Here is a 56,652-nt window from a genome sequence, read left to right on the forward strand (position 1 = left end):
AGAAGCGGGTCATCCGGATCGGATGACCCGCTTCGTCGTTCCCGCCCGGCCGGTGGACATCGATGCGGCCCGTGTGAGCGCTGCGGTACCCTGGCGCCATGCGTGCCGTACGCCTCCTGCTTATCGAGCCGCGCTGACCAGTCCCGACGGGCGGAAGAGACCCCGTCGGAGTCGGCGCGGCGTCCCCTCCTGTGCGAGGGGATTTTTCATTTCGTGGCAGTTCGTGGCAGTGGGCAGAGACGATCGATGGAGCTTCTAGGACCATGACCGAGATCAACACGGCCGCCGAGACGGCGGCCCCGCATCGCTACACGGCGGCCATGGCCGCCGACATCGAGGCACGCTGGCAGGACGTCTGGGACGCCGAGGGCACCTACGAGGCGCCGAACCCCTCCGGTGACCTGGCGGGCGACCCCGAGGTCGCCGCCCGCCCCAAGAAGTTCATCATGGACATGTTCCCGTACCCCTCCGGTGCGGGCCTCCACGTCGGCCACCCGCTCGGCTACATCGCCACGGACGTCTTCGCCCGCCACGCGCGCATGACCGGCCACAACGTGCTCCACACCCTCGGCTTCGACGCCTTCGGCCTGCCCGCCGAGCAGTACGCCGTGCAGACCGGCACGCACCCGCGCGTGTCCACCGAGGCCAACATGGAGAACATGAAGGTCCAGCTGCGCCGGCTGGGCCTGGGCCACGACAAGCGCCGGTCGTTCGCCACGATCGACCCCGAGTACTACAAGTGGACCCAGTGGATCTTCCTGCAGATCTACAACTCCTGGTACGACACCGAGGCCGCCAAGGCCCGCCCGATCGCCGAGCTGATCGAGCAGTTCGAGAACGGCACCCGTGAGGTCCCCGGCTCCACGCGCGCGTGGGCCGAGCTGTCCGCCGCCGAGCGCGCCGAGGTCCTGGGCGAGTACCGCCTGGCGTACGCCTCCGACGCGCCGGTCAACTGGTGCCCCGGCCTGGGCACCGTCCTCGCCAACGAGGAGGTCACCGCCGACGGACGCTCCGAGCGCGGCAACTTCCCCGTCTTCAAGGCGAAGCTGCGCCAGTGGAACATGCGCATCACCGCCTACGCGGACCGCCTGCTGGACGACCTCGACGGCCTGGACTGGCCCGAGGCCATCAAGCTGCAGCAGCGCAACTGGATCGGCCGCTCCGAGGGCGCCCGCGTCGACTTCCAGGTCGGCGACACCGGTGCCATCACCGTCTTCACCACCCGCCAGGACACCCTCTTCGGCGCCACCTACATGGTCCTGGCCCCCGAGCACGACCTGGTCGAGAAGATCGTCCCGGCCGCCTGGCCCGAGGGCACCCACGACGTGTGGACCGGCGGCCACGCCACCCCCGCGGAGGCCGTCGACGCCTACCGCAAGCAGGCCGCCTCCAAGTCCGACGTCGAGCGCCAGGCCGACGCCAAGGAGAAGACCGGCGTCTTCACCGGCGCGTACGCGACCAACCCGGTCAGCGGCGAGCAGGTCCCCGTCTTCATCGCCGACTACGTCCTCATGGGCTACGGCACCGGCGCCATCATGGCCGTCCCCGCCCACGACGCCCGCGACTTCGCCTTCGCGCGCGCCTTCGAACTGCCGATGCGCTGCGTCGTCGAGCCGAACGACGACCGCGGCACCGACCCGTCCACCTGGGACGACGCCTTCGCCTCGTACGAGGCCAAGCTGGTCAACTCCGCCGGCGACGAGATCTCCCTGGACGGTCTGGGCGTCGTCGACGCCAAGGCGAAGATCACCGCCTGGCTCGCCGACCGCGGCATCGGCGAGGGCACCGTCAACTTCCGCCTCCGCGACTGGCTGTTCAGCCGCCAGCGGTACTGGGGCGAGCCCTTCCCGATCGTCTACGACGAGGACGGCGTCGCCCACGCGCTGCCCGAGTCGATGCTGCCGCTGGAGCTGCCCGAGGTCGAGGACTACTCGCCGCGGACCTTCGACCCGGACGACGCCGACACCCAGCCCGAGACCCCGCTCTCCCGCAACGAGGAGTGGGTCAACGTCACCCTCGACCTGGGCGACGGGCCGAAGAAGTACCGCCGCGAGACCAACACCATGCCCAACTGGGCCGGTTCCTGCTGGTACGAGCTGCGCTACCTCGACCCGCACAACGACCTGAAGCTGGTCGACCCGGCCATCGAGCAGTACTGGATGGGCCCGCGCGAGTCCATGCCCACCGGCGGCGTCGACCTGTACGTCGGCGGCGCCGAGCACGCCGTGCTCCACCTGCTGTACGCCCGCTTCTGGTCGAAGGTCCTCTTCGACCTGGGCCACATCTCCTCGGCCGAGCCCTTCCACAAGCTCTACAACCAGGGCATGATCCAGGCCTTCGTCTACCGCGACGCCCGCGGCATCGCCGTGCCGGCCGCCGAGGTCGAGGAGCGCGACGGCGCCTACTGGTACGAGGGCGAGAAGGTCAGCCGCGTCCTCGGCAAGATGGGCAAGTCCCTGAAGAACGCCGTCACGCCGGACGAGATCTGCGTCGAGTACGGCGCCGACACCCTGCGCCTGTACGAGATGGCGATGGGCCCGCTGGACGTCTCCCGCCCGTGGGACACCCGTGCCGTGGTCGGCCAGTACCGGCTGCTCCAGCGGCTGTGGCGCAACATCGTCGACGAGGCGACCGGCGAGGTCACCGTCGTGGACACCGCGCCCGACGAGGACACGCTGCGCGCCCTGCACAAGGCCATCGACGGCGTCGCGCAGGACATGGCAGCGATGCGCTTCAACACGGCCATCGCCAAGATCACCGAGCTGAACAACCACCTGACCAAGGCCGGCGGCGCGGTCTCCCGCCCCGTGGCCGAGCAGCTGGTGCTGCTGGTCGCCCCGCTCGCCCCGCACATCGCGGAGGAGCTGTGGCACCGCCTCGGTCACACCGACTCGGTCGTCCACCAGGACTTCCCGGTCGCCGACCCGGCGTACGTCGTCGACGAGACCGTGACCTGCGTCGTGCAGATCAAGGGCAAGGTCAAGGCCCGTCTGGAGGTCTCGCCGTCGATCACCGACGCCGAGCTGGAGGCGCTGGCGCTGGCCGACCCGCACGTCGTCGCGGCCCTCGGCGGGGCCGAGATCCGCAAGGTGATCGTGCGCGCGCCGAAGCTGGTGAACATCGTGGCCTGAACGGCCCCGGCGCTCCGAGAGCCCTGTGAGGCCCGCGTGCTCCGAGTCACCCGAGTGACCCGAGTGGTCCGGCGGGGCTAGGGGTTTCCCCTACGGGCAGGTTGGGGGTTCCGATGGAACCCTCCGCCTGCCCGTTCCGTTTACCGTGGAAGAACCACAGCCGTGGGACGCCGACGGAGCCTGAGGAGCGACACACCATGGAAGCCGCGATTGTCACGATCCTGGCGCTGCTCTTCCTCTCGTTCGTGGCGCTCGGGGTCTACGCCACGGTGAAGGTGGCCAAGGCTGCCAAGCGCGGCGTCGACCGGACGCTCGACCAGGCCAGGCGCACCGTCGAGGACACCACGCTGAAGGCCAAGAGCTTCGGGCAGGTCGGCGTCGCCGCCGAGCTGGCGAAGCTGCGGCTCGCGCTGCGCGGCTCGATGCGCGCCACCCAGGACGCGCTCCAGGCGGGGGCCGTCGAGGACGCGTCGCTGCGGGAATCGCTCGACCTCTTCGCCCGGCTCAGCGCGCACGGCCGCGAACTGGACGAGGACCTCAAGCGGCTGGAGCGGGAGCCCGACAAGGCGTACGTGGCCGGGCAGCTGGCCGCGCTCACCGAGCGGACCGAGCGGATCACCGGCTCGGCCGACGCGCTGCGGCGGGCCGCCCATGACCGGGCCCGCCGGTTCGCCGAGGACGACCTGGAGACGCTGAGCGCCCAGATCGACGTGGAGACGGGCGCGCTGCGCCACTGGACCACCGTCGACGGGGGGACGAACGGGACGGAGACGTCGCAGGCGTGGTACGAGTCGGCCCCCGGGACTCCGGAGCAGACGCCGGCCCAGCCGCGGCCGCAGGCCGGGGAGGCTCCGCAGGCGATCACGGCACCCGACCCCCGGACGACCGCGTACCCGTGGGAGAAGACGGCGCGGCCGGAGTCCGCGGGCTGACCGTCGGCACGGGCAGCTCCCGCCGGGAGGCGGCGGTGGACGGGGACCGGGGCCGGACGCTCCACGGCGCGGCGACAGCGGCTGTGACCCGGGCCGGGCTGCCGAGTGGCGGTCGCGGCGGGTAACCTCCCGCTCATGTCCCGGCATGTCGCGATCGTCACCGATTCCACGGCCTACCTGCCACCCCAGACGATGGAGCGGCACGCCATCACCGCGGTCCCGCTGACCGTCGTCATCGGCGACCGCGCCCTTCTGGAAGGCACCGAGATCTCGGCCAGATCGCTCGCCGAGGCGCTGCAGAAGCGGCGGTCCGTCACCACCTCCCGACCCAGCCCCGAGGTCTTCGCCGCCGCCTACCGCGAGGCCGCGGAGGCGGGCGCGCGGGGGATCGTCTCGCTGCACCTCTCCGCCGAGGTCTCCGGCACCTACGACGCCGCCGTGCTCGCGGCCAAGGAGGCGCCCGTTCCCGTACGGGTCGTGGACACCCGCATGATCGGCATGGCCCTCGGCTTCTGCGCGCTGGCGGCGGCGGAGGTCGTGGAGGGCGGGGGCTCGCTGGAGGAGGCGGTCGCGGCGGCCGAGAAGCGGGCCGGGGACACCTCCGCCTACTTCTACGTCGACACCCTCGACTACCTGCGCAGGGGCGGCCGGATCGGGACCGCGCAGGCGCTGCTCGGCTCCGCCCTCGCGGTGAAGCCGCTCCTCGAACTCGACGGAGGCCGCATCGAGCTGCGGGAGAAGGTGCGGACCGCGTCCAAGGCGATCGCGAGGCTGGAGGAGCTGGCCGCCGAGCAGGCGGGCTCCGGACCCGTCGACATCGCGGTCCACCACCTCTCCGCGCCGGAGCGGGCCGACGCGCTGGCCGAACGCCTGCGGGCCCGCGTCCCCGGGATCGGGGAGCTGCACGTCAGCGAGGTGGGCGCCGTGATCGGCGCGCACACCGGGCCGGGGCTGCTCGCGGTGGTCGTCTCACCGCGCTGAGACAGGCTCTCTCACCCTTGTGGGTGAGGGAGTTGTCCACAGGGCCGTCGCTGTCCACGGAAGCCGGAGGGCGACGGCACGGGGGTGGGGCGGAGCCTACCGTCGCAGACATGGATCTTCGTACGGCTTCTTCGTTCTCCGTTCCTTCTTCGACCTCGTCCCGTTCCGCCAGGGGCGGGCCCGGGCCGGTGGGGCCTCGGCGGGGTGCGCCGCCCGGGCGGGCGCGGCGGCGGGCCCGGGTGCGCCGCGTCCTGGCACCGCCCGGTCCGACCGGGGGTGAGACGGGCGTCGTGCGGGAGCGGGGGGACGCGCTCTTTCCGCCGCCGTCACCGCCTGTGCCGCCCCTGCCGTTGGCCGAGGAGCCGGCGGTGGCCGAGGAGCCCGTGGTCGAGGCCGTGGGGGAGCGGCGGTGGCGGGCGGCGGTGCGGGAGCGGCTGCCGTTGTGGGTGCAGACGCGGTGCGGACTGGAGCCGAGGTCGCTGGCGGCGCTCGCCGTGGTCCTCGTGGTGGCGGCCTGTGCGGCGGGCGGGTTCTTCTGGGCGGGGCGGCCGGAACAGGTGCGGGCGCCGGAGCTCGTGGGGGTCGCGCCGGTGGCGGCTTCGCCCGCCTCGGCGTCGGCGTCGGCAAGGCCTGGTGGAGGCGCCGGTCCTGGTGGAGGTGTCGGCCCCGGCGGGGGCGCGGCCGCGGCGGAGGTCGTCGTCGACGTGGCGGGGAAGGTGCGCCGGCCGGGGGTGCTGACGCTGCCGGCCGGGTCGCGGGTCGCGGACGCGCTGCGGGCCGCGGGGGGTGTGCGGGCGGGGGCGGACCTGACGGGGCTCAACCGTGCCAGGGTCCTCTTCGACGGTGAGCAGGTGCTCGTCGGGGTGGCCGGAGGGCCGGCCGGCGGGAGTACGACATCGGGCGCGGGACCGGGAGCGGGGACGGCCGGGAGCGGTGTGCCGTTGAGCCTCAACGCGGCGACGGCCGAGCAGTTCGACGGACTGCCGGGCGTGGGACCGGTACTCGCGCGGCGGATCGTCGACCACCGTACGGAGCGGGGCGGTTTCCGCTCGGTCGAGGAGTTGCGCGAGGTCGACGGGATCGGCGAGCGGCGCTTCGCGGACCTTCAGCCGTTGGTGCGGCCGTGACGCGGGACCAGGAGGGGTGGAAGGAGGAGCCGGCCGATCTGCGGCTCGTTCCGCCGGCGTTGGCCGCGTGGGCGGCGTCCGCGGCGGCACTGGGGGTGGCGGGCTGGTGGGCGGCGGCCGGGGTGGGGCTCTGCCTGGCCGGTGCGGTGGCGTTGTTGACGCCGGCGGTGGCGAGGTGGCTGACGAGGGGGCGGGATCCCGCTCAGGGCGGAGTGCCGGGCGGGGAGCCGGAAGGAGGGGCGTCGGGAGGAGGGGCTCGGGGTGGTGCGTCGCCGGGGTGGCGGCTGCGGGCCACCGCGTGGGCGGGGGTGTTGCTGTGCGCCGCGGCCGGGGCCGCTTCGGCGGGGTTGCACGCGGCGGATCTGCGACGGGGGCCGGTTCCCGTCCTGGCCGAGGCGTACGGGCGGGGCTGGGCGGAGGTGACGGTGACCTCGGATCCCCGGCTCACCCGGCCGCGGGTGAGCGGGCGGGCGATGGTGCCGGTGTCGGTGGTGATGGACGCCGAGGTGGTCCGGGTGGAGCGGACGGACGGGGCGGTCGTGCGGACCCGCGCGCCGGTGCTGCTGATCGTGCCGCCGGGGGAGGGGCGGGACGCCTGGCTACGGCTGCTGCCGTCCACGCGGCTGCGGGTCGCCGCCCGCTTCACGCCTCCCAGGGAACCCGGCGACCCGTACGCGGCCGTGCTGAAGTCCGGGGCCGGGCCGCCGCGGATCGTGGGACCGCCGAGCGCGCTCCAGCGGACGGCCGGCGAGTTGCGGGCCGGGCTGCGGGCGGCGACCGACGGGCTGGCGCCGGACGCGCGGGCGCTGCTCCCGGGCCTTGTCGTGGGGGACACCTCGCGGATCGGCACCGAGTTGCGGGACGCCTTCGAGGCCACGGATCTCATGCATGTGCTGGCCGTATCGGGGAGCAACCTCTCGATCGTGCTGCTCCTGCTCGTCGGGCGCCCGGGGCGGGCGCGGCGGGTGGAGCGGGGCGGGGTGGCTCCGAGGATCGGGCTCTCGCTGCGCGGCACCGCGCTGGCGGGGGCGGGGCTGACGGTGGCGTTCGTCGTCGTGTGCCGGCCCGATCCGAGCGTGCTGCGGGCGGCGGCCTGCGGGCTGGTCGCGCTGCTCGCGATCGCCACCGGGCGGAGGAGGTCGCTGATCCCGGCGCTGGCCGCGGTGGTGCTGGTCCTGGTGCTGTACGACCCCTGGCTGGCACGGAGTTACGGGTTCCTGCTGTCGGTGCTCGCGACCGGGGCGCTGCTGGTGGTGGCGCCGGGATGGAGCGAGGCGCTGCGGCGGCGCGGGGTGCCGGGGAGGATCGCGGAGGCGCTGGCCGCGGCGCTGGCGGCGCAGGCGGTGAGCGCGCCGGTCGTGGTGGTCTTCGCGGCCCGGACGAGTCTGGTGGCGATTCCGGCGAACCTCCTCGCGGAGCCGGCGGTGGCGCTCGCGACGGTGTTCGGCTTCGGGACGCTCGCGGTGGCGCCGGTGTGGGCGGCGGGAGCGGAGGGCCTGGCGTGGGTGGCGGGGTGGCCGGCCGGGTGGATCGCCCGGGTGGCCAGGACGGGGGCGGCGCTGCCGGGTGCGGAGCTGGCGTGGCCCGGCGGCTGGTGGGGAGGCGCGGCGCTGGCGCTCGTGACGGTCGCCGTGGTGGTCGGGGTGAGGCGGCTGCGGCACCGGACGTGGCCGGTGGTCGGGGTGGTCGTGCTGCTGGTGCTCGTGGTGGCCCGCCCGGTGCCGCTGGTGCGCTGGGTCAGCGGCTGGCCGCCGCCGGGCTGGGTGTTCGCGATGTGTCAGGTCGGCCAGGGGGACGCCACGGTGCTCGCGGCCGGCGAGGGCGCGGGGGTGGTGGTGGACGCGGGGCCGGATCCGGCGGCGGTGGACCGCTGCCTGCGCGAACTGGAGGTGAGACAGGTGCCGTTGCTGGTGCTGACGCACTTCCACGCCGACCATGTGGCCGGGCTTCCCGGGGTGTTGAAGGGACGGGGAGTCGGGGCGATCCAGACGACGGGGCTCGAAGAGCCGCCGGGGCAGGCGGAGTTCGTACGGAGGGAGGCGAGGGCCGCCGGGGTGCCGGTGGCGCGGGCGGAGCCGGGGGAGCGGCGGCGGGTCGGAGCGCTGGAGTGGCGGGTGCTGTGGCCACCGGCCGGGCCGGCGCCGCCGGACGGCGGGCCGAACGACGCCAGCGTCACGCTGCTGGTCCGGGGGCCGGGCGGGGTGAGCGTGCTGCTGCTCGGTGATCTGGAGCCGCCGGCGCAGCGGGCCCTGTGGCGGGCGCATCCGGAGCTGGGCGCGGTGGACGTGCTGAAGGTCGCCCACCACGGGTCCGCGCACCAGGACCCGGGGCTGACCGCTGCGGTGCGGCCGCGGCTGGCGCTGGTGTCCGCCGGCCGGGACAACCCGTACGGGCATCCGTCGCCCCGGACGCTGGCGGCGTTGCGGGCGGGCGGGGCGCGGGTGCTGCGGACGGACCTGGACGGGGCGATCGCGGTGGCGGGCGCGGGGAGGGGGCTGGTGGCGGTGGCGCGCGGCTGGTGACCCTCGAGGAAGGGCGTGCCGGCGGGAAGCACTTGTAAAGAAACGCTTGTAAAGGAGTCTTTCTATAGGTAATTTTAGATCATGACGGAGAACAGTGCGTCGCACCCCGAGGAAGAGAAGCGCCACAGCGTCAGGCTGACCGACCCCCGGGCGCTGCGGGCCTACGCCCACCCCCTGCGGATGACCCTGGTCGGGCAGCTGCGCCGGCACGGGCCGTTCACCGCCACCCGGGCCGCCGAGCTGACCGGCGAATCGGTGGCCAGCTGCTCGTACCACCTGCGGATACTCGCCAAGTACGGGCTCGTGGAAGAGGCGCCGGGCGGGCGCGGCAGGGAGAAGCCCTGGCGGGCCACCGCCCGGTACACCGAGTGGCCCGGCTACAGCGAGGACCCCTCGGTCGCGCAGGCGACCGACGAGCTCAACGTGGCTGTCGCCGAACGCTACTTCGGACGGTTCGCCCAGGTCCTGGAGAACCGGACGGGCGTCACGAAGGAGTGGCGGGAGGCCGAGCTGTTCGGGGACGCGCTGGTGTACCTCACCCCTGACGAGCTCCACGCCCTCGGGGAGCGGATCGACGAGCTGCTCGGTGCCTACCTCGGCCGTGAGGACGACCCGGCCGCCCGGCCCGAGGGTGCGCGGCCCGTCAGCTTTCTGAAGATCGCCTACCTGGACCCCGATCCCGGCCCCGACGACGACAAGGACTGACGAGAATGGGCCTCACCGCACGGGTTCCGGCGCTGCTGCGCGAGCGCACCTTCCGCCGCTACTGGACGGGGCAGACCGTCTCGCTCGTCGGAGACCAGATCTCCCTGATGGCGCTGCCGCTCGCCGCCGTCCTCGTGCTCGGGGCCGACGCCGCCCAGATGGGCTGGCTCAAGACCCTCGAACTCCTCCCGGCCCTGCTGCTCAACCTGCCCTTCGGGGCCTGGGCAGACCGGCGGGCCAACCGCCGCCGGATCATGATCGCCACGGATCTGGGGCGGGCCGCGCTGCTGCTCACCCTGCCCGTCGCCTACACCCTCGACCTGCTGACGCTGGGTCAGCTCTACCTCGTCGCCTTCGGGGTGGGCGCGCTGTCGGTGCTCTTCGAGGTCTGCAACTCCACGCTCTTCGCGTCCCTCGTCCCGACCGAGCGGTACGTGCAGGCCAACTCGCTGGTGAACGGAAGCCGTTCGATGGCCTGGCTGGCCGGACCCGGCATCGGCGGCGTCCTCGTCCAGGTGCTCACCGCTCCTCTGGCGCTGCTCGCGGACGCCCTCACCTATCTCGTGTCGGCGGGGTACCTGGCGAAGATACGGCCGGCCGAGCCCGCCCCGGCGCCCGTGACCAAGGGGCACTTCACGGAGGGGATGCGGTGGGTGCTGCGGGAGCCGTCGATGCGGGCGCTCTTCGCCGCCTCCGGCACCGTCCAGTTCTTCAACTACATGTTCCACACCCTCTTCGTGCTCTACGTGACCCAGGACCTCGGTCTCGGCGCGGGCCTGCTCGGCCTGGTGCTCGGCACCGGAGCCGTCGGCGGTCTGCTCGGGGCGATGTGGAGCGGGGCGGTCGTCCGCCGGCTCGGCATCGGCGGCTCCCTCGTCGCAGGCTTCCTCGGCTTCACCCTGCCGCTGGTCCTCATACCCGCGGCGGACGGACCGCTGCCGCTCGTCGTGGGAGTGCTGTTCGCCGCCGAGTTCCTGTCCTGCGTCGGCGTGATGATCGTCGACGTGGCCGCAGGCTCCTTCCAGATGGCGCTCATCCCCGAGACCATGCGCGCCAGGGTCATGGGAGCCTTCCGCACCCTGAACCACGGCTTCCGTCCCCTCGGGGCGCTCGCCGGAGGCGTGCTGGGCACCGCGGTCGGCCTCCGTCCCACCCTCTGGATCGCCACGGTGGGAGGCGTCTTCGCGGTCCTGTGGCTGCTGCCCTCGCCCCTGGCCCGCATGCGCGAACTGCCCTCCCGGGAGCGGGAATCGGCCGTCGCCGCCCCGTGACACCGGTGAACCGGCAGACTTCCCCCATGACTGATCACGAGAAGCCCGGGAGGCTGCCGGACACGGCCGTGGAGCGCTACCTGGAGCGCATCGGGGCCGCACGGCCGGAGCGGGCGGACGCCGGGGCGCTGCGGGAGCTGCACCTGAGACATCTGCTGGCCGTGCCCTTCGAGAACCTCTCGATCCACCTCGGGGAGGACATCGTCCTCGACGAGAGGGCGCTGGTGGACAAGGTGACGGTGGCCCGGCGGGGCGGGTTCTGTTACGAGCTGAACACCGCGTTCGCCGCGCTGCTCCGGGCGCTCGGCTACCGGGCCGAGCTGCTCCAGGCCCGGGTCCTCGGCCCGGACGGCCGGGTGGGGATCCCGTACGACCACATGGCGCTGCTCGTGGAGGACGCGGACGGGGGGCGCTGGCTGGCCGACGTGGGCTTCGGCGACCACAGCCACCTTCCCCTCGCCTTCGACGAGCGCGGGGAACAGGCCGACGCCTCCGGCGTCTTCGTGATCCGGGACGTCCCGGGGACGGACGGGGACCTCGACGTGGTGCGGGACGGAAGGCCTCAGTACCGGCTGGAGCCGCGACCGCGGGCGCTCGCGGACTTCGAGGCCGGCGCCTGGTACCACCGGACCTCGCCCGAGTCGCACTTCACCCGCGGGGTGATCTGCTCGCTGCTCACCGAGGACGGCCGGGTCAGCATCGGCGGCCGGAAGCTGTACCGGACGGTGGCCGGGGAGCGTACGGAACGGGAGCTCGGGACGGAGGAGGAACTGCGGGAGGCGTACCGGGAGCTGTTCGGGATCGTGCTCGACGAGCTGCCGACCGTGCCCGCGGCGGGGGAGAAAAGCAGGCCGAACCCATAATTCGGACTCGTCGGTAACAAGGTCGCGTTTGCCTCGAACGCCTCATGGGTGATCGAATGCGAACTCGTTGCATGGTGAACGAGTCGCACGGGGGTGCGTGAAGAATGTTCGGTGGCCTCTTCGGCAAGCGGGGGAGCGGTGGCGGCGTCCGGGACGGCGCGCTCGCCGGGTACGCCGTACCGGCCTCGGCGGGAGTGCTGAGCTGCCGGGTCCTCGACCCGGTGCACGAGCCGCTGCGGCAGGCCGAGTTCGCGCTCACGGACACGGCCGGCCGGAAGGTGCTGGGCGGGGAGACCGACCCGTACGGCACCCTCCTCGCCACCGTGCCGGCCGGTGAGTACCGGCTCGCCGTCACCTCCGACGGCTACACGCCGCACCACGTCACCGCCGTGATCGACCCGGGCGTCCACGCGGACCTCGGGGACGTCCTGCTCCAGGTCGCCCCGCAGCCGCCGCTGCCCGAGCCCGGCGACTGGGAGATCGACCCCACGCACTCCCAGATCGGGTTCACCGCCCGGCACATCGGCCTCGCGCGGATCCACGGGCGGTTCAACAGCTTCGCCGGCGCGATACGGATCGCCGAGCGCATGGAGCGGTCGGCGATGCACGTCGTCATCGACGCGGCCTCGATCGACACCGGGGTGCAGATGCGCGACGACCACCTGCGCTCCGGTGACTTCCTGGACATCGGCGTCCACCCGACCATCGAGTTCTTCAGCGAGCGCTTCACCCACCGCGGCGGCACCCGCTGGAACGTCACGGGCGCGCTCAGCCTCCACGGCGTGAACCGCACCGTCACGCTGGACACCCAGTACCTCGGCCTCGGCAGTGGCCTGGAGGGCGAGACCCGGAGTGCCTGCCGGGCCACCACCGAACTCCACCGCGAGGACTTCACCCTCACCTGGCAGACGCTGCTCGCCCGTGGTATCGCGGCGGTCGGCTCCAGCATCGCGATCGACCTGGACGTGCAGATCGTGCCGAAGGCGGCGGGGCGAGCGGGCTAGGGCGAGCGCCCAAATCGGCTAGGGGGCTTCCAGCCAGCCCTCGTGCTCGGCGGCGAGGTCGTCCAGCGCCGTCGGGTCGAGGCGGCCGTCCGGGTCCTCGACGACCACCAGCCACTGCGCGTCCTCGGCGTCGTCCTCGCCGGCCAGCGCGTCGCGGACCAGCTGCGGCTCCTCGGCCACCCCGAAGCGGGCGGACAGCTCCTCGGCGAGCTCCTCGGCGGCGTCGCGGTCGGGGAGCACCAGTACGTGTCGTTCACTCACCCGGCCATTCTCGCGCGGGGCGCCGCCGGAGCCGTGGCGGGGTTCGCTGTCGGTGGGCCGTGGGATGCTGGATCGCGATGGCCACCAGAAAGACTTCCAGCGACGACCTCCTCGGCCCCGTCACGCTCGCCGTGGGCCAGGAGGACCTGCTCCTCGACCGTGCCGTGCGGGAGGTGGTGGCGGCCGCGCGGGCCGCCGACGCCGACACCGACGTACGGGACCTCACTCCCGACCAGCTCCAGCCGGGGTCCCTCGCCGAACTCACCAGCCCCTCGCTCTTCGCCGAGCGGAAGGTGCTGGTCGTGCGGAACGCGCAGGACCTCTCGGCGGAGAGCGTCAAGGACGTGAAGGGGTACCTCGACGCGCCCGTCGAGGACATCACGCTCGTCCTGCTGCACGCGGGCGGGGCCAAGGGCAAGGGGCTCCTCGACGCGGCGCGCAAGGCCGGGGCGCGGGAGGTGGCCTGCCCCAAGACCACGAAGCCGGCGGAGCGGCTCACCTTCGTCCGGCAGGAGTTCCGCGCGCTCGGGCGGTCCGCCACGCCCGAGGCGTGCCAGGCGCTCGTCGACTCCATCGGCAGCGACCTGCGGGAGCTGGCCTCCGCGGCCGCGCAGCTGACGGCGGACGTCGACGGGACGATCGACGAGGCCGTCGTCGGGCGGTACTACACCGGGCGGGCCGAGGCCTCGTCCTTCAACGTCGCCGACCGGGCCGTGGAGGGCAGGGCGGCGGAGGCGCTGGAGGCGTTGCGCTGGTCGCTGTCGACCGGGGTCGCGCCCGTGCTCATCACGAGCGCGCTCGCGCAGGGGGTGCGGGCCATCGGCAAGCTCTCCTCCGCGCGGGGCGGACGGCCCGCCGACCTCGCGCGCGAGCTGGGCATGCCGCCGTGGAAGATCGACCGGGTGCGGCAGCAGATGCGGGGCTGGACCCCGGACGGCGTCGCGATGGCCCTGCGGGCGGTCGCGGAGGCGGACGCGGGGGTGAAGGGCGGCGGGGACGACCCGGAGTACGCCCTGGAGAAGGCGGTCGTCGCGGTCGCCCGAGCCGCGAGGGCGCGCCGCGCCTGACGGGCGTACGGGCGCGGCGCCGCGACGGGCGGCGCACCCGACGCGGGCCCTGGCGCGGCCTGCGGCGCGGCGCCGGGCGCGTGTGGCGTCGTCGCGGGAGGCGCGTGCCGTCGTGCGGGGTCGCACCCCGTGACGCGGGCCCTGTGGGTCGGCGCGGGGAGGGCCCTGCCGGGCCGACTCCGGTGCGGGGCGGGTCCCGCCGGGCCGGTTCCTGTGCAGGTCGATGGGCCGGGCGCACCGGTCGCACCGGTCGCGCGCCCCCGTCGTGGCATAGCGCCTTGAAACCCCACGCCCCGCCCCTCCCCGGACCCCGCCGGGGCGGAACCACCGACCCCGGCGCCCGAGCCCGGCGACCCGCGCGCCCCTACCCGGGGCTACGGCCTCCTGCCCGGGCCACGGCCCCAAGCCCCCGGACCCCTCTCACCTCGGGCCCGCGCCCGCCTGCGGGGCCGCGCCCCCGCCGGGCGCCCGCCCGGGGTTCGAGCCTGCCCGTCGGGCAGCGCCTCGGCTCCGGCGGGGCGCCCCGCCGGGGTTGTGCCTGCTCGGGGCCGCGCCCCACACCCGGCGGGCGCCCCCGCCTCGGACTGTGCCCGTTCCCCGGTTCGCGTCCCGAGCTCACCAGCCGCCGCGCCCCGGCCGTGCCCGCCCGACCGCCGCACCCGAGCCTGCCCCCCACTGGGCGCCCCGCCCCCGCCCCTGCCCCGCGCGCGTGCGGCCCCCAGCACCCCCCAGGCACCCCCCAAAAAAGCCAGAAGGCCCCGCCCCCTCCTGGGGAAGGAGGGAGCGGGGCCTTCTGGGTGGTGCTGGGGTGTCCCGTACACGCGTGGCGAACGCGTCTCGCGTACGGGGCGGGTGGCCGGGCGGGAGCGGTAGAGAGGGTCCGCTGGGTCCCGGCGGCCGGTGGAGCCTGGATCAGGAGATCCGGTCTCAGCCCTGGAGGGAGGCGACCTTGACAGCCAGCGCCGACTTCTTGTTGGCGGCGGCGTTCTTGTGGATGACACCCTTCGAGACAGCCTTGTCGAGCTGACGCGAGGCGGCACGGGCGGCCACGGTGGCCTTCTCGAGGTCGCCGGCGGCGACAGCCTCACGGGCCTTGCGGATCGCGGTCTTGAGCGACGACTTGACGGCCTTGTTGCGCAGGCGCGCCTTCTCGTTGGTCTTGTTCCGCTTGATCTGGGACTTGATGTTCGCCACTGAAAGAGCCTTTACAGGTTCGATGTTTCTTCAGGATGTGCCGCGCAGCTGAGAGGGCACACGAGACACAGCTGTCCACGGTATCAGGCGCTCTCCGGGCCGCCCAAACGAGGTCGCGTCACGCCCGAACCGGACGCCCGGCCGTGGGCATGGGACGATGGGGGCTACGTATCCGTTCCGAACACCGCCCCGAGACGAGAACCCTGCGTGCCCGCGACTCCTACCAACGTGCCCGAGCCGAGCCGTACCGACCCGGCTCTGATCCGCAACTTCTGCATCATCGCGCACATCGACCACGGCAAGTCCACGCTCGCCGACCGGATGCTCCAGCTGACCGGTGTGGTCGACCAGCGGCAGATGCGCGCCCAGTACCTCGACCGGATGGACATCGAGCGTGAGCGCGGCATCACGATCAAGTCCCAGGCGGTCCGGCTGCCCTGGGCCCCGACCGAGGGGCCGGAGCAGGGGCGGACGCACATCCTCAACATGATCGACACCCCCGGGCACGTCGACTTCACCTACGAGGTGTCGCGCTCGCTGGCCGCCTGCGAGGGCACGATCCTGCTGGTCGACGCGGCGCAGGGCATCGAGGCGCAGACCCTCGCGAACCTCTATCTCGCGATGGAGAACGACCTCACCATCGTCCCCGTGCTCAACAAGATCGACCTGCCGGCCGCCCAGCCGGAGAAGTTCGCCGACGAACTGGCCAACCTCATCGGCTGCCAGCCGGAGGACGTCCTCAAGGTCTCCGCGAAGACCGGCATGGGCGTCGAGGCGCTGCTCGACCGGGTCGTCCGGGACATCCCGGCGCCGGTCGGCGTCGCCGACGCGCCGGCCCGCGCGATGATCTTCGACTCCGTGTACGACTCGTACCGGGGCGTCGTGACGTACGTCCGTGTCGTCGACGGCCAGCTCAACAAGCGCGAGCGCATCAAGATGATGTCGACCGGCGCGACCCACGAGCTGCTGGAGATCGGCGTCTCCTCCCCGGAGATGACGCCGTCCGACGGTCTGGGCGTCGGCGAGGTGGGCTACCTCATCACCGGTGTGAAGGACGTCCGCCAGTCCAAGGTCGGTGACACGATCACCAGCCAGTCCAAGGGCGCCACCGAGGCCCTCGGCGGCTACAAGGACCCGAAGCCGATGGTCTTCTCGGGCCTCTACCCGCTGGACGGCTCGGAGTACCCGGACCTCCGCGAGGCCCTCGACAAGCTCCAGCTCAACGACGCCGCGCTGGTCTACGAGCCGGAGACCTCCGCCGCGCTCGGCTTCGGCTTCCGCGTCGGCTTCCTCGGCCTGCTGCACCTCGACGTGATCCGCGAGCGGCTGGAGCGCGAGTTCGGGCTCGACCTCATCGCCACCGCCCCCAACGTGGTCTACCGCGTGGTCATGGAGGACGGCAGCGAGCACACGGTCACCAACCCGAGCGAGTTCCCCGAGGGCAAGATCAGCGACGTGTACGAGCCCGTCGTGCGCGCCACGATCCTCGCCCCCAGCGAGTTCATCGGCGCGATCATGGAGCTCTGCCAGACCCGCCGCGGCACGCTGATCGGCATGGACTACCTCTCCGAGGACCGGGTGGAGATCCGCTACACCCTGCCCCTCGCCGAGATCGTCTTCGACTTCTTCGACCAGCTGAAGTCCAAGACCCGCGGATACGCCTCGCTCGACTACGAGCCCACCGGCGAGCAGGCGTCCAGCCTGGTCAAGGTCGACATCCTGCTGCACGGCGACAAGGTCGACGCCTTCTCCGCCGTCACCCACAAGGACGCCGCCTACGCGTACGGCGTGCGGCTCGTCGCCAAGCTGCGCGAGCTCATCCCGCGGCAGGCGTTCGAGGTGCCGATCCAGGCCGCCATCGGCTCCCGGGTCATCGCCCGCGAGACCATCCGCGCCATCCGCAAGGACGTCCTCGCCAAGTGCTACGGCGGCGACATCTCCCGTAAGCGGAAGCTGCTGGAGAAGCAGAAGGAAGGCAAGAAGCGCATGAAGATGGTCGGCTCGGTGGAGGTGCCCCAGGAGGCCTTCATCGCCGTCCTGTCGAGCGACGAATCCGGCGGTAAGTCGAAGAAGTAGCAGGAATCGGCCACCTCGTCGTGGACGGAACGGGTCCGCGTGCCTCCGGCGCGCGGACCCGTTCGTTATCCACCGTTATCCACAGGCCCTTACGCGCCGGACGTCGGCGCTCTAATCTGAAGCCCCCCACAGGTTACTCGTGAGTTAGTTACGTGGCCGTAGCCGCACATCCGTAGTTGTATGACCACCGCACCGCCAACAGGCATCGCCGCCGCCCGGAGGACGACGTGAGCGACAACCAGATCCAGATCGACGACCGGCTGCCCTCCGTCGCGGCCCTCTTCCTCGAACGGGTCGAGCGCACACCCGACGCGGAGGCCTACCGCTACCCGGTGCCCGCCGCCTCCGGCACCGGACCGGACGACTGGAAGTCGCTCAGCTGGGGCGAGGCCGCGCAGCGCGTCTTCGCCATCGCCGCCGGCCTGGTCGACCTCGGCGTACGGCCCGAGGAACGGGTCGCCCTCGCCTCCGCCACCCGCGTCGAGTGGATCCTCGCCGACCTCGGCGTGATGTGCGCCGGCGCGGCCACCACCACGGTCTACCCGCAGACCAACGCCGACGAGTCCGCCTTCATCCTCTCGGACTCCGAGTCGAAGGTGCTCATCGCCGAGGACGCCGCCCAGCTCGCCAAGGCCGTCGAGCGCCGCGCCGAGCTGCCCGGCCTCCACCACGTGGTGGTCATCGACCCCGAGGGCGCCGACACCTCCGACGAGTGGGTCCTCACCCTCGCCGAGCTGGAGGCGCGCGGAGCCGCGTACCTGGAGAAGCACCCCGAGGCGGTGAAGGAGCGGGTCTCCGCGATCACCCGCGAGCAGCTCGCCACCCTCATCTACACCTCCGGCACCACCGGCCGTCCCAAGGGCGTCCGCCTCCCGCACGACAACTGGTCGTACATGGCCAAGGCGATCGCCGCCACCGGCCTCGTCACCCGGAGCGACGTCCAGTACCTGTGGCTGCCGCTCGCCCACGTCTTCGGCAAGGTCCTCACCTCCGGCCAGATCGAGGTCGGCCACGTCACCGCCGTCGACGGCCGCGTCGACAAGATCATCGAGAACCTGCCGGTGGTCCAGCCGACCTACATGGCGGCCGTCCCCCGCATCTTCGAGAAGGTCTACAACGGCGTCGCCGCCAAGGCCCGGGCCGGCGGCGGAGCCAAGTACAAGATCTTCCAGTGGGCCGCCGGCGTCGGCCGCGAGTACGCCAAGGTCACCCAGGACAACTTCCGCCGCACCGGCACCGCCTCCGCGCCCTTCGGCCTCACCGCCAAGCACAAGGTGGCCGACGCCCTCGTCTTCGCCAAGATCCGCGAGGCCTTCGGCGGCCGGCTGCGCGCCTGCATCTCCGGCTCCGCCGCCCTCGCCCCCGAGATCGGCTACTTCTTCGCCGGCGCCGGCGTCCACATCCTGGAGGGATACGGCCTGACGGAGTCCTCCGCCGCCTCCTTCGTCAACCCCGGCGAGGCCTACCGCACCGGCACCGTCGGCAAGCCGCTCCCCGGCACCGAGGTCCGCATCGCCGACGACGGCGAGATCCTGCTCCGCGGCCCCGGCATCATGGAGGGCTACCACGGCCTCCCCGAGAAGACCGCCGAGGTCCTGGAGGCCGACGGCTGGTTCCACACCGGCGACATCGGCGAGCTCTCCGCCGACGGCTACCTGCGGATCACCGACCGCAAGAAGGACCTCATCAAGACCTCCGGCGGCAAGTACATCGCCCCGGCCGAGGTCGAGGGCCAGTTCAAGGCCGTGTGTCCCTTCGTCTCCAACATCCTCGTCCACGGCGCCGACCGGAACTACTGCACCGCCCTCATCGCCCTCGACGAGCCCGCCCTCCTCGGCTGGGCCGCCGAGCACGGCCTGGGCGGCAAGTCGTACGCCGAGGTCGTCGCCGCCCCGGAGACGGTCAAGCTGATCCAGGGCTACGTCGACCGCCTCAACGAGGGCCTCCAGCGCTGGCAGACGATCAAGAAGTTCCGCCTCCTGCCCCGCGACCTCGACATCGAGCACGGCGAGCTCACCCCGTCCCTGAAGCTCAAGCGCCCGGTCGTCGAGCGCGAGTACAAGGACCTGATCGACGACATGTACGCGGGCTCGCGCGAGGCCTGACCGGCGCGGGCCGCCACCGGGGCGGTACGGGCGGGCGGTACGGGACAATGGGTCCCATGCCTTCCGTACTGCCCGATGGTGAGCCCATGCCCGAGGACGGGGCGCTGCCCCCGCACGCCCTGGAGGGGGCGGGGGAGCGGCCGCTCGGGTTCTACCTGCACGTGCCGTACTGCGCCACGCGGTGCGGCTACTGCGACTTCAACACGTACACCGCGAGCGAGCTGCGCGGTGCCGGCGGGGTGCTCGCCTCGCGGGACAACTACGCGGGGCAGGTCGTCGAGGAGATCCGGCTCGCCCGCAAGGTCCTCGGGGACGACCCGCGGCCGGTGCGGACGGTCTTCGTCGGCGGCGGAACGCCCACGCTGCTCGCCGCCGGGGACCTCGTACGGATGCTGGGGGCGATCCGGGACGAGTTCGAGCTCGCGGACGACGCCGAGGTGACGACCGAGGCGAATCCGGAGTCCGTGGACCCGGAGTACCTCGCCGAGCTGCGCGCCGGGGGGTTCAACCGGATCTCCTTCGGCATGCAGAGCGCCCGGCCGCACGTACTGAAAATCCTCGACCGGACCCATACGCCCGGGCGGCCCGAGGAGTGCGTCGCGGAGGCGCGGGCGGCCGGGTTCGAGCACGTCAACCTCGACCTGATCTACGGCACGCCGGGTGAGTCCGACGACGACTGGCGGGCCTCGCTCGACGCGGCCCTCGGCGCCGGCCCCGACCACGTCAGCGCGTACGCCCTCATCGTCGAGGAGGGGACGCAGCTGGCGCGGCGCATCCGGCGCGGCGAGGTGCCGATGACCGACGACGACGTGCACGCGGACCGGTACCTGATCGCCGACGAGGCCTTCGAGGCGGCCGGATACTCCTGGTACGAGGTGTCCAACTGGGCGACCTCCGAAGCGGGGCGCTGCCTGCACAACGAGCTGTACTGGCGCGGCGCGGACTGGTGGGGGGCCGGACCCGGCGCCCACTCGCACGTGGGCGGGGTGCGGTGGTGGAACGTCAAGCATCCCGGCGCGTACGCGGCGGCGCTCGGGGCCGGGAAGTCGCCCGGCGCGGGGCGCGAGGTGCTGTCCGGGGAGGACCGGCGGGTCGAGCGGATCCTGCTGGAGCTGCGGCTCCGGGAAGGGGTCGAGCTGGGGCTGCTGAGGCCCGCGGGGCTCGACGCGTCGCGGAAGGCGCTGTCCGACGGGCTGCTCGACGCGGAGGCGTACGGTGCGGGGCGGGCCGTGCTGACCCTGCGGGGACGGCTGCTTGCCGACGCGGTGGTGCGGGACCTGGTGGACTAGGGCGCCGGTCCTGTGGTGCGGGACCCGGTGGATCGGCGGGTCGCTCCTGTGGTGCGGGTGCGGGCGCAGGAGCCTGGGCGCGGCCGGGCGCGCCGTTCCGCCGTGCCCGCCCGTTCCTCCTCCGAGGACTTCGTCCGGGGGCCGGCGGAACGCGTGCCCGCGACGGAACTAGGCCGTCACGAAGTCGATCAGTTCCTCCACGCGGCCCAGGAGGGCCGGTTCCAGGTCCTTGTAGGACGTGACCCGCTTCAGGATGGCCTGCCAGACCGCGCCCGTGTTGTCCGACGGCCAGCCGAGGGCCCGGCAGGTGCCGGTCTTCCAGTCCTGGCCCCTCGGGACCTCCGGCCAGGCGGGGATGCCGAGGACGGACGGTTTCACGGCCTGCCAGATGTCGACGTAGGGGTGGCCCACCACCAGGACGTGCTCCGAGGCCACCTCGGTGGCGATGCGGGACTCCTTGGAGCCGGGGACCAGGTGGTCCACCAGGACGCCCAGGCGGGCGTCCGGGCCGGGGGCGAAGCCGGCGACGATCTCCGGGAGGTGGTCGACGCCCTCCAGGTACTCCACCACCACGCCCTCGACCCGCAGGTCGTCGCCCCAGACCCGCTCGACCAGCTCGGCGTCGTGGCGGCCCTCCACGTAGATGCGGCTCGCCCGCGCCACACGCGCGCGTGCCCCCGGGACCGCGACCGAACCGGAGGCCGTACGGGAGGGGCGGGACGGGGCGGGGGAGGCGGGGCGCACCAGGGTCACCACGCGGCCCTCCAGGAGGAAGCCGCGGGGCTCCAGCGGGAAGACCCGGTGCTTGCCGAAGCGGTCCTCCAGGGTCACCGTGCCCGCCTCGCAGCGGATCACCGCCCCGCAGAAACCCGTCGCCACCTCCTCGACCACCAGGTCCGGGTCGGCCGGGACCTCGGGGGCGGGGGCCTGCTTCTTCCACGGCGGGGTGAGATCGGCGTCGTAGCTGCGCATTCCGGGGACGCTACGACACCCCGAAGCGGCGTGCCAGCTCATCGCGTTGGCGTCGGACGAAGGCCGCGTCCACCACGGCGCCGTGACCGGGGACGTACAGGGCGTCCTCGCCGCCGAGGGCGAGGAGGCGGTCGAGGGCGTCGGGCCAGCGGGCACCGGTCGCGTCGGGGCCCGCCTGGGGTTCGCCGGACTCCTCGACGAGGTCGCCGCAGAAGACGGTCTCGCGCTCGCCGGGGACGAAGACGGCGAGGTCGTGGCCGGAATGGGCCGGGCCCAGGTTCGCCAGGAGGACCTGGCGGCCGCCGAGGTCGAGGGTCCATTCGCCGGTGACCGTGTGGCGCGGCGCCACCAGGGCCTCGGCCGCCTCCGCCGCGGCCCGCTCGTCGGCCCCCTGGCGCACCGCGTCCTCGTACAGCTCCTCGCGGGTGCGGGCGGAGCCGAGGAGCCCGTCCGTGCCGACCGCGCCGAAGACCTCCGCGCCGGCGAAGGCGGCGGTGCCCAGGACGTGGTCGAAGTGGGGGTGGCCGAGTGCGATGTGCGTCACGCGCCGGCCGCCGGTGATCGCCTCCGCCTGGGCCCGGATCGCGGCGCCCTCGGCGAGCGTGGAGCCCGTGTCGTAGAGCAGGACGGCCTTGTCCCCCACGACGAGTCCGGTGGTCGCGTCCCACCCGGGGAGCCGTCGGCGGCCCACTCCGGCCGCGAGCCGTTCCCACCCCTGAGCCGCCCAGACCGCTTCGTCGATGTCCATGGCTCCGACGCTAGCGGGTCCGCCTCCTTGCCAGGAGCGACGGCCCCGGCCGTACACTGGCCGGGGGATTCCTGGCACTCGGGCAGGGTGAGTGCCAAAAGCGGAGCAACCGGAACGGCCGGAACGGGAGGTGTGCGCGTGCTCAGCGAACGCAGACTCGAGGTACTGCGCGCCATCGTCCAGGACTATGTCGGGACGGAGGAGCCGGTCGGCTCCAAGGCGCTCACCGAGCGCCACAAGCTGGGCGTGTCACCCGCCACCGTGCGCAACGACATGGCCGTGCTGGAGGAGGAGGGGTACATCGCCCAGCCTCACACCAGCGCCGGACGGATCCCCACGGACAAGGGTTACCGCCTCTTCGTGGACCGGCTGGCGGGCGTCAAGCCGCTGTCGACCCCCGAGCGGCGCGCCATCCACAACTTCCTCGACGGCGCCGTGGACCTCGACGACGTCGTGGGCCGCACGGTGCGGCTGCTCGCGCAGCTGACCCGGCAGGTCGCCGTCGTGCAGTACCCGTCGCTGACCCGCTCCTCGATCCGTCACGTCGAGCTGCTGTCGCTGGCCCCTGCCCGGCTGATGCTCGTCCTGATCACGGACACCGGGCGGGTCGAGCAGCGGGTGATCGACTGCCCGGCGCCCTTCGGCGAGACCTCCCTCGCCGACCTGCGGGCCCGGCTCAACAGCCGGGTCGGCGGCCGTCGCTTCGCCGACGTGCCGCAGCTGGTGCAGGACCTCCCCGAGTCCTTCGAGGAGGCCGAGGAGCGCGCCACGGTCTCGACCGTGCTCGCGACGCTCCTGGAGACGCTCGTGGAGGAGCACGAGGAGCGGCTGATGATCGGCGGCACCGCCAATCTCACCCGCTTCGGACACGACTTCCCGCTGACGATCCGGCCCGTCCTGGAGGCACTCGAGGAGCAGGTCGTGCTCCTCAAGCTGCTCGGCGAGGTCAAGGAATCGGGCATGACCGTACGCATCGGCCATGAGAACGCCTACGAGGGGTTGAACTCCACGTCGGTCGTCTCGGTCGGCTACGGTTCGGGCGGCGAGGCAGTCGCCAAACTCGGCGTGGTCGGACCGACCCGCATGGACTACCCCGGAACGATGGGAGCGGTACGCGCAGTGGCACGTTACGTCGGACAGATCCTGGCGGAGTCGTAAGTGGCCACGGACTACTACGCCACACTCGGTGTGCGCCGCGACGCTTCCCAGGACGAGATCAAGAAGGCCTTCCGCCGCCTCGCCCGCGAGCTTCACCCGGACGTCAACCCGGACCCGAAGACGCAGGAGCGGTTCAAGGAGATCAACGCCGCCTACGAGGTCCTCTCGGACCCGCAGAAGAAGCAGGTCTACGACCTGGGCGGCGACCCGCTCTCCTCCTCCGGCGGCATGGGCGGCGGAGGCGGCTTCGGAGCGGGCGGCTTCGGCAACTTCTCCGACATCATGGACGCCTTCTTCGGCACGGCCGGGCAGCGCGGGCCGCGCTCGCGGACCCGCCGCGGCCAGGACGCCATGATCCGTCTGGAGATCGACCTCAACGAGGCGGCCTTCGGCACCACCAAGGACCTCCAGGTCGACACGGCCGTCGTCTGCGGCACCTGCTCGGGCGAGGGCGCCGCCCCCGGCACCGCCGCGCAGACCTGCGACATGTGTCACGGCCGCGGCGAGGTCTCCCAGGTCACCCGGTCGTTCCTCGGCCAGGTCATGACCTCCCGGCCCTGCCCCCAGTGCCAGGGCTTCGGCACCGTCGTCCCGACCCCGTGCCCCGAGTGCGCGGGCGACGGCCGGGTGCGGTCCCGCCGCACCCTGACGGTGAAGATCCCCGCCGGTGTCGACAACGGCACCCGGATCCAGCTCGCGGGCGAGGGCGAGGTCGGCCCCGGCGGCGGCCCCGCCGGCGACCTGTACGTCGAGATCCAGGAGACCCCGCACGAGGTCTTCCAGCGGCGCGGCGACGACCTGCACTGCACGGTCACCCTCCCGATGACGGCGGCGGCGCTCGGCACCAAGGTGCAGCTGCAGACGCTCGACGGCCTGGAGGAGATCGACATCCGCCCGGGCACCCAGTCCGGGCAGTCGGTCCCGCTGCACGGCCGGGGCGTCACCCACCTGCGGGGCAACGGCCGCGGCGACCTCATCGTCCACGTCGAGGTGCAGACCCCGACCAAGCTCGACCCCGAGCAGGAGCGACTCCTGCGCGAACTGGCCAAGCTGCGCGGCGAGGAGCGGCCCACGGGTCAGTTCCAGCCCGGGCAGCAGGGTCTGTTCTCGCGGCTCAAGGACGCCTTCAACGGGCGCTGAGCGGGCGGGCCCGAGCCCTGAACGGGCGCCGGGCCCGGCCGGCATGATCGGTGAGTGAGAGGGGCGGCACTCTGAGTGCCGCCCCTTTCCCGTGCGCCGGAACGGGCATGACACGATGCCCATATGTCCACCACCGCACTGAACGATCTCTTCCGGTACCCGATCGTGCAGGCCCCCATGGCGGGTGGCGCTTCCTGTCCGGAGCTCGTCGGCGCCGTCGCCGAGGCCGGTGCGCTCGGCTTCCTCGCCGCCGGGTACAAGACGGCCGGCAGCCTCTACCAGGAGATCAAGCAGGTCCGCGGGCTCACCGGACAGCCCTTCGGCGTCAACGTCTTCATGCCCCAGACCGACCCCGGCGCCGACCCGGCGGCCATCGAGGTCTACCGCCACCAGCTCGCCGGGGAGGCCGGCTGGTACCGCACCGCCCTCGGCGAGACCGACGACGGCCGCGACGACGGCTACGAGTCCAAACTGGCGATCCTCCTGGAGGACCCGGTCCCCGTCGTCTCCTTCACCTTCGGCTGCCCGAAGCCCGAGACCTTCGAGGCCTTCGCCCGCGCCGGTACGTACACGATCGTCACCGTCACCTCCGCCGAGGAGGCCCGGACGGCCCAGGCGGCCGGTGCCGACGCGCTCTGCGTCCAGGGCGTCGAGGCGGGCGGCCACCAGGGCACGTACCGCGACGACCCCGCCGACGAACAGCCCGGCACCGGGCTCCTCGCCCTGCTCGCCCAGGTCGGGGAGGTCGCCACGCTGCCGCTGGTCGCCGCCGGCGGCCTGATGCGCGGCGCGCAGATCGCCGCCGTCCTCGCCGCCGGGGCCGGCGCCGCCCAGCTCGGCACCGCCTTCCTCGTGTGCCCCGAGTCCGGTGCCCATCCGCTGCACAAGCGGGCCCTGACCGACCCGCTCTTCCACCGCACCGCCCTCACCCGCGCCTTCTCCGGGCGGCCGGCCCGCGGGCTCGTCAACCGCTTCATGCGCGAGCACGGCCCGTACGCCCCCGCCGCCTACCCCGAGGTCCACCACCTCACCGCCCCGCTGCGGAAGGCCGCCGCCACCGCCGGGGACGCCCAGGGCATGGCCCTGTGGGCCGGGCAGGGCCACCGCCTCGCCCGCGAGCTGCCCGCCGGGGAACTGGTCCGGGTGCTCGCCGCCGAACTCGACACCGCCCTCACCGACCTCGCCGACCCGGCCCCCAGGAGTGCCTCATGACCGCCCCCGTCTTCGTCGTCGACGCCGTGCCCGGCGCCGGCACCTTCGTCCTGGAGGGACCCGAGGGACGGCACGCCGTCTCCGTGAAGCGCCTCCAGGCCGGCGAGGCGCTCGTCCTCACCGACGGCCGGGGCCACTGGGCCGACTGCGCGGTGCGGGACACCGAGGGCAAGGACCGGCTGACCGTCGAGGTGACGGCCGCGCACGAGGAGCCCGCGGAGGAGCCCCGGATCACCGTCGTCCAGGCCCTCCCCAAGGGCGACCGGGGCGAACTCGCCGTCGAGACCATGACCGAGACCGGCGTCGACGCGATCGTGCCGTGGGCCGCCTCCCGCTGCATCACCCAGTGGCGCGGCGACCGCGGGCTCAAGGCGCTCGCCAAGTGGCGCGCCACCGCCCGAGAGGCCGGCAAGCAGTCCCGCCGCACCCGCTTCCCCGAGGTCGCCGAGCTCATGACCACCAAGCAGGTCGCCCAGCTGCTCGCGGGCGCCGACTTCGCGGCCGTGCTGCACGAGGACCGCGACCACCCCAGCGGCGCCCTCGCCACCGCCGAGCTCCCCGCGAAGGGCTCGATCGTGCTCGTCGTCGGCCCCGAGGGCGGGGTCTCCCCGGAGGAGCTGGCCGCCTTCGAGGCGGCCGGAGCGCGGCCGTACCGGCTCGGCCGGAGCGTCCTGCGGACCTCCACGGCGGGCACGGCGGCGACCGCCCTCGTCCTCGGCCGCACCGGCCGCTGGGGGTAGAACCCGGCACGAGGGCCGTCGCGGGGGCCGTTGTCCACAGGGGGGGGGCGGCCCGGGGTGGTTGTCCACAGATCGGGGACCCGCTGTCCAAGCGGTCCGGGTCTTTTCTAGGCTGAGCCGCATGGCCGACGAGTCCCCCCTGATCCGCAGTCTGCGCGCCGCGGTCGCCGCCGCGCCCGGCGACGTGCCCCTGCGCCTCCACTTCGCCGAACTCCTCCTCGCGGAGGGGCGGAGCGACGAGGCCGTCACGGAGGCCGCCGTCGCCCTCCAGCACGCGCCGGGGGACGCCGCCGCCCGCGCGCTGATGGTCCGCGCGATGGGGCTGCCGCCGGCCGCCCCCGAGACCCCCGTCGTACAGGAGCGGGCGGAGGCTCCCGCCGTACCGGAGTCCCCGCCCGCTCCCGTACGGCCCGAGCCGAAGTCCTCCTTCGACTGGGCCGCCGCCGAGGAGCAGGTGTCGGACGTGGTCGGGCCGCGGTTCCTTGAGGAGCCGCAGGCCGAGGGCGGCGACGGGCTCACGGGGGACGCCGCCGCCTGGGACGTGGACGCGCCCGGAGCCGTCCGCCTCGCCGACGTCGGCGGCATGACCGACGTCAAGGAACGGCTCGAAGCCGCCTTCCTCGCCCCCATGCGCAACCCCGAACTCCGCCGCCTCTACGGCAAGTCGCTGCGCGGCGGACTCCTCCTGTACGGCCCTCCCGGCTGCGGCAAGACCTTCATCGCCCGGGCCGTCGCCGGCGAACTCGGCGCCAACTTCCTCACCGTCTCGCTCTCCGACGTCCTCGACATGTGGATCGGCGCCTCCGAGAAGAACATCCACGACATCTTCGAGACCGCCCGCCGACAGGCCCCCTGCGTCGTCTTCCTCGACGAGCTCGACGCCCTCGGCGGCAAACGCTCCCGCACCCACAACAACGGGCTGCGCAACGTCGTCAACCAGCTCCTCACCGAGCTCGACGGCATCGCCTCCGGCGCCGGCAACGAGGGCGTCTTCGTCCTCGCCGCCACCAACGTGCCCTGGGACGTCGACATCGCCCTGCGTCGCCCCGGCCGCCTCGACCGCACCCTCCTCGTGCTGCCGCCCGACGCCCCCGCCCGCGAGGCGATCCTCCGCTACCACCTGCGCGAGCGGCCCATCGAGGCCGTCGACCTCGGCAAGCTCGTCAAGGCCACCGAGGACTTCTCCGGCGCCGACCTCGCCCACCTCTGCGAGACCGCCGCCGAGACCGCCCTCCTCGACTCCGCCCGCACCGGCTCCGTCCGCCTCATCACCACCAAGGACCTGCTCGGCGCCGCCAAGCAGCTCCGGCCCTCCACCGAGCCCTGGTTCTCCGCCGCGCGGAACGTCGCCATGTTCGCCAACGAGGGCGGTCTCTACGACGACCTCCTCGCCTACCTGAAGCGGAAGCGCAAGCTGTGACCACCCCCGCCACGCCCGCCGGCCCCGCCTCGCCCTCCGCGCTCGCCCGCGCCGAGGCGCTGTACGAGGCCGGCCGGTACGAGCAGGCCGGGGAGCTCGCCGCCCGGCACCTCGCCGAGGACCCCGAGGACGCCGACGCGCTCACCCTGCTCGCCCGGTGCCAGCACCGGGCGGGGAACCACCCGGCCGCGCTCGTCGCCGTCGAACGGGCGCTGCGCGCCGAACCGGAGCTGATCGGCGCCCACCTGATGCGCACCCAGATCCTGCTCGCCCTCAAGCGTTACGGGGAGGCCGAGGCCTCCGCCCACCGCACCGTCCAGCTCGCCCCGCAGTTCTGGGGCAGCCACTACGCGCTCGGCACCGCGCTCGCCGAGACCGCCGAGGCCGGCCGCGTCCGCGACCGGGCCAGGACCGCCGCCGCCTACGAGGCCGCGCGGACCGCCGTCGCCCTCGCCCCCGAGGAGGACGCCGCCCACTTCCTCGTCGGCCTCACCGCCCAGCGGCGCGGCGACCACGCCACCGCCCGGCAGGCGTACGAGACGACCCTGCGGCTCAACCCGCAGAGCAGCGAGGCCCACAACAACCTCTCCCTCCTCAGGCTGCGCCGCCGCTGGCTGCGGCGCGGGGCCTGGACCCAGGCCGCCGAGGGCTTCGTCGCCTCCGCAGCGCTCGACCTCGGCGACACCAAGGCCCGCTACAACCTGGAGGCGATGGCCTGGGGCACGGCCGCCGGAGCCCGCTGGGTCGCCCTGCTCGGCTTCCTCGCCTCCGCCGTCGGCTCCGCCCCGGTCCGCACCGGCGCGACCGGAGCCGACGCCGTCGTGCCCTTCGTCATCGGCGCGGCCGTGCTCGTCGGCGCCTGGGCCGGCTGGGCCGTGTGGATGGGCCGCCGGGTCCCGCCGAGACTGCGCCGCCCACTGCTGCTCGTCGCCCGCAACTGCCGGCCGGTCCTCGCGATGGCCGCCGCCGTCGGGCTGCTCGGGCTGTACTCGGCCGTCACCCTGGCGCTGTGGAGTTTCGACTCCGGCGTCGTCGCGGGGCTCGGCACCCCGCTCTTCTGGGCCGTGATCATCACGTACTGGGTGAGCCGCTCGGCCCTCAACCGGCGGATGCCCAAGGACTGACCCGGACCGCCGGATAGCATGCGGGGACAATGACCGTCGGAGGCGAGGAGGCCCGGAGCATGGCCGGAGAGCCGCAGAGCGACTGCCTGTTCTGCAAGATCGTGGCCGGGGAGGTGCCGGCGACGCTCGTCCGCGAGACCGAGACCACGCTGGCCTTCCGCGACATCAACCCGCAGGCGCCCACCCACGTGCTCGTCATCCCGCGCCTCCACTACCCGGACGCCGCCTCGCTCGCCGCCGCAGCGCCGAGCGTCGCCGCCGACGTGCTCCGCGAGGCCGGCGAGGTCGCCGAGCAGGAGAAGGCCGCCGACAGCGGCTACCGCATCGTCTTCAACACCGGCACCGGCGCCGGCCAGACCGTCTTCCACGCGCACGCGCACGTGCTGGGCGGCCGCGGCCTCAACTGGCCCCCCGGATAGGACCGCGCCGTGTCCGTCCGCGAACTCGTCGTCCTCGGCACCGCCAGCCAGGTACCGACCCGCCACCGCAACCACAACGGCTACCTGCTGCGCTGGGACGGCCACGGCCTCCTCTTCGACCCCGGCGAGGGCACCCAGCGGCAGATGCTGCGCGCCGGGGTCGCCGCGCACGACCTGAACCGGATCTGCGTCACGCACTTCCACGGCGACCACTCGCTGGGCCTGGCCGGGGTGATCCAGCGGATCAACCTCGACCAGGTCCCGCACCAGGTCACCGCCCACTACCCGGCGAGCGGGCAGCACTTCTTCGAACGGCTCCGGTACGCCACCGCCTACCGCGAGTCCGTCGAACTGACCGAGGCGCCGGTCGCCGAGGACGGCCGGGTCGCCGTCACCGAGGCCTTCACCCTGGAGGCCCGCCGGCTCTCCCACCCCGTCGAGTCCTTCGGCTACCGGCTCGTCGAGCCCGACGGGCGCCGGCTGCTGCCCGAACGGCTCGCCGCGCACGGCATCAAGGGCCCGGACGTCGGGCGCATCCAGCGCGAGGGCGCCCTCGACGGCGTCACCCTGGAGGAGGTCAGCGAGGTCCGGCGCGGGCAGCGCTTCGCCTTCGTCATGGACACGCGGCTCTGCGACGGCGTGCACGCCCTCGCGGAGGGCGCCGACATGCTGGTCATCGAGTCGACCTTCCTCGACGCGGACGTCCGGCTCGCCCGGGACCACGGCCACCTCACCGCCGGTCAGGCCGCCGCCGTCGCCCGGGACGCGGGCGTCCGGCACCTCGTCCTCACCCACTTCTCGCAGCGCTACTCCGACCCGTCGGAGTTCGAACGGCAGGCCAGGGCCGCCGGATTCGAGGGCGAGCTCAGCATTGCCCAGGACCTCATGCGGGTCCCCGTACCGAAGAGATAGAGCACCACCCATGCCCCTCCCCAAGGCCGAACTGCACCTCCACGTCGAGGGCACCCTCGAACCCGAGCTGGCCTTCGCCCTCGCCGAGCGGAACGGCGTCACCCTGCCGTACGCGACCACCGAGGAACTGCGCGAGGCGTACCGCTTCAGCGACCTCCAGTCCTTCCTGGACCTGTACTACGCCCTGATGGCGGTCCTGCGGACCCCGGAGGACTTCACCGCGCTCGCCGACGCCTATCTGGAGCGGGCCGCCGCGCAGGGGGTCCGGCACGCCGAGATCTTCTTCGACCCGCAGGCGCACGCGGCGCGGGGCGTGCCGATGGGCACGGTCGTCGAGGGGCTCGCCGCCGCGCTCGACCGTGCCGAGGAGCGGTACGGGATCTCCACCCGGCTCATCATGTGCTTCCTGCGCGACGAGTCCGCCGCGTCGGCGCTCGCCACGCTGGAGGCCGCGAAGCCGTACCTCGACCGGATCACGGGCGTCGGCCTCGACTCGGCGGAGGTCGGGCATCCGCCGGCGAAGTTCCGCGAGGTGTACGAGGAGGCCGCGCGGCTCGGCCTGCGGCGGGTCGCCCACGCGGGCGAGGAGGGGCCGGCGGAGTACGTCCGCGAGGCGCTCGACGTCCTCGGTGTCGAGCGGATCGACCACGGGCTGCGGTGCATGGAGGACCCCGGCCTGGTCGAGCGGCTCGCCCGCGAGCGGGTGCCGCTGACGCTCTGTCCGCTGTCGAACGTGCGGCTGCGGGTGATCGACGAGCTCGGGCGGCATCCGCTGCGGGCGATGCTGGACGCGGGACTGCTGGTGACGGTGAACTCGGACGACCCGGCGTACTTCGGCGGGTACGTCGGGGACAACTACTCGGCGGTCCGGGAGGCCCTGTCGCTGAGCCAGGAGCAGCTGCGGGTGCTGGCGCGGCACTCCTTCGAAGCGGCCTTCCTCGACGACGACGAGCCCCGCCGCGCCCGCTACCTCGCCGAGGTCGAGGCCTACACCTTCTGACGCCCGCCCCGCCGGGGCGGTGCCCACCCGTGGCTCCCGCCCTGCGGGACGCCCGCCCACGGGGACGGCGGGCTAGGGGGTGGGCGGGTGGGCCAGGTGGTAGGTGGCGGGGGTGGGGTGGCGAGGGGCGGTCGGGAGCGGGGCGATCTGTTGTTCCGGGGCGCCGACCTGGGGGAGCAGGGCCGTCGGGGTGGCGGTCGTGGCGGCCAGGACGGCCGCCGGCGCGCCGCCGCGGCGGCGGATGGAGCCGGGGACCAGGGGCCGCCCGGAGGCGTGGCGGGCGACCGCCGTCAGGGGCGCCGCCACCAGGAGGAGCAGGGCCGCCAGGGTCGCGCCCATGCCCGGGTAGCCGGCCGTCTCCGAGAGGACGCTGCCGGTGACCGGGCCGCAGGCCGTGCCCAGGGAGGAGGCCGAGCCGACCAGGACGGCCCAGCGGCCCCGCGGGTCCAGGGAGGCGGCGAGGCCCAGGAGGCAGGACAGGACGACCGGGTAGAGGGCGTTCCAGAGGATCTCGCCCGTGGCGAAGGACGCGAGGCCCCTGGCGGTCGCGCTCAGCAGGACGCAGACCGCGATCATGGCCGTGCCCGCGCCGATGGGGACCGCCCGGCCGAGCCGGGGGCCCAGCGCGCCCGCCGCGGTGACGCCCGCCAGGCCCGCACCGAGCGCGAGGGCGAAGACCGCGCCCACCGCGACCTCGGAGAGGCCCGCCTGGACCGTGCCGATGCGGCCGCTGACGCCCCAGAGGGCGTTCTGGGCGAGGGACCAGCACAGCAGGCCCGCGGCCAGCGCCGCGCCCGCCCGGCGGTGCGGCAGCGGGCCGGCGGCCCGCGCCGCCGTGACGTCCCGGCGCGCGCGTGTGCCGTCGGGCAGGCGGCTCGTGACCGGCCAGACGAGGAGCGCCGCGCAGGCGAGCGCGAGCAGGGGCGGGGCGTGGCCGCCGCCGAGCCTCGGCAGCGTCAGGTACAGCGCGCCGGCCGCCGCCGAGACCGACAGCAGGCCCAGCGTGGAGGCCCGCTGCGGGTCGGGCCGGCCGGCGATCCCGGAGGCGGCGACCGCCGTCGCCGTGCCGGAGCCGAAGCCGCCGAGGACGACCCCGGCGACCACCAGCGGCAGGGTGCCGGTCGCGGCGGCGGAGCCGTACCCGAGGGCCATGGCGAGCAGTCCGAGGCGGGCCGCCCGGCGGGGGCCGGTCCGGTGCACGCGCGCGGCGAGCGTGAAGCCGGCGGAGGCGGAGGCGAGCAGCAGTGCCGAGCCGATCAGGCCGGCCTGGGAGGGGTCGAGGCCGAGTCCGGCGGCGAGCCGGCCGACGACGGTGGGGAGCAGGTACGGGGCGAGGTAACCGGCCGTGAAGAGGGCGACGAGGGCGGCGAGCGCCCCACGGGCGCGCGGGCGCGACGGCATGGGCGTTCCAGGAGCTGAACAGGGGGGATGAGGCGGCGCCCGGGCGGTCCACGGGGTCGCGGCACCATGTGTATCAAGCAACCGAATGGGCGGAGAAGGCGCTCTCCCCCGATTCGTCCTGTGATACAGGACACAATAAGTTTGAAAGAGGTGAGAGTGGGTAACGCAGCGCGGGTCACCGCGTTCCGCGCGCTCGGCCCGCACCCTTTCGGGCAGACTGGCCGGATCGGCACCTGTCGCCGATCCCGCCGCACCACGACCGGGGAGGCGTCCGTGAACACAGCCGGAGGAGACCAGCGCGAGGACCGGCCCGGGGAGCCCGCCGACGTCGATCCGCTGGAGACGGTCCGCGAGCCCGCCGACCCGCCGTGCGACGTCTTCCTCACCGGCACCGTCTTCCTCGACATCATCTTCACCGGCCTCGACAGCGCCCCGGTCCGCGGCACCGAGTCCTGGGCCCGCGGCATGGGCTCCAGCCCCGGCGGCGTCGCCAACATGGCCACCGCCCTCGCCCGCCTCGGCCTGCGCACCTCCCTCGCCGCCGCCTTCGGCGACGACCACTACGGCGAGTACTGCTGGGACGCCCTCGAACAGGGCGAGGGCATCGACCTGACGCTCTCCCGCACCGTCGAGGGCTGGCACTCCCCGGTCACCGTCTCCATGGCCTACGAGGGCGAGCGGACGATGGTCTCGCACGGCCACGAGGCCCCCCGGCCCGACGGCGCCCCGGTCCGCCCGCCGCGCGCCCGCGCCGCCGTCGCCTCCCTCGCGCCCGGCCGCACCGAGGAGTGGGTGGCCCGCGCCGCCCGCGACGGCGCCCGGGTCTTCGCCGACGTCGGCTGGGACGACACCGGCCGCTGGGACCTGGCCGCCCTGGCCGGCCTGGAGCACTGCGAGGCCTTCCTGCCCAACGCGACCGAGGCGATGCGCTACACCCGCACCGACTGCCCCCGGGCCGCCGCCCGCGCCCTCGCCGACAAGGTCCGCTACGCCGTGGTCACCCTCGGTGCCGAGGGCGCCTACGCCGTCGACGGCGGCACCGGGGAGACCGCCGAGGTCCCCGCCATCCGCGTCGAGGCGCTCGACCCCACCGGAGCCGGCGACGTCTTCGTCGCCGGGTTCGTCACCGGCACCCTCGCCGACTGGCCGCTCGCCGACCGGCTCGCCTTCGCCGGCCTCACCGCCGCCCTCTCCGTCCAGGAGTTCGGCGGCTCGCTCTCCGCCCCCACCTGGCCCGAGATCGCCGCCTGGTGGCAGCTCGTCCAGCGCGACGACCGCCAGGACCCCGAGGCCCTGCGGGCCCGCTACGCCTTCCTCGAAGGCCTGCTGCCGGTCCCCGAGCGCCCCTGGCCGCCCCGCCGCGCGGTGCCCACCATCGGCTTCCGGGCACCTGTCTCGTAAACCGCTTCGGACACACCGGTACCAGGTCGTAGGCTGGGGAGCGAGAGGTTGTCGAGCAGCGAGAACCGCGCAGCAGGAGGTAGGCGCAGGCCAGAGGGCCGGCCCATGACGCAGACACCCACAGCTCCCAACGGAACGCCGGGCGAGGCCCGGGCCCACTTCGCGGTGCCCGCCAAGCACCCCATGGTGACCGTCCTCGGCTCCGGAGACTCCCTGCTCCGCGTGATCGAGCAGGCGTTCCCCCGGGCGGACATCCACGTCCGGGGCAATCAGGTCAGCGCGGTCGGCGACGCCTCGGAAGTCGCCCTCATCCAGCGCCTTTTCGACGAGATGATGCTGGTGCTCCGCACCGGACAGCCGATGACGGAGGACGCAGTGGAACGCTCCATCGCCATGCTCAAGGCGAGCGAGAACGGCGAAGGCGCCGACGAGACCCCGGCCGAGGTGCTCACCCAGAACATCCTCTCCAGCCGGGGCCGCACCATCCGCCCCAAGACGCTCAACCAGAAGCGGTACGTCGACGCCATCGACAAGCACACCATCGTCTTCGGCATCGGCCCCGCGGGCACCGGCAAGACCTACCTGGCCATGGCCAAGGCCGTCCAGGCCCTCCAGTCCAAGCAGGTCACCCGGATCATCCTGACCCGCCCGGCCGTCGAGGCGGGCGAACGCCTCGGCTTCCTGCCCGGCACCCTGTACGAGAAGATCGACCCGTACCTGCGGCCGCTCTACGACGCGCTGCACGACATGCTCGACCCCGACTCCATCCCCAAGCTCATGGCGAGCGGGACGATCGAGGTCGCGCCGCTGGCGTACATGCGCGGACGGACGCTCAACGACGCGTTCATCATCCTCGACGAGGCGCAGAACACGAACCCCGAGCAGATGAAGATGTTCCTCACCCGCCTCGGCTTCGACTCGAAGATCGTCATCACCGGTGACGTGACCCAGATCGACCTGCCGAACGGCACGAAGAGCGGTCTGCGCCAGGTCCAGGACATCCTCGACGGCGTCGACGACGTCCACTTCTCGCGGCTCACGTCCCACGATGTCGTCCGGCACAAGCTCGTCGGCCGTATCGTCGACGCGTACGAGAAGTACGACAGCGCCAACGAGCAGCGCACCGGCCGCAACGGGAAGTAGAAGCACCGCACATGTCGATCGACGTCAACAACGAGTCCGGCACCGAGGTCGACGAGCAGGCGATCCTCGACGTCGCCCGCTACGCCCTCGGGCGCATGCGCATCCACCCGCTCTCCGAGCTCTCGGTGATCGTGGTGGACGCGGAGGCGATGGAGCAGCTCCACATCCAGTGGATGGACCTCCCCGGACCCACGGACGTCATGTCCTTCCCGATGGACGAGCTGCGCCCGCCGGCCAAGGACGACGAGGAGCCCCCGCAGGGTCTCCTCGGCGACATCGTGCTCTGCCCCGAGGTCGCCAAGAAGCAGGGCGAGGACGCCCCGACGAACCACTCCATGGACGAGGAGCTCCAGCTCCTCACCGTCCATGGCGTCCTCCACCTGCTCGGCTACGACCACGAGGAGCCGGAGGAGAAGGCCGAGATGTTCGGCCTCCAGGCGGCGATCGTCGACGGCTGGCGCGCCGAGCGGGGCCTCACCGGCCCGTCGCCGGCCCCCACCGTCAACTGACCGCGCGCGCCCGATGAGCATCCAGCTGATCCTCGGCGCGGTCGCCCTGGTCGTCGTCGCCTGGCTCGCCGCCTGCGCCGAGGCCGGGCTCGCCCGGGTCTCCGGCTTCCGCGCCGCCGAGGCCGTCCGCTCCGGGCGGCGCGGCGCCGAGAAGCTCTCCCAGGTCGCCTCCGACCCCACCCGCTACCTCAACGTGGCGCTGCTCGTCCGCGTCGCCTGCGAGATGGCGGCCGGCGTCCTCGTCACCTACGCCTGCCTGGAGTACTTCCCCGAGACCTGGGAGGCGCTCCTCGTCGCCATCGCCGTGATGGTCCTGGTCAGCTATGTGGCGGTCGGCGTCTCGCCGCGCACCATCGGCCGCCAGCACCCGATGAACACCGCGACCGCCGCCGCGTACGTCCTCGTCCCGCTGGCCCGGATCATGGGCCCGGTCCCGCAGCTGCTGATCCTCATCGGCAACGCGCTCACCCCGGGCAAGGGCTTCCGCAAGGGCCCCTTCGCCTCCGAGGCCGAGCTGCGGGCGATGGTGGACCTCGCCGAGCAGGAGTCGCTGATCGAGGACGAGGAGCGCCGCATGGTGCACTCGGTCTTCGAGCTCGGCGACACCCTCGTCCGCGAGGTCATGGTGCCCCGCACCGACCTCATCTGCATCGAGCGGTACAAGACCGTCCGGCAGGCCCTCACCCTGGCGCTGCGCTCCGGCTTCTCCCGGATCCCGGTGACGGGGGAGAACGAGGACGACGTCGTCGGCATCGTGTACCTGAAGGACCTGGTCAGGAAGACGCACATCAACCGCGACGCCGAGGCCGACCTGGTCTCCACCGCGATGCGCGCCGCGGCCTTCGTCCCCGACACCAAGAACGCCGGCGACCTATTGCGCGAGATGCAGCAGGAGCGCAACCACGTCGCCGTCGTCATCGACGAGTACGGCGGCACCGCCGGCATCGTCACCATCGAGGACATCCTGGAGGAGATCGTCGGCGAGATCACCGACGAGTACGACCGGGAGCTGCCGCCCGTCCAGGAGCTCGGCGACGAGCGCCACCGGGTCACCGCCCGCCTCGACATCGGCGACCTGGGCGAGCTGTACGGTTTCGGCCCGGACGAGTTCGACGACGAGGACGTGGAGACGGTGGGCGGCCTGCTCGCCAAGGCCCTCGGCCGCGTCCCGATCTCCGGGGCCTCCGCCGTCGTCGTCCTGCCGGACCGACGGGAGCTGCGGCTCACCGCCGAGGCTCCGGCCGGCCGCCGGAACAAGATCGTCACCGTGCTCGTCGAGCCGGTCGCCCCGGTCGGCGCGGAGGAGGAGGGCGGGGAATGACCCCCGAGCAGCTGCGCGCCTTCTGCCTGGAGTTCGACGACGCCAGGGAGGAGTTCCCGTTCGGCCCCGGCACCTCGGTGTTCAAGGTGGCCGGGAAGCTGTTCGCGCTGTTCTGGCTGGACGGTGAGCCGCTGCGGGTCAATCTGAAGTGCGATCCGGAGGACGCCGTACGGCTCCGCGAGGAGCATCCGGCGATCACCCCCGGCTACCACATGAACAAGCGCCACTGGAACACGGTCGAGGTGGCCGGGCTCCCGGACCGGATGGTCCGGGAGCTCGTCGAGGACTCGTACGACCTGGTCGTCGCGGGCCTGCCGAAGGCGGAACGGCTCCGGCTCGACCGGCCGTAGCTCACCGGGCGCGGCGCAGGCCCAGGGCGACCAGGACGGCCGCGCCGAGCACGATCGCCGCGTCCAGGGCGGCGACGGTGCGCACCCCCTCGTACAGGTCGCCGCCGGTGGTGGCGAGGACACCCAGCATCGGGATGCCGACGGTGAGGCCCACCTGCTGGGTGGTGGTGACCAGGCCCGTCGCCAGGCCCTGCTCCTCGTCCCGGACGCCCGAGGTGACCGTCAGGCCGTACGAGATGATCGCGCCGAGGTGGAACATCGAGGCGAGGGTGACCGCGACGGTCGCCACGACCGCGCCGGAGCGCTCGCCGATCCCGAGCAGCGTCGCCGTGAGGACCGCCTGCCCGGCGAGCGAGACGACAAGGGTGCGGCGGGCGCCGATCCGCCCGACCACCTTCGGCGTGAGCGTCCCCGCCAGGACCGAGAAGACGCCCTGGATCCCGAAGACGACGCCGGTGGCGAAGGCCGACAGGCCCAGCGTGGACTGGAGGTAGAGGGTCAGGACGAAGACGATCGTCGACATCATCGAGAAGGTGACGAGTCCGCCGAGGTTGCCGAAGGCGACCGTGCGCCGGCGGAGCATCGGCAGCGAGACCAGCGGCGCCGGGTGGCGGGACTCGACGACCACGAAGGCGGCCAGCAGGAGCAGCCCGCCGACCAGGGCGACGAGCACGTCGGTGCCGCCGAAGCCGCGCTCGGCGGCGGTGGTCAGGGCGTAGACCAGGGCGAGCAGACCGCCGGTGACGGTGACCGCACCGGGCACGTCGAGCCGGGGCCGGTCCGGGGTGCGGGACTCGGTGAGCAGGCCCGGGGCGAGCGGCAGCACGACCAGGGTGAAGACGGCGAGCAGGCCCATGGTGGAGCGCCAGCCCAAGGTGTCGGTCATGACGCCGCCGAGGACCATGCCGATGGTGAAGCCCAGCGACAACAGGGTGCCGGAGATGCCGAGCGCCCGGTCGCGCAGCGGGCCCTCCGGGAAGGAGGTGGTCAGCAGGGACATGCCGGTGGGCACGATCGCGGCGGCGCCGACGCCCTGGAGGGCGCGGCCGGCGAGGAAGGACGCCGGGTCCCAGGCGACGGTGGCGAGCACGGACGCGGCGGCGAAGAGGCCGAGGCCGCCGAGGAAGAGCCGCTTGCGGCCGTAGAGGTCGCCGATCCGCCCGAAGAGCAGCAGGAAGCCGCCGGAGGGCAGGGCGAAGGCGGTGACGGCCCACTGGAGGGCGGAGCGGTCGAGGCCGAGGTCGGCGCCGAGGACCGGCAGCGCGACGTTGAGGACGGAGAAGTCGAGCGCCACGATGAACTGGGCGGCGCACAGCACGAAGAGGACGAGCCGCGAGCGGCCGGTGAGGGCCGGGGGAGCGGGCGGGGCGGGGACGGGGGTCTTTCCGGGGGCGGAGGTCACGGTTGCCATGACCACGACTCTCGTCGCCGGGGAACATCGCCGGGTAGCGGGAACTTATCCTGTTGGTCGCACCACCAGGCGTCCGGGGGAGGAAGCACACGTGGTCACAGCGGTGGAGAGCACCGACGGCAAGGCGCACCGACTGGCCGAGCTGCGCGAGTTCCTGATGAGCCGTCGGGCCCGGGTGACCCCGGCCCAGGCGGGCCTTCCGGACGGCGGCAGGCGTCGTACGCCCGGGCTGCGCCGGGAGGAGGTCGCCGTCCTCGCGGGCGTCGGCGTCAGCTGGTACCAGTGGCTGGAGCAGGGCCGGGACATCACCGTCTCGCCCCAGGTCCTCGACTCGGTGGCGCGGGTGCTGCGGCTGAGCCCGGCCGAGCGCCGCCACCTGTACGTCCTGGCGGCGCTGAACCCGCCGGCCCTCGAAGCCGCCCCGGAGGACCGGGACATGTGCGACGGGCTGCGACGGCTCATCGAGGCGTGGATGCCGTTCCCCGCGCACATCATGGACGCGTACTGGAACATCGTGATGTTCAACGAGGCGGCGGCGGCCGTCTTCGGGCTGCGGCCGGACGTGCACCGCAACTGCCTGATCGACTTCTTCACCGACGAGAGGTACCGGGCGCGGATGCGCGGCTGGGAGGAGCTGGCGCCGAAGGTGGTGGCGCAGTTCCGGTCGGCGTGCTCGGAGTGCCCGGACGACGAGGGCTTCCGGGCGGTGGTCGAGGAGGCGAAGGCGGCGAGCGCCGAGTTCGCGGAGCTGTGGGAGCGGCGGGACATCCTGCCCGGCGGCCAGAACCGCAAGGAGATGGACCACCCGGTGGCCGGTCTCCTCGTCGTGGAGGCCACCCAGCTGAGGGTGCCGGCCCGGCCCGACCTGGTGATCGTGCTGCACACGCCGCTGCCGGAGGCGCGGACCGCCGAGAAGCTGGAGTGGCTGGTGTCGCCGGAGGGGCGGCGGGGGGCCCTGTACCCGCTGGCGGGCTGAGCCGGCGCCCCGACCTATGCTCGCTCCATGACACTCAGCAGTGAGCACGGCGACCTCGGTCCCGAGGATCTGAAGATCATCACCCTGGCGCGCAGCGCCCGCGCCCGCAACGGCGTGCCCGAGGGCGCGGCCGTACGCGACGAGACCGGCCGTACGTACGTGGCGGGCACGGTGGAGCTGGAGTCGCTGAAGCTGAGCGCGCTGCGGACCGCCGTGGCGATGGCGGTGGCGAGCGGGGCGCAGTCGCTGGAGGCGGCGGCCGTGGTGTCGGCCGCCGAGACCGCGTCCGAGGAGGACCGGGCGGCGGTGCGGGACCTCGGCGGGCCCGGGACGCCGGTGCTGCTCGCGGGGCCCGACGGACAGCTGCGTGCGGCCGTCACCGCGGGCTGAGCGCCGCACGGGGACGGCGGGGTCCGGCCGCGGCCGGACCCTTGCGGGTTCGTGAAGGTTCTCCGCGACTTCTCTTGCCTTCCCGTGCCGTCTGCGCGTCAATGGGCGGCGGACGGCCCGACGGGCCGTCAGATCCGCGTCCTCCACGCAGCGCCCGCACCCCTGCGTTCGTCATCGGAAGGGATACGAACCCGTCGGATCACGGCCACCGTCCGGGCGGGCGAGCTCTCCATGACCCAGGCCGGTGACGCCGTCGCCCTCTCCGCGGTCGACTTCGGCCGGTGCGGCGCGGCCACCGGAGCCCTGCGGACGGTGACCGTCAAGGACTTCCGCGGCGGCCCCGCCGGCTGGTCCGTGACCGGCGAGGTCACCGACCTCACCGGACCGGGCGGCGCCATCGGCGCCGACAGGCTCAGCTGGACCCCTGTCTGCGTCGCCGAGGAGGGCAGCCCCAGCGCCTGCACGGCCGTCGCCGCCGGAGCCACCCTCGCCTTCACGGCGAACGGCACCGTCACCGGCGGCGAGTTCACCGTCGACGCCGGACTCTCGCTGGACGTCCCGGCGTTCACCGCGCCCGGCGGCTACGCGGGCGTGCTGACGCCGACCCTGTCCTGACGCCGGCCGACGGGCCGGCCGGGCGCATCCCCGGCCGGCCCGTCGGCGGCCCTCCTCCCGCTCCGCCCCACCTCGGGGGTCCGCACCGTGCGACGCAAGCTGTACGCCCTCCTCCTGAGCGCCGCCCTGCCGCTCCTCGGGGCCCCGGCCGCCCACGCCGCCGAGAACGGCGAACGGGCCGTCCACCTGGCCGCCGCCCGGCTCGGCGAACGCCCCTACTACGTCCTCACCGCCGACCCCGGCGCCACCCTCCGCGACAAGGTCACCGTCGCCAACAGGACCGCCGCCCCGCTCACCTTCCGGATCTACGGCGCCGACGCCTACAACACCGAACGCGACGGCGGCTTCGCCGTCCGCACCCTGAAGGAGGAGCAGACCGGCGCCGGCGCCTGGATCGAGCCCGAGCGGACCACGGCCACCGTCCCGCCGCGCTCCGCCGTCACCGTCCCCTTCACCCTCACCGTCCCCGCCGACGCCGACCCCGGCGACCAGCCCGGCCCGCTCGTCGCCCTCGACGAGCGGATCGCCCCCGCGGGCGGCGGCGTCGCCATGGGCGTCCAGAGGGCCGTCGCCGCCCGCGTCCACCTCAAGGTCAGCGGCCCCGCCGTACCCGCCCTCGCCGTCGAGGACGTCACCCTGGAGCAGGACCGGCCGCTCGTCGACCGGGTGCCGGCCGAGCTGCTGCCCCGGCAGAAGATCCGGCTCACCGAGCGGTGGACCGGCTCGCCGCAGCTCGACCGGGGCGAGGTGACCCTCACCGCCACCGCGAAGGACGTCCGCGAAAGTGCCGCGGTCTCCTTCCTCGCGATGCCCTGGCTCGCCGCCGCTGCGCTCGCCGCGGGGGCCGCCGGAGGCCTCGCGGGGTGGCGGATCCGGCGCCGCCGGGCCCGACGGGGGCACTGAGTGCGTGACGGGGCCGCGCATCGGGGACAATGGCCCCCATGAGCGTGCGCAGTGAAGAGACCGATGAGAACACCGCCCCCCACCGGGCGGGCTTCGCCTGCTTCGTCGGGCGCCCCAACGCGGGCAAGTCCACCCTCACCAACGCTCTGGTCGGTCAGAAGGTGGCGATCACCTCCAACCGCCCCCAGACCACCCGGCACACCGTGCGCGGCATCGTGCACCGCCCGGACGCCCAGCTGATCCTGGTCGACACCCCGGGCCTCCACAAGCCGCGCACCCTCCTCGGCGAGCGGCTCAACGACGTCGTCCGCACCACCTGGGCCGAGGTCGACGTCATCGGCTTCTGCCTGCCCGCCGACCAGAAGCTCGGCCCCGGCGACCGCTTCATCGCCAAGGAGCTCGCCGAGATCAAGAAGACCCCCAAGGTCGCCATCGTCACCAAGACCGACCTGGTCGACTCCAAGACCCTCGCCGAGCAGCTGATCGCCATCGACCAGCTCGGCCGCGAGCTCGGCATCGAGTGGGCGGAGATCGTGCCGGTCTCCGCCGTCGGCGACAAGCAGGTCCAGCTCGTCGCCGACCTGCTCGTCCCGCTCCTCCCGAAGTCCCCGCCGCTCTACCCGGAGGGCGACCTCACGGACGAGCCGGAGCAGGTCATGGTCGCCGAGCTGATCCGCGAGGCCGCCCTCGAAGGCGTCCGCGACGAGCTGCCGCACTCCATCGCGGTCGTCGTCGAGGAGATGATCCCCCGCGAGGGCCGCCCCGCCGACCGGCCGCTGCTCGACATCCACGCCAACGTGTACATCGAGCGCCCCAGCCAGAAGGGCATCATCATCGGCCCCAAGGGCAGCCGCCTGAAGGAGGTCGGGATGAAGTCCCGCAAGCACATCGAGGCCCTCCTCGGCACCCCGGTCTTCCTCGACCTGCACGTCAAGGTCGCCAAGGACTGGCAGCGCGACCCCAAGCAGCTGCGGCGCCTGGGCTTCTGACGACCGCGCCGAACCGTCGACTTCCCCGAGGCGCCGTGCCGGCATGACGCCGTGACGAAGATCAGCAAGGGGGAGGGCCCGCCGGATCCCGGGCAGGGGCGGCGGGTCGAGGGCGTCGGCAAGTCGTCGGGCCCGGGACGGGGCACGGCCCCTGGACCGGGTACGGGCTCCGCCGCGGACGGCCTGCCAGCCGGCTCCGGCTCGGCGGGGGAGGGCCGCGCGCGGTCCCCGCACCGGATCGACCTCGCGGACGGCGGCGGCCGGTGGGCGGACCTGATCGTCCCCTCGCCCGCCCCGTCCGCCGAGGTGGCGGCAGCCGCGGAGGGTCTCGGCGGGGAGTTCGACACCCTCGCGTACGCCGGCCGGGGCGGCGCCAGGTTCGCCATGGAGGAGAAGGTCCCGCCCGGTTACGTCCTCGTCGAGTTCGCCCGCACCGGCCCCGGGTACTTCGATCTCGGCTCCGTCGACTGGGACGGCAGGGAGGCCGTCGCCCTCGGGGACTCCTCCACATCCCGCCGGTTCGAGCGGCGGGTGATGTGGTGCGACAACCTCTATCCCCTGCGCTTCCGCGTCCGCTGCGACGACCGGGCCGAGTGGGTGATCGTGATCCGCTCCGTCCGCGCGGTGCGGGCGCTCGGCACGGCCGCCACCGGGCGGGGCTCCGAGGTGCTGCTGCACACCGGGCCCGCCGGCGGCCTCGTCACCCGCCTCCACGCGGCGAAGGGCAGTCTGCGGGTCGAGGGCCACAAGCCGCGTCGTCCCCACACCCCCGCCACCTCCCCGGCCGTCCTCGCGAGCGTCTACGAGCGGCCCTACGAGGACGTGCGTGCGCTGCCGGAGGGGCCGCTGCTCGTGGCGGTCCTCGACGGGGACGGCGACTGGCCCCTGGAGGTCGGCGAGCTCCCGGAGCCCCGGCCCCGCAAGGGCCTCTGGGCCCGTCTGTTCGGCCGCCAGCTCACGCGCCCTCCTTGAGGACCCTCGTCACGAGGGTCCGCTGGGCGTCCGTGAGGTGCGGGTCGGCGCACCTCACGGTCCGGGCGTCGATCGTGATCTCGTAGGCGAAGCCGTCCGGGACGACCCGGGTGGCCTCCGGCGCCGCGAGGACGGCGGAGGCCAGGGACTCCCACTCGGGGCCCGTGACCTCCACCTCCGCCGACCGCTCGATGCCCGCGAAACCACCGGTGCGCCGCACTCGAATCCGCATGGGCCCTGTCTACCAGCCCGGCTCAGTCGGTGGGTACGCCCACGGCCGCCCACGCCTTCGTCACGGCCTGGATCTCCGCCGCGTCGCCGTACCGCGCCTTCGCCGCCGCCACCGTGGCCGCCGCGAACTCGGCGAAACGGGTCTCGGGGGTGAGGGTGCCGCCGGTCATCACGTCGTACCAGATCCGCCCGGCCCGGTCCCAGGCGTGGCCGCCGAGCTCGGTCGCCACCAGGTAGAAGGCGCGGTTGGGGATGCCGGAGTTGATGTGCACCCCGCCGTTGTCCTGGCCGGTGCGGACGTAGTCGTCCATGTGGGCCGGCTGCGGGTCCTTGCCGAGGACGTCGTCGTCGTACGCGGTCCCCGGCGCCTTCATGGAGCGCAGCGCCCTCCCCTGCACGTCCGGGTGGAAGAGGCCCTCGCCGATCAGCCAGTCGGCCTGCTCGGCGGTCTGGCCGAGCACGTGCTGCTTCACCAGCGAGCCGAAGACGTCGGAGACGGACTCGTTGAGCGCGCCGGACTGGCTGAAGTACTCCAGGTTCGCCGTGTACTGGGTGAAGCCGTGCGCCAGCTCGTGGGCGATGACGTCCACGGGGAGGGTGAAGTCGAGGAAGATCTCGTCGTCGCCGTCGCCGAACACCATCTGCTCGCCGTTCCAGAAGGCGTTGCCGTACTTCTCGTCGTAGTGGACGGTCGCGAGCAGCGGCAGCCCGGCGCCGTCCATGGAGTCGCGCCCGAAGGCGTCCCGGAAGAGCGCGAAGGTGGCGCCGAGGCCCGCGTAGGCGCGGTTGACGGTGGCGTCGGCCGTCGCCTCCTCGCCCTCGTCGCGGACTTTCACCCCGGGCAGCTCGGTGCGGCGCTGGGCGTCGTACACGGTCCGGCGCGGGGCCGCGGGCTCCGCGGTCGGGTCCGCGGGGGCGACGGCCGCGCGGGGCAGGACCCGGGCGGCACGGGCCGAGGTGTCGGCGATCAGGGTGCGGCGGGCGGCCGCGGCGACGGCGGGGTTCGCCGAGTTCGCCAGGTGCTCCAGGAGGTGGGGCGGCACGATCGTGCAGAAGGGGGAGGTCATACCGGCAATGTGGCACTGCGCGACGCCCCTGTCACGAGAAGTGACGGGGATTGGCGAAATGGAGTGATGGGTCACTTTTCGCCCTTGACGACACCGCCGTCCCGCATACTGGAACAGGACGTCCGCATTCCCCGGGCCTCGGCTATGGTGACGCACATCATGCGTTTCGGGCTGCTTCTCCTTAGCTGCCGCGGCGAGGGCCTGTAGTCGTAGGCCGACCCCCTCCCCGCGGGTTTCGGTGTTGCGTTCGACAGTCGGCCGTCCGTTCAGAGGACCCCGAGGAGCCCTACGCCATGTCCCAGTCTCCCTTCGTCAGCCGTCCGACGCCGATCACCAACGCGACGCACACGCAGAAGCCGTCCGGGATGCCGATCCACAAGTACGGCCGGTACGAGGCCGTCGAGATCCCCGACCGCACCTGGCCCGAGCGGCGGATCACCAAGGCGCCCCGCTGGCTGTCGACCGACCTGCGCGACGGCAACCAGGCCCTGATCGACCCGATGTCCCCGGCCCGCAAGCGCGAGATGTTCGACCTGCTGGTACGCCTGGGCTACAAGGAGATCGAGGTCGGCTTCCCGTCCTCCGGCGAGACCGACTTCGCCTTCGTCCGCTCCATCATCGAAGAGGGCGCGATCCCGGACGACGTCACCATCTCCGTCCTGACCCAGGCCCGCGAGGACCTGATCGAGCGGACCGTGGAGTCCCTGGTCGGCGCCAGGCGCGCCACCGTCCACCTGTACAACGCCACCGCGCCGACCTTCCGCCGGGTCGTCTTCCGCGGCTCCAAGGACGACATCAAGCAGATCGCCGTCGACGGCACCCGCCTGGTGATGGAGTACGCCGAGAAGCTGCTGGGCCCGGAGACCACCTTCGGCTACCAGTACAGCCCGGAGATCTTCACCGACACCGAGCTGGACTTCGCCCTGGAGGTCTGCGAGGCCGTCTGCGACGTCTGGCAGCCCGGCCCCGGCCGCGAGATCATCCTCAACCTGCCCGCCACCGTGGAGCGTTCGACCCCCTCCACGCACGCGGACCGCTTCGAGTGGATGTCCCGCAACCTGACCCGCCGCGAGTACGTCTGCCTGTCGGTCCACCCGCACAACGACCGCGGCACCGCCGTCGCCGCCGCCGAGCTGGCCATCATGGCCGGCGCCGACCGCATCGAGGGCTGCCTGTTCGGCCAGGGCGAGCGGACCGGCAACGTCGACCTGGTCACCCTGGGCATGAACCTGTTCAGCCAGGGCGTCGACCCGCAGATCGACTTCTCGCAGATCGACGAGATCCGCCGCACCAGCGAGTACTGCAACCAGATGGAGGTCCACCCGCGCCACCCCTATGCGGGCGACCTGGTCTACACCGCCTTCTCCGGCTCCCACCAGGACGCCATCAAGAAGGGCTTCGACGCCATGGAGGCCGACGCGGCCGCCCAGGGCAAGACCGTCGACGACATCGAGTGGGCCGTCCCCTACCTGCCCATCGACCCGAAGGACGTCGGCCGCTCCTACGAGGCCGTCATCCGGGTCAACTCGCAGTCCGGCAAGGGCGGCATCGCGTACGTCCTGAAGAACGACCACAAGCTGGACCTGCCCCGCCGGATGCAGATCGAGTTCTCCCGGATCATCCAGGCCAAGACCGACGCCGAGGGCGGCGAGGTCACCCCGGCGGCGATCTGGTCCGTCTTCCAGGACGAGTACCTGCCCAACCCGGACAACGCCTGGGGCCGCATCCAGCTGCGCTCCGGCCAGTCCACCTCGGACACGGACGGCACCGACACCCTGCGCGTCGAGGCGGTCGTCGACGGCGTCGACACCGTCCTGACCGGCTCCGGCAACGGCCCGATCTCCGCCTTCTTCGACGCCCTGCAGTCGATCGGCGTGGACGCCCGCCTGCTGGACTACCAGGAGCACACCATGAGCGAGGGCGCCTCCGCGCAGGCCGCCTCGTACATCGAGTGCGCCATCGACGGCCGGGTGCTGTGGGGCATCGGCATCGACGCCAACACCACCCGCGCCTCCCTGAAGGCGGTCATCTCGGCGGTCAACCGCTCCGTCCGCTGACCTCGCGCGCACGGCGCCCCGCCCCTCCGGCCGAGGGGCGGGGCGCCGTGCGTCCTCGCGCCCGCCCCGGAGGGGCCGGCGCCTCCTCCGCGACCACCCCGGAGGGTGATCTCGCGGCGACGGGTTCGGCCATCGGACCCGGCGCCGTCGGGGCCGCCGTCGGGGCCCCGCTGCCCGGCGGCGGCTTCCTGGCCTTCACGAAGCGCCGCCGCCGGGCCCGAAACCCCGGTGTCACGTCTCGGCCATCTCCGGTACGAAGTACGGACGAGGTGCTGACGTCACATCAAGGATGTGGCTAACATCACGCCAACGCACCGGCAGTGCAGCCGGGCCGTTGAGGAGGTGCGCGTGCGTTCTGCCAGGAAAACACGTGGTGGGAAGCTGACCGTCTGCGGGATCCGCACCTCCTGGAACACCATCGGCGACGGCGAGTTCTTCTGCGAGGAGTGCGGCGGCGACCGCAACTACCGGCGGCGCACCGGCCGCCGCAGGTTCGCCGTCCTCGGCGTGCCGCTCGTGCCCCGGGGCTGTACCGGGCCGGTGGTGGAGTGCGCCGCCTGCCGGACCCGCTTCGGCATCGAGGTCCTGGAGCGGCCCACCACCGGCCGGTTCTCGGCCATGCTGCGGGACGCCGTCCACACCGTCGCCCTCGCCGTCCTCGCGGCCGGCGGCACCGGCTCCCGCGAGGTCCTCGACCGGGCCGTGCACGCCGTCCGCTCCGCCGGATACGCCGACTGCACGGCCGTCCAGCTGGTCGACCTGGTCGAGGCCCTGGAGGCGGACACCGGGCGCTTCATGCCGGAGATCAACCCCGAGGGCGCCCTCCTCGCCATCGAGATCCACGAGGCCGTCGCCCCGCTCACCCCGCACCTGGAGCCGGCCGGCCGGGAGACGCTGCTGCTCCAGGCGGCCGGGATCGCGCTGGCCGACGGCGGCTACAGCCCGGCCGAGCAGGAGGTCCTGGGCACCGTCGGCACGGCGCTCGGACTGCCGCCCGAGGACGTCCTGCGGCTGCTCGCCACCGCGCGCACGGTCTCCTGACCTACGGCACGACGTTCTGGTTGAGCCGGAACACGTTGTCCGGGTCGTAGCGGCGCTTCACCTCCCGCAGCCGCGCGTAGTTCTGCCGGTAGTTCACCCGGACCCGGTCCTGGTCGTCGGTGTCCATGAAGTTCACGTATCCGCCCGCCTCGGTGTGCGGGCGGAGCGCGGCGTCGTAGGCGCGGGTCCAGGCCACGTTCGCGGCCGTGCCGGACGGATCGGTCCAGGTGGCGCCGAAGGAGTGCGAGACGTCCGCGTCCCGGTAGGCGAAGGCGGTCTCCTCCGGGCCCGTCCGGTGGCAGGCCCCGTCGATCGGGAAGAGCGCGGTGTCCGACTCCATGGTCGGCATGGTCGCGCCGTACTCGGCGTGCGCGGCGGCGGCCCCGGCGGACAGGCCGCGGCTGAAGTTGCCCTTCCAGTAGTGGTGGAGGCCGGCGGGCAGCTGCTCGTCGAAGATCGTGTTGATCACCGGATACGGCATCCGCTCCATGAACCGGCCCACGACGGGGCCCAGCGCGTCGAGGAGCGCCAGGGTCCTGCCGTCCCCGGCGGGCGGGCCGCTGGAGCAGGTGAACGCGGCGCAGACGGGGCGTCCGTGCCAGCGCTCGGGCAGGAACGGCTCCTCCGGGCCGAGGGCCAGCACCATGATGATGTTCAGCTCCTCCGGCGCGGCCGTGACGGCCTCGTACCAGGCGCTGATCACCGCCGGGTCCAGCGGATAGCAGGTCAGCCCGCCGAACACCTCGGTCAGCGGGTGCAGCCGGTAGCGGAACTCGGTCACCACCCCGAAGTTCCCGCCGCCGCCGCGCAGCGCCCAGAACAGGTCGGGCCGGCGCTCGGCGTCGCAGGAGACGAAGGTGCCGTCGGCGGTGACGACCTCCGCGCCGGTGAGGTTGTCGCAGCTCAGGCCGTACCGGCGGGCCAGGTGGCCCATGCCGCCGCCGAGGGTGAGCCCGGCGACGCCGGTCGTGGAGATCACCCCGCCGGTGCCGGCGAGCCCGAAGGCGTGGGTGGCGTGGTCGAAGTCGCCCCAGGTGGCGCCGCCGCCGGCCCGGGCCGTCCGGGCCTCCGGGTCGACCCGCACCTCTCGCATCGGGGAGAGGTCCACCACCAGGCCGTCGTCGACCGTGCCGAAGCCGGCGACCGAGTGGGCGCCGCCGCGTACCGCGAGCGGGAGGCCGTGCTCCCGCGCGTGGCGGACCGCCGCGATCACGTCGCCGGCGTCCACGGCGTGGACGACGACGGCGGGACGGCGGTCGTGCAGGGCGTTGTAGACCCGCCGGGACTTCTCGTACGAGGGGTCGCCGGGGGTGACGACGGTGCCGCGCACGGCACCGCGGAGCGCGTCCAGGGTGTCCGTCGAAGTGGTCATGCTCCCGGTGTACGCGCCCGGGCCCGGCGGCCGCGTCGTCCGTACCGCCCATCTCCGCGGGCGGCGGGATGGGCCGTTCAGACCAGGCCGTGGGCGTAGGCGTAGGCGGTCGCGGCGGAGCGGGTGGAGACGCCCAGCTTGGCGAAGACGTTGTTGAGGTGCCGGGCGACCGTGTGCTCGCTGATCACCAGGGAGCGGGCGACGCCCTTGTTCGTGGCGCCGCCGGCGACAAGGCGCAGCACCTCGGCCTCCCGGGCGGTCAGCCCGCCCGGCAGCCGGCGCCGGGCGGCCGCCGAGAGCAGCGCGGCGGCCCGGCGGGCGTCGGGCGCGGCCCCGAGCCGCTCGAAGCCGTCCCGGGCGAAGGCGAGTTCGAGACGGGCGGCCTCCTCGTCCCCGGCGGCCCGGTCGGCCGCCGCGACCAGCATCCGGGTCTGCGCCGCCTCGTACGGCACCCGCAGCCGCAGCCAGCCGTCGAGGGCCCGCCGCAGGACCGGCAGCGCCGCCTCGGGGTCCTCGGCCAGGGCCACCGCGCCGGTCGCGGTGTCTGCGAGGGCGCGCAGCAGCGGCACGTCACCGGCGAGGGCGTCGAGCTCGGCCGCCGCGCCGGCCGCCTCCCGGGCGGCTCCGACGGCGAGGGCGACCTCGGTGGCGGCGGCGAGGAGCCGGGCCCGGGCCAGCGGGCCCCGGTGGGCGTCCTGGCAGGCGAGCGCGAGCCGCAGCCCGGCGGCCGCCGCGTCGGCGCGGCCCTGGGCGAGCCGCAGCAGGGCGAGCCCCGGCTGGGGGAGCAGGCCCAGCTCGTGGGCGTGGGCGTAGGAGCGGGCGGCCTCGTCGAGCCGGCCCTGGCGACGCTGCACGTCGCCGGCGGCGCGGTACGCGGCGGCCGCCGCCTCCAGGCAGTCCGGCGGCACCTCCCGGCAGGCCCGCCGGGCCTCCTCCTCGGCAGCCGTCCAGTCGCCGAGGAAGTCGAGGACCTCGACCCGGTGGGCCCGGCAGACCCCGCGGAAGGGGTTCTCGCCGTCGTCGGCGCCGGCGCACCACTCCATCGCGGTGCGGGTCCACTCCACGGCCCGTCCGAAGTCGGCCGCCTCCATGCACTGGGTGAGGGCCAGGCAGTACAGCCAGCCGGTGAAGAGTCCGCTCAGCTCGCCGGCCTCGGCCGCGCACATCGCCTCGTCGAGGAGCGCGAGCCCCTCGGCGCGGCGGCCCTGGGCGAGCAGGGCGGCGGAGGCGGCCTGCCGGCTGAGGGCGAGGAGGTCGGGGCTGCCGGAGCGTTCGGCGAGCACGGTCATGCGGGCGGTCGCGGCGAGCGCCGCGGCCCCGTCGCCGCGGGCGGTGGCCTCCTCGGCGTCGGCCCAGGCGAGGAAGGACTGTTCGGGGCAGGGCGGCAGCCCGTCCAGGTGGTGGCGGGCGCGGTGCAGCCATCCCGCGGCGACGGCGGGCCTGCCCAGGCCGGCGTACTCGTAGTGGAGCCACCAGGCGTCCATCCCGGCGCCCCGGTGGTCGCCGGCGGCGAGGTGGGCGGAGTGCGCGCGCAGCCGGGCGGCGACGGACTCGTCGAGGTGCCCGGACCACCAGGCGGCGTCGGAGAGCGCGTCGAGGTCCTCGGCGGTCAGCGCCTGGTCCGGGTGCCGGTCGCAGGCGTGCAGCAGCGCGTACGCCTCGGCCCAGGCCTCACGGGCGACGGCGTCCCGGGCCCGTCCGGCCCGGTCGACCACGGGTGCGGACACGTGCCTCACCCCTTCCGGTCCCTCCAGCGTAGGACGGGACGCGGGAAGGGGGCACCCGGTGGGTGCCCCCTTCCCGCGCGGTGCGTGCCGGGTCAGTCGATGGCGCCGCTCGCGCGGAGCATGTCCTCGCGCTCGACGATCTTCACGCGCTCGCGGCCCTGCGGCTCGCCCAGCGCCTTCTCGGCGGCGTCGAGGGCGTACCAGCCCTCCCACGTGGTGTAGGTGAGGCCCTTGCCCTCCAGGAAGGCGACGACCGCGTCGGTCTCCGGGCTGGCCGGGGTGAGGAGCCGGCCGGCGGAGAAGTCCTCCAGGAGGTTCGCGACGGTCTCGTTGGCGTCGCCCTTGGTGTGGCCGATGAGGCCGACCGGGCCGCGGCGGATCCAGCCGGTGACGTAGGTGGAGGCCATGTGCTCCTCGCCCTCCATCACGCGGCCGCCCTGGTCCGGGACGGTGCCGCTGACGGCGTCCCAGGGGAGCTTGGGCAGCTCGTCGGAGAGGTAGCCGACGGCGCGGTAGACGGCCTGGACGTCCCAGTCGGTGGTGACGCCGGTGCCCTTCACGTTGCCGGTGCCGTCGAGCTCGGTGCGCTCGGTGCGCAGGCCGACGACCTCGCCGTTCTCGCCGAGGATCTCGACGGGGGACTCGAAGAAGTGCAGGAAGAGCTTGTGCGGGCGGTCGCCGACGTCGCGGATCGCCCAGTTCTCCAGGGTCTTGGCGACCATGTCGGTCTGCTTGTTCTTGCGCCGCTCGGCGATCGAGCCCTCGTCGTAGTCGATGTCCTCGGGGTTGACGATGACCTCGATGTTCGGCGAGTGGTCCAGCTCGCGCAGCTCCATGGGGCTGAACTTGGCCTGGGCGGGGCCGCGGCGGCCGAAGACGTGGATCTCGACGGCCTTGTTGGCCTTCAGGCCCTCGTGGACGTTGGCCGGGATCTCGGTCGGCAGCAGCTCCTCGGCCGTCTTGGCGAGGATGCGGGCGACGTCGAGGGCCACGTTGCCGACGCCGAGGACGGCGACCTTCTCGGCGGAGAGGTCCCAGGTCCGCGGGACGTCCGGGTGGCCGTCGTACCAGGAGGCGAAGTCGGCGGCGCCGAAGGAGCCGTCCAGTTCCACGCCGGGGATCTTCAGCTCGCGGTCGAACATGGCGCCGGTGGAGAAGATCACGGCGTCGTAGAAGGAGCGCAGGTCGTCGAGGTGGACGTCGGTGCCGTAGTCGATGTTGCCGAAGAGGCGGACCTGCGGCTTGTCGAGGACCTGGTGGAGGGCGGTGATGATGCCCTTGATCCGCGGGTGGTCGGGGGCGACGCCGTAGCGGATGAGGCCGAAGGGGGCCGGCATCCGCTCGAAGATGTCGATGGACACGCCCGGCTCGGTGGCGGTGTCGGACTTCAGCAGCGCGTCGGCGGCGTAGATGCCGGCGGGGCCGGCGCCGACGATCGCGACCCGGAGGGGGCGGGGCATGACTGGTTCCCTTCGCATACGGGGTGCGGCGGAGCCGCCGACACTTAGGCCACCCTAATTAACGGCGAACGGGAAGTGGTACCCGACCCTGGTCTATGCCCTCATAAGGCAAGCTTATGACTTCTCAAAGGAGGGCTGGGGCGCTCAGTCGAGGAAGAAGAGGACGGCCATCACGACGGTCAGCAGCGTCAGGGCGGTGCCGCAGAAGAGCAGGACCACTCCGGTCAGGGTGTTCACCAGCTGTGTGAACGGGGGTGACAGCACGAGCACGTCCGCCGGGTCGTCCGGGGGGAAGGCCACCGGGACCGACGGCTCGGCCTGGCTGTGGACGAAGCCGCGCCAGGCGCCGGTCCCGTCCGGGTAGATGTAGCCGCCGCGGGTGGCCCGGACGGCGGTCGTCACGACACCGTAGGTGAGCAGCCACTTCTCCCGCCACGCGCGTACCGCCCCGGCGGCCCCGCACCAGAGCGCCAGCCAGCTCAGCCCGCCGAACGGGACCAGGATGATGGCCAGGTCCTTCTCGCCCAGCGCGGCGGCGGCCGCGATGAGGGCGACGAGCGCCAGCAGATAGGCCAGCACGGCCCGCAGGAGCCGGCGGTGGAACTTCTTGCGCCAGGTCGGGCGGAGCGAGCGGATCACCGCGAAGGGGGCGCCGTCGACGTCGTCGCTGTCCGTCCGGTTCGCGAGCAGCGCGTTGATCCCGTCGGCGAAGCGGACCGCCGCCTCCGGGTCCACGTCGTCGATCCGGTGGACGATCGGCGTCGTCCCGGCCTTCGACCGCAGCTCGATCAGGACCGTCCGCCCCTCGGCGCGTATCCGGCCGAGTCCGTCGGCGGTGAAGGTGACCTGCTCGGTCGGGAGGTCCAGGACCAGACCGCCGTCTTCGGCGAACAGGACGGTTCCGTCCCGGCCCCGGAGTCTCGGGAGGGAGGAGATGGGTGTCGACATGGGCATGATCGTAGGCCGGGGACGGCTCTGGGTCAGCCCCCCGAGGTGGCGAACACCGCCAGGACCGCCAGGGCGATCAGCAGGACGGCCACGGCGGCCGCGAGCGGCTTCCAGGGCGCGCCGCGGACACCGGTGGTCCCGGCGGGCTCCGGGGCGCCGGGGGCGCGGGTGGTGACCAGCGCGGCGCCGTCCGGGGCCGGGTCCGCGGGGAGCGCGGCCGTCACGGCCTCCCCGAAGGCGAGTGCGGCGGCCTCGTCGACCCCGGTGACGCGGTAGATCGTCGGCTCGTTCGCGCCCGAGGCCGTCAGGACGATCGCCAGCGACCGGCCCTCGGCGTGGACGAAGGAGATCGCCGCCAGCGGTATGTGGTGCTCCTTGTCCGGCCGGTGCAGGGTGACCGGCCCGCCCGCGAAGTGGAGAACCGATTCGCCACCGTGCAGGACCAGAGAAGGGGTGGCCGTCATCGTCCGCGTTCCTCCGCCGCCGTCGGTCGGTCCCGGGGCGCCTCCGGGCGGCAGGGCGACGCTCCCGCGCCGATCGTAGGGGCACCGGCCCGCCCCGCACCACGCCCGCGTCCCGGGGGCCGCCCGATCGGGCCGCCCCGCGCGCTCCCTTCGCGCGCCCCCAGTGCACGCCGGAGCGAAAACCGAGGGTTTCGCGAACAATTTCACGATGCCCCGGGACGACAGTTCGACAATCCGCCGGATTTACGGGACTTCAGCGATTCCACGGCCGACCCGACGGCCGCGAATCGAATCATCCGCTCGAACATCCCGCCCCCGGTGGCGTGCGGGAACGCCCCGAACTCCGTTGGTGCGCCCACGATTCTACGGAGCACGGACCACCCTGGAGTGGGGAAGCGGGAAATGGATTCAGAAAGGCATACGTTGGTGAAGGAAGACACCAGAGGAGAACGACCACGGGGGAAGTCGGAGCGAGCGCGGCGCGGAGCCGGAATTGCGCGGGAGCGGCGCGGAGGGAATCCCCTCCGCCCGGGCCCGGCGGCAGCCGGCTCCGCCGCTCCGTCGTCCCCTCGGCCGCTCGTTCGCACAGGGACACCGCACGGTGGCCCGGCCGGCGCACCCCGCCGGCCCGGCGCCGCCGGGGAGGAGGGCCGGTCATGGCACTGCAGATCGGTGCGTACGTCGTGGAGATCCGCACCGGGAGGGTCGCGAGGGTGATGGGCCACGAGGGCCCCTACGTCCAGATCCGCCCGCTCGGCGGCGGACGCGAGTGGGACGTGGCCCCCGAGGAGGTCCGCGAGGCCACCTCCGCGGAGCGCCTCAGCGCCGCCACCGCCCACGCCAACGCCCGCAGCCGCGGCGAGGTGCCCTGAAGCGGCGAGGCCCCCTGAGGACGGGCGGCCCGCGCCGCCGCCCGCGTACGGGAGAATGGGGTCCATGAGCCTGTTCCGTGACGACGGCGTCGTGCTGCGCACCCAGAAGCTGGGCGAGGCGGATCGCATCATCACGATCCTCACGCGCGGCCACGGGCGGGTGCGGGCCGTCGCGCGCGGGGTGCGGCGGACCAAGTCGAAGTTCGGGGCACGGCTCGAACCCTTCTCCCACGTGGACGTGCAGTTCTTCGCCCGGGGCAGCGAGCTCGTCGGCCGCGGCCTGCCGCTCTGCACCCAGAGCGAGACCATCGCCGCGTACGGCGGCGGCATCGTCACCGACTACGCCCGCTACACCGCCGGCACCGCCATGCTGGAGACGGCGGAGCGCTTCACCGACCACGAGGGCGAGCCGGCCGTCCAGCAGTACCTCCTGCTCGTCGGCGGACTGCGGACTCTCGCCCGCGGCGAGCACGCCCCCCACCTCGTCCTCGACGCCTTCCTCCTCCGCTCCCTCGCCGTCAACGGCTACGCGCCCAGCTTCTCGGACTGCGCGAAGTGCGGACTCGACGGCCCCCACCGCTTCTTCTCGGTCGCCGCGGGCGGCGTCATATGCGGCGACTGCCGGGTGCCCGGAAGCGTCGTACCCTCGGCGGAGGCCATCGGCCTGCTCAGCGCCCTGCTCACCGGCGACTGGGCGACGGCGGACGCGTGCGAGCCGCGTCACGTCAGGGAGGGCAGCGGACTCGTGTCCGCCTATCTGCACTGGCACCTGGAGCGCGGCCTGCGCTCCCTGCGGTACGTAGAGAAAAGCTAGGAGAGACCACGTCATGGCCATCGCACGACTCCTCGGGCGCCAGCGTCGGGAGTACAGGACCCCCGAGCCGCACCCGTCCGGCGCCCGCCCGCCGAAGCTCCAGGCCGAGCTCGTGCCGGAGCACGTCGCGATCGTCATGGACGGCAACGGCCGCTGGGCCAAGGAGCGCGGGCTGCCCCGCACCGAGGGACACAAGGTCGGCGCCGAGCAGGTGATCGACGTGCTCCAGGGCGCGATCGAGATGGGCGTCGGCGCGATCTCGCTCTACGCCTTCTCCACGGAGAACTGGAAGCGCTCCCCCGAGGAGGTGCGCTTCCTGATGAACTTCAACCGCGACTTCATCCGCAAGACCCGCGACCAGCTCGACGAGCTCGGCATCCGGGTCCGCTGGGTGGGCCGCATGCCCAAGCTGTGGAAGTCGGTCGCCAAGGAGCTCCAGGTCGCCCAGGAGCAGACCAAGGACAACACGAAGCTCACGCTCTACTTCTGCATGAACTACGGCGGGCGCGCCGAGCTCACGGACGCGGCGCAGGCGCTCGCCGAGGACGTGAAGGCCGGCCGCCTCGACCCGGCGAAGATCACCGAGAAGACGATCCAGAAGTACCTGTACTACCCGGACATGCCGGACGTCGACCTCTTCCTGCGGCCCAGCGGCGAGCAGCGCACCTCCAACTACCTGATCTGGCAGAGCGCGTACGCCGAGATGGTCTTCCAGGACGTCCTGTGGCCCGACTTCGACCGCCGCGACCTGTGGCGCGCCTGCGTCGAGTACGCCCAGCGCGACCGCCGCTTCGGCGGCGTCGACCCGGCGGACCTCGCCGTCCTCGACAAGGCCTGAGGCCGGG

Annotated in this window: 50 protein-coding genes and 1 pseudogene; 38 read left to right on the forward strand and 13 right to left on the reverse strand. The window is 73.4% G+C overall.

The features are described from left to right. The first annotated feature begins 263 nt into the window (after nt 1-263). From leuS to IE245_RS11715, 9 genes are all read left to right on the forward strand, one after another. Complete coding sequence (leuS, locus tag IE245_RS11675) at nt 264-3,131, forward strand: leucine--tRNA ligase (RefSeq protein ID WP_189946733.1); 2,868 nt, start codon at nt 264-266, stop codon at nt 3,129-3,131. A 197-nt stretch (nt 3,132-3,328) separates the two neighbouring features. Next, entirely contained in the window at nt 3,329-4,063 is a 735-nt protein-coding gene (locus IE245_RS11680) for a hypothetical protein (RefSeq protein WP_189946734.1), read from the forward strand. 135 nt (nt 4,064-4,198) lie between these two features. Further along, nucleotides 4,199-5,044 carry a DegV family protein gene (locus IE245_RS11685; protein WP_189946735.1) on the forward strand — a complete coding sequence of 282 codons (846 nt, stop codon included), beginning with the start codon at nt 4,199-4,201 and terminating at the stop codon, nt 5,042-5,044. Between the two features lie 368 nt (nt 5,045-5,412). Next, nucleotides 5,413-6,171: a ComEA family DNA-binding protein gene (locus IE245_RS11690; protein WP_373305309.1), complete on the forward strand. Its 759-nt coding sequence runs from the start codon at nt 5,413-5,415 to the stop codon at nt 6,169-6,171. Continuing rightward, on the forward strand, nt 6,168-8,693 hold the full coding sequence (locus IE245_RS11695; RefSeq protein WP_229851225.1) for a ComEC/Rec2 family competence protein: 2,526 nt from the start codon (nt 6,168-6,170) through the stop codon (nt 8,691-8,693). Before IE245_RS11690 ends, IE245_RS11695 begins: the two co-directional genes overlap by 4 nt. Before the next feature lie 81 nt (nt 8,694-8,774). Further along, on the forward strand, nt 8,775-9,398 hold the full coding sequence (locus IE245_RS11700; protein ID WP_189946737.1) for a winged helix-turn-helix domain-containing protein: 624 nt from the start codon (nt 8,775-8,777) through the stop codon (nt 9,396-9,398). A 5-nt stretch (nt 9,399-9,403) separates the two neighbouring features. Further along, nucleotides 9,404-10,669, forward strand: a complete 1,266-nt coding sequence (locus IE245_RS11705) for an MFS transporter (protein WP_189946738.1) — start codon at nt 9,404-9,406, stop codon at nt 10,667-10,669. A gap of 26 nt (nt 10,670-10,695) precedes the next feature. After that, entirely contained in the window at nt 10,696-11,532 is an 837-nt protein-coding gene (locus tag IE245_RS11710; protein ID WP_189946739.1) for an arylamine N-acetyltransferase family protein, read from the forward strand. A 104-nt stretch (nt 11,533-11,636) separates the two neighbouring features. Then, a complete protein-coding gene (locus IE245_RS11715) occupies nt 11,637-12,536 on the forward strand; it encodes a YceI family protein (RefSeq protein WP_189946740.1) in 900 nt (299 codons plus the stop codon). Nucleotides 12,537-12,554: 18 nt separating this feature from the next. On the opposite strand, the gene IE245_RS11720 is transcribed toward IE245_RS11715, so the two are convergent. Further along, nucleotides 12,555-12,797 (reverse strand): hypothetical protein, encoded by a 243-nt coding sequence (locus tag IE245_RS11720; protein ID WP_189946741.1) that lies wholly within the window; start codon nt 12,795-12,797, stop codon nt 12,555-12,557. A gap of 77 nt (nt 12,798-12,874) precedes the next feature. Here IE245_RS11720 and holA point away from each other — a divergent pair, with 77 nt between their 5' ends. Next, complete coding sequence (gene holA, locus IE245_RS11725; RefSeq protein ID WP_189946742.1) at nt 12,875-13,864, forward strand: DNA polymerase III subunit delta; 990 nt, start codon at nt 12,875-12,877, stop codon at nt 13,862-13,864. Nucleotides 13,865-14,791: 927 nt separating this feature from the next. Here the strand turns inward: holA and rpsT are convergent. Further along, nucleotides 14,792-15,058, reverse strand: a complete 267-nt coding sequence (rpsT, locus tag IE245_RS11730) for a 30S ribosomal protein S20 (RefSeq protein ID WP_043221497.1) — start codon at nt 15,056-15,058, stop codon at nt 14,792-14,794. A gap of 207 nt (nt 15,059-15,265) precedes the next feature. Between rpsT and lepA the strand changes: the two genes are divergently transcribed. The 3 genes from lepA to hemW all read left to right on the forward strand — a co-directional run bounded on the left by lepA (nt 15,266) and on the right by hemW (nt 20,528). Beyond that, nucleotides 15,266-17,134 (forward strand): translation elongation factor 4, encoded by a 1,869-nt coding sequence (lepA, locus tag IE245_RS11735; protein WP_189946743.1) that lies wholly within the window; start codon nt 15,266-15,268, stop codon nt 17,132-17,134. Between the two features lie 227 nt (nt 17,135-17,361). Then, nucleotides 17,362-19,239, forward strand: a complete 1,878-nt coding sequence (locus tag IE245_RS11740) for an AMP-dependent synthetase/ligase (RefSeq protein WP_189946744.1) — start codon at nt 17,362-17,364, stop codon at nt 19,237-19,239. Between the two features lie 47 nt (nt 19,240-19,286). Beyond that, nucleotides 19,287-20,528 carry a radical SAM family heme chaperone HemW gene (gene hemW, locus IE245_RS11745; RefSeq protein ID WP_189946745.1) on the forward strand — a complete coding sequence of 414 codons (1,242 nt, stop codon included), beginning with the start codon at nt 19,287-19,289 and terminating at the stop codon, nt 20,526-20,528. 168 nt (nt 20,529-20,696) lie between these two features. Here hemW and IE245_RS11750 read toward each other — a convergent pair whose 3' ends face one another. Both IE245_RS11750 and IE245_RS11755 read right to left on the reverse strand, forming a co-directional pair. Then, nucleotides 20,697-21,500 (reverse strand): DUF3097 domain-containing protein, encoded by an 804-nt coding sequence (locus IE245_RS11750; protein WP_189946746.1) that lies wholly within the window; start codon nt 21,498-21,500, stop codon nt 20,697-20,699. Nucleotides 21,501-21,510: 10 nt separating this feature from the next. Next, nucleotides 21,511-22,248 (reverse strand): MBL fold metallo-hydrolase, encoded by a 738-nt coding sequence (locus IE245_RS11755; RefSeq protein ID WP_189946747.1) that lies wholly within the window; start codon nt 22,246-22,248, stop codon nt 21,511-21,513. A 138-nt stretch (nt 22,249-22,386) separates the two neighbouring features. Between IE245_RS11755 and hrcA the strand changes: the two genes are divergently transcribed. From hrcA to IE245_RS11800, 9 genes are all read left to right on the forward strand, one after another. After that, entirely contained in the window at nt 22,387-23,406 is a 1,020-nt protein-coding gene (gene hrcA / locus IE245_RS11760) for a heat-inducible transcriptional repressor HrcA (RefSeq protein WP_189946748.1), read from the forward strand. Then, complete coding sequence (gene dnaJ / locus IE245_RS11765) at nt 23,407-24,546, forward strand: molecular chaperone DnaJ (protein WP_189946749.1); 1,140 nt, start codon at nt 23,407-23,409, stop codon at nt 24,544-24,546. A gap of 123 nt (nt 24,547-24,669) precedes the next feature. Then, nucleotides 24,670-25,758 carry a nitronate monooxygenase gene (locus IE245_RS11770; protein WP_189946750.1) on the forward strand — a complete coding sequence of 363 codons (1,089 nt, stop codon included), beginning with the start codon at nt 24,670-24,672 and terminating at the stop codon, nt 25,756-25,758. Then, nucleotides 25,755-26,498 carry a 16S rRNA (uracil(1498)-N(3))-methyltransferase gene (locus IE245_RS11775; RefSeq protein WP_189946751.1) on the forward strand — a complete coding sequence of 248 codons (744 nt, stop codon included), beginning with the start codon at nt 25,755-25,757 and terminating at the stop codon, nt 26,496-26,498. The genes IE245_RS11770 and IE245_RS11775 overlap by 4 nt, the downstream gene beginning before the upstream one ends. A 121-nt stretch (nt 26,499-26,619) precedes the next feature. Then, nucleotides 26,620-27,918, forward strand: a complete 1,299-nt coding sequence (locus IE245_RS11780; RefSeq protein ID WP_189946752.1) for an ATP-binding protein — start codon at nt 26,620-26,622, stop codon at nt 27,916-27,918. Beyond that, on the forward strand, nt 27,915-29,042 hold the full coding sequence (locus IE245_RS11785; RefSeq protein WP_189946753.1) for a CDC27 family protein: 1,128 nt from the start codon (nt 27,915-27,917) through the stop codon (nt 29,040-29,042). The genes IE245_RS11780 and IE245_RS11785 overlap by 4 nt, the downstream gene beginning before the upstream one ends. Nucleotides 29,043-29,101: 59 nt before the next feature. Next, on the forward strand, nt 29,102-29,461 hold the full coding sequence (locus IE245_RS11790; protein WP_189946754.1) for a histidine triad nucleotide-binding protein: 360 nt from the start codon (nt 29,102-29,104) through the stop codon (nt 29,459-29,461). A gap of 9 nt (nt 29,462-29,470) precedes the next feature. Beyond that, complete coding sequence (locus IE245_RS11795; protein ID WP_189946755.1) at nt 29,471-30,373, forward strand: ribonuclease Z; 903 nt, start codon at nt 29,471-29,473, stop codon at nt 30,371-30,373. A 10-nt stretch (nt 30,374-30,383) separates the two neighbouring features. After that, nucleotides 30,384-31,373 (forward strand): adenosine deaminase, encoded by a 990-nt coding sequence (locus IE245_RS11800; protein ID WP_189946756.1) that lies wholly within the window; start codon nt 30,384-30,386, stop codon nt 31,371-31,373. 72 nt (nt 31,374-31,445) lie between these two features. On the opposite strand, the gene IE245_RS11805 is transcribed toward IE245_RS11800, so the two are convergent. Then, nucleotides 31,446-32,774 carry an MFS transporter gene (locus IE245_RS11805; RefSeq protein WP_189946757.1) on the reverse strand — a complete coding sequence of 443 codons (1,329 nt, stop codon included), beginning with the start codon at nt 32,772-32,774 and terminating at the stop codon, nt 31,446-31,448. A gap of 273 nt (nt 32,775-33,047) precedes the next feature. Between IE245_RS11805 and IE245_RS11810 the strand changes: the two genes are divergently transcribed. The 5 genes from IE245_RS11810 (at nt 33,048) to IE245_RS11830 (ending at nt 37,498) form a co-directional block, all read left to right on the forward strand. Further along, nucleotides 33,048-34,175 (forward strand): carbohydrate kinase family protein, encoded by a 1,128-nt coding sequence (locus tag IE245_RS11810; RefSeq protein WP_189946758.1) that lies wholly within the window; start codon nt 33,048-33,050, stop codon nt 34,173-34,175. A gap of 105 nt (nt 34,176-34,280) precedes the next feature. Then, nucleotides 34,281-35,318, forward strand: coding sequence for a PhoH family protein (locus tag IE245_RS11815; protein WP_189946759.1), 1,038 nt, complete (start codon nt 34,281-34,283; stop codon nt 35,316-35,318). A gap of 11 nt (nt 35,319-35,329) precedes the next feature. Beyond that, nucleotides 35,330-35,827: an rRNA maturation RNase YbeY gene (gene ybeY / locus IE245_RS11820; protein WP_189946760.1), complete on the forward strand. Its 498-nt coding sequence runs from the start codon at nt 35,330-35,332 to the stop codon at nt 35,825-35,827. Between the two features lie 13 nt (nt 35,828-35,840). Further along, nucleotides 35,841-37,148, forward strand: coding sequence for a hemolysin family protein (locus IE245_RS11825; protein ID WP_189946761.1), 1,308 nt, complete (start codon nt 35,841-35,843; stop codon nt 37,146-37,148). After that, nucleotides 37,145-37,498, forward strand: a complete 354-nt coding sequence (locus IE245_RS11830) for an MmcQ/YjbR family DNA-binding protein (protein WP_189946762.1) — start codon at nt 37,145-37,147, stop codon at nt 37,496-37,498. The genes IE245_RS11825 and IE245_RS11830 overlap by 4 nt, the downstream gene beginning before the upstream one ends. A gap of 1 nt (nt 37,499) precedes the next feature. On the opposite strand, the gene IE245_RS11835 is transcribed toward IE245_RS11830, so the two are convergent. Further along, on the reverse strand, nt 37,500-38,909 hold the full coding sequence (locus IE245_RS11835) for an MFS transporter (protein WP_189946763.1): 1,410 nt from the start codon (nt 38,907-38,909) through the stop codon (nt 37,500-37,502). A 157-nt stretch (nt 38,910-39,066) separates the two neighbouring features. Between IE245_RS11835 and IE245_RS11840 the strand changes: the two genes are divergently transcribed. From IE245_RS11840 to IE245_RS11865, 6 genes and pseudogenes are all read left to right on the forward strand, one after another. Then, on the forward strand, nt 39,067-39,885 hold the full coding sequence (locus IE245_RS11840) for a helix-turn-helix transcriptional regulator (RefSeq protein WP_373305314.1): 819 nt from the start codon (nt 39,067-39,069) through the stop codon (nt 39,883-39,885). A gap of 27 nt (nt 39,886-39,912) precedes the next feature. Beyond that, a complete protein-coding gene (locus IE245_RS11845) occupies nt 39,913-40,275 on the forward strand; it encodes a cytidine deaminase-like protein (RefSeq protein WP_189946765.1) in 363 nt (120 codons plus the stop codon). Nucleotides 40,276-40,476: 201 nt separating this feature from the next. Further along, a pseudogene (locus tag IE245_RS11850) lies at nt 40,477-40,890 on the forward strand (WxL domain-containing protein); the annotation flags it as partial. Between the two features lie 87 nt (nt 40,891-40,977). Beyond that, nucleotides 40,978-41,793 (forward strand): DUF916 domain-containing protein, encoded by an 816-nt coding sequence (locus IE245_RS11855; RefSeq protein ID WP_189946766.1) that lies wholly within the window; start codon nt 40,978-40,980, stop codon nt 41,791-41,793. A 29-nt stretch (nt 41,794-41,822) separates the two neighbouring features. Continuing rightward, nucleotides 41,823-42,782, forward strand: coding sequence for a GTPase Era (gene era, locus IE245_RS11860; protein ID WP_189946767.1), 960 nt, complete (start codon nt 41,823-41,825; stop codon nt 42,780-42,782). 51 nt (nt 42,783-42,833) lie between these two features. Next, nucleotides 42,834-43,754: a hypothetical protein gene (locus IE245_RS11865; RefSeq protein ID WP_189946768.1), complete on the forward strand. Its 921-nt coding sequence runs from the start codon at nt 42,834-42,836 to the stop codon at nt 43,752-43,754. Here the strand turns inward: IE245_RS11865 and IE245_RS11870 are convergent. Both IE245_RS11870 and IE245_RS11875 read right to left on the reverse strand, forming a co-directional pair. Further along, on the reverse strand, nt 43,738-43,986 hold the full coding sequence (locus tag IE245_RS11870; RefSeq protein ID WP_189946769.1) for a protealysin inhibitor emfourin: 249 nt from the start codon (nt 43,984-43,986) through the stop codon (nt 43,738-43,740). The genes IE245_RS11865 and IE245_RS11870 overlap by 17 nt on opposite strands. Before the next feature lie 22 nt (nt 43,987-44,008). Continuing rightward, on the reverse strand, nt 44,009-45,052 hold the full coding sequence (locus IE245_RS11875) for a M4 family metallopeptidase (protein ID WP_189946770.1): 1,044 nt from the start codon (nt 45,050-45,052) through the stop codon (nt 44,009-44,011). Nucleotides 45,053-45,345: 293 nt separating this feature from the next. Here IE245_RS11875 and leuA point away from each other — a divergent pair, with 293 nt between their 5' ends. Both leuA and IE245_RS11885 read left to right on the forward strand, forming a co-directional pair. Next, on the forward strand, nt 45,346-47,109 hold the full coding sequence (leuA, locus tag IE245_RS11880; protein WP_189946771.1) for a 2-isopropylmalate synthase: 1,764 nt from the start codon (nt 45,346-45,348) through the stop codon (nt 47,107-47,109). A gap of 348 nt (nt 47,110-47,457) precedes the next feature. Beyond that, a complete protein-coding gene (locus IE245_RS11885; protein WP_189946772.1) occupies nt 47,458-48,150 on the forward strand; it encodes a TerB family tellurite resistance protein in 693 nt (230 codons plus the stop codon). A 1-nt stretch (nt 48,151) separates the two neighbouring features. Here the strand turns inward: IE245_RS11885 and IE245_RS11890 are convergent, their stop codons facing one another. The 5 genes from IE245_RS11890 to IE245_RS11910 all read right to left on the reverse strand — a co-directional run bounded on the left by IE245_RS11890 (nt 48,152) and on the right by IE245_RS11910 (nt 54,121). Then, nucleotides 48,152-49,522 (reverse strand): FAD-binding oxidoreductase, encoded by a 1,371-nt coding sequence (locus IE245_RS11890; RefSeq protein WP_189946773.1) that lies wholly within the window; start codon nt 49,520-49,522, stop codon nt 48,152-48,154. A 77-nt stretch (nt 49,523-49,599) separates the two neighbouring features. Further along, complete coding sequence (locus IE245_RS11895) at nt 49,600-51,249, reverse strand: helix-turn-helix domain-containing protein (protein WP_229851227.1); 1,650 nt, start codon at nt 51,247-51,249, stop codon at nt 49,600-49,602. 92 nt (nt 51,250-51,341) lie between these two features. Next, complete coding sequence (locus IE245_RS11900; protein WP_189946774.1) at nt 51,342-52,709, reverse strand: FAD-dependent oxidoreductase; 1,368 nt, start codon at nt 52,707-52,709, stop codon at nt 51,342-51,344. A 144-nt stretch (nt 52,710-52,853) separates the two neighbouring features. Then, the gene (locus tag IE245_RS11905; protein ID WP_189946775.1) at nt 52,854-53,657 is read right to left on the reverse strand and encodes a hypothetical protein; all 804 of its coding nucleotides are present in this window, start codon (nt 53,655-53,657) and stop codon (nt 52,854-52,856) included. 32 nt (nt 53,658-53,689) lie between these two features. Further along, nucleotides 53,690-54,121: a hypothetical protein gene (locus tag IE245_RS11910; RefSeq protein WP_189946776.1), complete on the reverse strand. Its 432-nt coding sequence runs from the start codon at nt 54,119-54,121 to the stop codon at nt 53,690-53,692. Between the two features lie 656 nt (nt 54,122-54,777). Between IE245_RS11910 and IE245_RS11915 the strand changes: the two genes are divergently transcribed. The 3 genes from IE245_RS11915 to IE245_RS11925 all read left to right on the forward strand — a co-directional run bounded on the left by IE245_RS11915 (nt 54,778) and on the right by IE245_RS11925 (nt 56,645). Then, on the forward strand, nt 54,778-54,993 hold the full coding sequence (locus IE245_RS11915) for a hypothetical protein (RefSeq protein WP_169084979.1): 216 nt from the start codon (nt 54,778-54,780) through the stop codon (nt 54,991-54,993). A 64-nt stretch (nt 54,994-55,057) separates the two neighbouring features. Next, complete coding sequence (recO, locus tag IE245_RS11920) at nt 55,058-55,807, forward strand: DNA repair protein RecO (protein ID WP_189946777.1); 750 nt, start codon at nt 55,058-55,060, stop codon at nt 55,805-55,807. A gap of 13 nt (nt 55,808-55,820) precedes the next feature. Beyond that, nucleotides 55,821-56,645: an isoprenyl transferase gene (locus IE245_RS11925; RefSeq protein WP_189946778.1), complete on the forward strand. Its 825-nt coding sequence runs from the start codon at nt 55,821-55,823 to the stop codon at nt 56,643-56,645. Nucleotides 56,646-56,652 lie beyond the last annotated feature (7 nt).

Origin of the sequence: Streptomyces roseolus (genome assembly GCF_014649855.1) — a bacterium.
Taxonomy (GTDB): Bacteria; Actinomycetota; Actinomycetes; order Streptomycetales; family Streptomycetaceae; genus Streptomyces; species Streptomyces roseolus.

Excerpts from the sequence above, each read along its gene's own strand:
- IE245_RS11715 (WP_189946740.1), top strand. The coding sequence starts at position 11,637 with ATGTTCGGTGGCCTCTTCGGCAAGCGGGGGAGCGGTGGCGGCGTCCGG.
- IE245_RS11805 (WP_189946757.1), bottom strand. The coding sequence starts at position 32,774 with ATGCCGTCGCGCCCGCGCGCCCGTGGGGCGCTCGCCGCCCTCGTCGCC.
- IE245_RS11770 (WP_189946750.1), top strand. The coding sequence starts at position 24,670 with ATGTCCACCACCGCACTGAACGATCTCTTCCGGTACCCGATCGTGCAG.
- IE245_RS11925 (WP_189946778.1), top strand. The coding sequence starts at position 55,821 with ATGGCCATCGCACGACTCCTCGGGCGCCAGCGTCGGGAGTACAGGACC.
- holA (WP_189946742.1), top strand. The coding sequence starts at position 12,875 with ATGGCCACCAGAAAGACTTCCAGCGACGACCTCCTCGGCCCCGTCACG.
- IE245_RS11790 (WP_189946754.1), top strand. The coding sequence starts at position 29,102 with ATGGCCGGAGAGCCGCAGAGCGACTGCCTGTTCTGCAAGATCGTGGCC.
- ybeY (WP_189946760.1), top strand. The coding sequence starts at position 35,330 with ATGTCGATCGACGTCAACAACGAGTCCGGCACCGAGGTCGACGAGCAG.
- IE245_RS11685 (WP_189946735.1), top strand. The coding sequence starts at position 4,199 with ATGTCCCGGCATGTCGCGATCGTCACCGATTCCACGGCCTACCTGCCA.
- IE245_RS11900 (WP_189946774.1), bottom strand. The coding sequence starts at position 52,709 with ATGCCCCGCCCCCTCCGGGTCGCGATCGTCGGCGCCGGCCCCGCCGGC.
- IE245_RS11680 (WP_189946734.1), top strand. The coding sequence starts at position 3,329 with ATGGAAGCCGCGATTGTCACGATCCTGGCGCTGCTCTTCCTCTCGTTC.
- leuA (WP_189946771.1), top strand. The coding sequence starts at position 45,346 with ATGTCCCAGTCTCCCTTCGTCAGCCGTCCGACGCCGATCACCAACGCG.
- IE245_RS11830 (WP_189946762.1), top strand. The coding sequence starts at position 37,145 with ATGACCCCCGAGCAGCTGCGCGCCTTCTGCCTGGAGTTCGACGACGCC.
- IE245_RS11875 (WP_189946770.1), bottom strand. The coding sequence starts at position 45,052 with ATGACCTCCCCCTTCTGCACGATCGTGCCGCCCCACCTCCTGGAGCAC.
- IE245_RS11700 (WP_189946737.1), top strand. The coding sequence starts at position 8,775 with ATGACGGAGAACAGTGCGTCGCACCCCGAGGAAGAGAAGCGCCACAGC.
- IE245_RS11910 (WP_189946776.1), bottom strand. The coding sequence starts at position 54,121 with ATGACGGCCACCCCTTCTCTGGTCCTGCACGGTGGCGAATCGGTTCTC.
- recO (WP_189946777.1), top strand. The coding sequence starts at position 55,058 with ATGAGCCTGTTCCGTGACGACGGCGTCGTGCTGCGCACCCAGAAGCTG.
- IE245_RS11890 (WP_189946773.1), bottom strand. The coding sequence starts at position 49,522 with ATGACCACTTCGACGGACACCCTGGACGCGCTCCGCGGTGCCGTGCGC.
- hemW (WP_189946745.1), top strand. The coding sequence starts at position 19,287 with ATGGGTCCCATGCCTTCCGTACTGCCCGATGGTGAGCCCATGCCCGAG.
- IE245_RS11825 (WP_189946761.1), top strand. The coding sequence starts at position 35,841 with ATGAGCATCCAGCTGATCCTCGGCGCGGTCGCCCTGGTCGTCGTCGCC.
- IE245_RS11905 (WP_189946775.1), bottom strand. The coding sequence starts at position 53,657 with ATGTCGACACCCATCTCCTCCCTCCCGAGACTCCGGGGCCGGGACGGA.
- IE245_RS11705 (WP_189946738.1), top strand. The coding sequence starts at position 9,404 with ATGGGCCTCACCGCACGGGTTCCGGCGCTGCTGCGCGAGCGCACCTTC.
- IE245_RS11800 (WP_189946756.1), top strand. The coding sequence starts at position 30,384 with ATGCCCCTCCCCAAGGCCGAACTGCACCTCCACGTCGAGGGCACCCTC.
- IE245_RS11780 (WP_189946752.1), top strand. The coding sequence starts at position 26,620 with ATGGCCGACGAGTCCCCCCTGATCCGCAGTCTGCGCGCCGCGGTCGCC.
- IE245_RS11815 (WP_189946759.1), top strand. The coding sequence starts at position 34,281 with ATGACGCAGACACCCACAGCTCCCAACGGAACGCCGGGCGAGGCCCGG.
- era (WP_189946767.1), top strand. The coding sequence starts at position 41,823 with ATGGCCCCCATGAGCGTGCGCAGTGAAGAGACCGATGAGAACACCGCC.
- IE245_RS11870 (WP_189946769.1), bottom strand. The coding sequence starts at position 43,986 with ATGCGGATTCGAGTGCGGCGCACCGGTGGTTTCGCGGGCATCGAGCGG.
- IE245_RS11915 (WP_169084979.1), top strand. The coding sequence starts at position 54,778 with ATGGCACTGCAGATCGGTGCGTACGTCGTGGAGATCCGCACCGGGAGG.
- IE245_RS11835 (WP_189946763.1), bottom strand. The coding sequence starts at position 38,909 with ATGGCAACCGTGACCTCCGCCCCCGGAAAGACCCCCGTCCCCGCCCCG.
- IE245_RS11840 (WP_373305314.1), top strand. The coding sequence starts at position 39,067 with ATGAGCCGTCGGGCCCGGGTGACCCCGGCCCAGGCGGGCCTTCCGGAC.
- IE245_RS11845 (WP_189946765.1), top strand. The coding sequence starts at position 39,913 with ATGACACTCAGCAGTGAGCACGGCGACCTCGGTCCCGAGGATCTGAAG.
- IE245_RS11755 (WP_189946747.1), bottom strand. The coding sequence starts at position 22,248 with ATGGACATCGACGAAGCGGTCTGGGCGGCTCAGGGGTGGGAACGGCTC.
- IE245_RS11750 (WP_189946746.1), bottom strand. The coding sequence starts at position 21,500 with ATGCGCAGCTACGACGCCGATCTCACCCCGCCGTGGAAGAAGCAGGCC.
- IE245_RS11775 (WP_189946751.1), top strand. The coding sequence starts at position 25,755 with ATGACCGCCCCCGTCTTCGTCGTCGACGCCGTGCCCGGCGCCGGCACC.
- leuS (WP_189946733.1), top strand. The coding sequence starts at position 264 with ATGACCGAGATCAACACGGCCGCCGAGACGGCGGCCCCGCATCGCTAC.
- IE245_RS11710 (WP_189946739.1), top strand. The coding sequence starts at position 10,696 with ATGACTGATCACGAGAAGCCCGGGAGGCTGCCGGACACGGCCGTGGAG.